Source organism: Streptomyces sp. NPDC030021 (assembly GCF_055574035.1).
Genome location: NZ_JBVIAH010000009.1, coordinates 27609 through 82537 on the forward strand (window position 1 = coordinate 27609; position 54929 = coordinate 82537).

Sequence of the window (54929 nt, forward strand, 5' to 3'; positions counted from 1 at the left end):
GAAACACCCCCCCTGCTGGGGCCCCCCCCACCCCCCCCACCCCCCCTCCCCCCCCCCCCCCCCCCCCCCCCCCCCCCCCCCCCCCGCTGGGGGTCGTCGGAGGTGGTCCCTCGTTGCCTGTCGGTCCGCAGCACCCGTTGCTGTTCTCCCACTCGGGCAGTGGTTGAAGGCCGGCGGCGTCGTCGGGGTGCACCAGCACTGTCTGTCGGCTGCCCGCCGAGATGACGAAGCCTTCTTCGCGGCAGACCAGAGTTCCGCGCGACTGAGCCCGCTTCGGGTTCTCCTGATCGTCCTGCGCGACGTAGGGAGGTCCCCAGGGCTCGGGATCGATCGCGTAGTGGCCCTGCGGAACGGTGGAAGGTGCCCTGCGTGTCTCCCTGTCCCGGTCGCGCTCTTCGTCGGAGACGTCAGGGATGGTGGCAAGCTCGGCCAGCTCCGCCGTGATCGCGGTGCCGCACTTGGAACAGAGGAAGACAGTCATCCCCTCGTTGTAGTCCTCAGGGCTGCTGCTTCGCATCCTCGTTTCGCTGCTCGGAGTCGCTGCGCGCGACGACGCCACGGAAATCTGGCATGCCGAGGTGGACGGCTGGGCCACACGGTCACGCATGGCCTCCAGCTTCTGGACGGCGGCGGTCATGGTGGTCTCGATCGCGGCGACCTCGCCGAGCCAGCCCTGATCCTTGGCCTCTTGGAGGCGGTCGATGAGGTTGGTGTGGATCTCCTGGAGACGTGGCATCTGGGCTGGGTCCACGAGCGACCGAGGTACCGCTGCCGCGCACGAAGCGAGAACCCTCCTACGGGTCCCCCAGCGGGGTCCTCTCCCGAACCGACCGCTACCCCCCTGTCTGGAGAGCAGGGCTGAGACCTGCCGACGCGGGGATGCGCACACCTTCGGCAACGCCGGCGGTGTGCGCATCCCCGCGGGCTTCCCGGACTGGTGACATCGACCCCGCTCCTGTCGGTTTGCCGCCCGCAGGTGCGAACGCCTGTTGTCGATAGTCCGTGAACTGAGCCGACCCTGATCGTCGCGGAATGGAGGCCACAGCCGCTTTCAACGAGCCTCATCACCGAGGGCAGGTCGTACGCCAGTTTCGAGAACGCGTTCGGCGGGCTCCGGGGTCAGCGGGCGGCCACGGTGATCGCGGGAGAGTCCACCCACACCACGGTGCCACCGGATGTCGCGGTCAGGCCGTACCTGCTGCCGACGCTCGGTCGGCCGAACTCCTCCCACCGACTGTATGCGGCGGTGATCTCGTCCCACAGCTGTCGCGACCCTGCCTGCGTGACGGCGAAGTCGGCCACGGTGCGGCCGTCGTAGTCGACGGCCGCCCACGAGCCGGTGGTCGCGTCATCGACCCGAAGGCGGGTGGGGGGCGTGTTCGCCGCTGGTGTCCCAGCCGAACGAAGCACCGGGCACTGTGGGGCCGTTGTGGTACTCAGCGGCGAGGTCACGCCCGCGACCGCCCACAGAGACGGCCGCAGCGGCTGCCTCCAGGCGCCGTTGCTGACGGTGTCGCGCGAGGTGCGGAGGCCGGTCGGCATCGTGTCGCTCCCCGCAATGGACGGCCGTCACTCACTTCAGGAGTGGCGGCAACGTGCCTTTCTTACGCGCGCGGCCGCGCGGTCTTGTACTCCACCGGCAGCTCGAGCAGGCCACGGGCACGCAGGGACGGTCGCCACCGGGGTTCGGGCTCGGCCAGAGTCAGGCTGCTGAACCGCTCAAGGAGTGCGGCCAGCGCGATCTCGACCTCGGCCCGGGCCAGCGGTGCGCCCAGGCAGTAGTGGATGCCGTGGCCCAGTGCCAGGTGCCCGGAGGCGTCGCGGTCGACGTCGAGCTGCTCGGGGTGGGAGAAGCGGGCGGGATCGCGGTTGGCCGCAGACAGCGACAGCAGGACGGTTTCCCCGGCAGGGACGGATACTCCTCCGATAGTCACGTCCTCGGTGGGGAAGCGGCGGATCGCCAGAAGCGCCGGCCCTTCGTAGCGCGCCAGTTCCTCGACTGCCTCGGGGAGCTTCGACGGGTCCATGCGGAGGCGTGCCAGATGCTCGGGATGGCTCAGGAGTGCGTGTACGGCATTTCCGATGAGCTGAACGGTGTTCTCGTATCCCGCGCCGAGGATGAGGAAGGCGAGCGACGTCAGTTCGTCCTCGCTGAGCCGGTCGCCGTCGCCGTCGCGAACCGCGATCAGGTCGGAGAGCAGGTCGTCGGCAGGGTGCCGGCGCTTGTGCGCGATGAGCTCGGTGAAGAAGGCGAGCATGGCGCCGATCGCCTGCTTGGCGGCCTGCGGGCGGCTGGGGTCCGGTGCGATCAGCTCGTTGGTCCAAGCGCGGAAGTCCTTGCGATGGTCGTCCGGGATCCCGAGGAGGTCACAGATGACGGTGATCGGCAGCGGGGCAGCGTATGCGGAGATGAGGTCAGTTCGGCCCTCCGTGCCGAGCACGTCCAGCAGTCCGTCCGCGGTCCGCCGAATCGGGGCGCGCAGCGCGTCCACGCGGCGGGGCGTGAAGGCGCGGCTGACGAGCTTGCGAATACGGGTGTGGTCGGGGGGATCCGTGTTCAAGAGGTTGGCGTCAAGGGCCGGCGGCAAGGACAAGCCGCGGTACGAGCCTTCCGCGGCGTTGGTCTTGTCGAGGGAGAGCCGTGGATCCGCAAGGGCTGAGCGTACGTCGTCGTACCGGGTGACAAGCCATGCCGGTTCGCCGGTGGGCCCTGCGATGCGCTGTACCGGCGCAGTGTCACGCAGGTGCTGGTACGCATCGTGTGGGTGCTTCATGAGGTCGCCCTGTAGATCCATGGGCTCACCCTAGTTTGTCGCTTCGGCCGGGCAACGGCCCCGACGAAGCGAGAACATGAGCCCAGAAGGGGTGGCCTCGCCGACGCATCGCGTTGATCGACGCATGGGTCCCGCAGCCGGCCCTCTTCCTCGCCCGGCAACTGGCTGAGCTTGCGCTGAAGGCGCTCCTCGGGCCCGAGCAGAGTCATGGTCACGACCTCGGCAAGATGCTGAAGCAGTTGCAGGAGAGCGGCGATGACGGGTGGGGTGGCAGGTCGGGAAAGCGGTGAGGGATACAAGCGGACCCACCTGCTCGGCGCGCAAATCGGCGGTTCCAACAAGGATCCCCGGAACTTCGTCACTATGCATGCGTACGCCAACACTCCCGTGATGGTCCACATCGAGAACCAAATCCGGGACGCCGTCGATCGAGGTGAGACGATCGAGTACACCGCCACCCCGATCTACCGCACCAACAATGCAACGGACCTGATTCCCGTGGGACTCGCCCTTGAGGTCAACGGAATCCGGGGATTCCATTTCAGGCCCTACGAAGGCCGGGACTTCAAATCAGACATCATCACTATCCTCAACGTACCCAAGAGACAACGGAACTCAAGCTGAAGGAGCGGCCGTGAACCCTGCCATCGCCCACCTCGTCGAAGCCATCCCACCATCGGACGCTCCCCGGGCCCACGGCTGGGCGCGTGTTGAAGAGGAGCTCGGAACAATCCTCCCGAGCGACTACAAGCAGCTCGTTGACCTGCACGGCGGTGGTCTCTTCGACGACGCCATCTGGGTACTCGAGCCGGACTGTCCCAACAAGCACTACGACCTGGTGACTGAGAACCACGACCGCGTCGAGGCACAGCACGGGCTCTGGAAGGGCGGAGAGCCCAAGCCCGCCGAACTCGCAGAGGCAGGATCCCGCACCGTCGCCTGGGCCCTGACCGAGAACGGCGACTGCCTGTACTGGCTGGCCCGCCCTGGCCTGGAACCCGATCAGTGGGCCGTCCTCATCAAAGAGGGACGTGGCCGGGACTGGGAGTTCCATACCCAGTCGTGTTCTGAGTTCCTGCAGTCCATTCTTCTCACCGGCGACACGGAGTCCGAAATGTTCTACGACTTCCCGTCGGAGGAACCGCACGAATTCCGTTCCAGTTCCATTTCCAGTTTCTTGTGAGTTACAGGCCCCCGAAATGCCAACTCTCCGGCCCGGACACGACCTGATGCATCCCTCACCCCAGGGCCTCGACGGCGCAGAACGGAGCCGGTTGGACGTTGCCCCAGTACCGAGGCGGGAGCAGCCCGCGCAGAAGGCCCTGGGCGGGCTGCCGGCTGCCGATCCCACGGCTGTCGATCCGGCCGCGCAGCCACTCGATCTGGACGCCCCGGCCCGTAGGGCGCGGGCGGGACGGGCCACCGTGGAGGCCGCGACCTCGCGCTGCCGCCGAACGGATCGCTGTTCCTCCGCAATGACGCGGGCCTTCTCGGTGCCGATGCCGTCGACCCCGGCCAGCGTGTCCGTGTCCGCGTCGGCGGCCTGGATCGCGGCCATCGAGCCGAAGTGCGCGGCGATCCGGCGGGACATCGTGCGCCCGGTGCCGCGGACACCGAGGGCGCAGAACACGCGGCTCAACGCAGCCCCGCGGGCGGTCTCGATCGCGGCCAGGAGGTTGGCGGCGCTGGTCTCACCCATCCGCTCCACACCGAGGAGCTGCTCGCGGGTCAGCGTGAACAGGTCGGCGGCGTCCTTGACCAGACCGGCCTCCACCGGCTGGATCGCGCGCGTGCCGCCGAGACCTTCGATGTCGAGCTGATCCCGGCCGGCCGCGTAGATCACCGAGGCCACGGCCTGACAGCTCCGGCCGCGCACGCACGGCCACCGCTGCTCGGAGCTCTCGATCGCGTCGGCACAGCGGGGGCACGCCTCGGGGAAGACGATCGGGCTCTCGGCGGCGGTACGCTGGTCGACCAGCGGTGCCTCGACCCGGGGGATCACGTCGCCAGCCCGGTACACGAACACCTGGTCGCCGATCACGAGCCCGCGCCGGGTGATGTCGGACGGATTGTGAAGCGTGGCGTAAGTGACCGTCACCCGTCGATGACCACCGGCTCCAGGACAGCGCGCGGGGCGATGATCCCGGTCCGGCCGACGTTCCACTCCACCGCCAGCAGGCGCGTCACCTTGTGTTCGGCCGCCAGTTTCCGGGCCACCGCCCACCTCGGGGCGCGCGAGCCGTTGCCGGCCTGCCGCTGGTCCTCGGCCGTGTCGGCGTTGACGACGACACCATCGATCCCGAACGGCAGGTCTCCGCGGAGGCCGTCGATCACGTCGATGCGTTCCTGCACCTGCTCCACGGTCTCGCATCGCATCGGGGCGGCGGACGTGCTGGCGGACGTGTTCGCGCCGAGCGCGGCCAGGTTCTCCAGAAGAGCGACGTGGCCGAGGCCGTCCAGGCCGATCGCGCCGTAGGCGAAGAAGGTCAACTCGATCCGGTACGGGCGGTCCTTGGCCCGCAGGGTCCCGGCCGCTCCGCTGCGCGGGTGCGCGAAGGGCGTGGCCGCGTGGGCGAGCCGGATCCGGTTGGCTTCCTCGAACTGCGCGGTCGTCAGCGGCACCTCGCCGCGCAACTCGACGCCGACCGGCTTGGTGAGTACCGGCGGCAGACCGAGGACGGCGTCGGCGGCGTGGGTGATGTCCTCGTCGGCCAGGCCGTCGCCGCGGGTGAGGACCTGAACGAGCCGGCCACCCCGGTACCGGGCGGCCACCGCGAGACCGTCGAGCTTCGGCTCCACACACCACCCGGCCACGGGGCGCCCGAGTCGCCGCTCCAGCCCTGCCGCCCACTCGGCGAGCTCGTCAGCGTCGAAGACGTTGTCGAGGGAGAGCATCGGCACCGAGTGCGGCACATCGCCCTGCACAGCCCCGCCCGCCACCTTCCCGGTCGGCGACTGGGCAAGCACCTCGTCCGGGTGGGCCTCCTCGTAGGCCACGATGGCGCGCAGCAGCCCGTCGTACTCGTCGTCGCCGAGCGGGGTGGTTCCGTCGTCGTAGTACGCGGCTGACGCCGCCACGGCGGTGGTCACGGCCTCCACGTAGGCGGCAGGAGAGAGCAGGGCACTGTTTTCGCTCGTGAAGGTCATCATCCTGCCCCGCACTGACAACGCCACCGTCCGACCCCGCCCTGCCACGGCACACATCGAGCCGCCCTGCGGCACAGGACGGGAACGGCAACAGCCTGCTGATCAGAACCACCCCCGCGGCCGATCGCCCGGACCGAAAGCGGCTCCCGACGGTCACACAGACGCGCATCGTGACCTGCGGAGACGCCGCTCGTTCCGACATGTGGCCCGATTCCTACCGGCTGGCCTGAAGGGGCTATTGTCCCCCGGTCACGGACGGCAATCGGCTCGTCTGTTCAACCCAAGGGAACCGACATGACTGATCTGAACTCGCTGCGGGCAAGCCTTGCGTCAGGTGAGCACGAGTTCGCCGACACCTTGGCCTTCATCACCGCGCACTACGAATACCAGCCGCAGGCGTTCCGCAACGGGGAAGCGGAAAGTGCCGCAGGTGAGAACGAGGGATCCTGCAAGACGCTGGGACTGGCTCTGCTGGAAGGGCTGAGCGACCAGGAGGCGCTGCTGGCATTCGGTGAGCACTACCGCAGCGTGCTGGCGACGCCGAACGGCACTGATCACGGCAACATCCGCAACCTCATGACCCATGGCCTGGCAGGGGTGCGCTTCGCCGGGCAACCGCTGGCCCGCAAGAGCTGAACAGCGGTTCCGGACGAGCACCAAAGGCGAGGAGCGGAACACCCCGTACAACCACTCCCCCAGCCCTTCAAGAGCGGGACGAGGCGTCACCGGCGTCAGCAGCCGCCGTTGAAGTTGAGCCGGAACAGGTCGCAGGCCGCTGGCGGTGAGCCCCAGGCGGCGCAGGGGTTTGCCGATGACGTCGGCTTTGATCATGGGGTGAGTGTCGTCTGCGGCAGTACGGCCGGTCACCAGGAGGCCGTTCCCTGAAGCAGGTCAGCGAGGAGCCCACCGAGAGGGCGACGCTGCCGTCATTTCCCATGAACATCCAGAGTGCCGGTGATCACTGAACGCCCGCCGGAACCCAGGCACAAACGCTGTCGGTTGAAGCGAACGAAGCCAACTTTTGACAACTCCTCCGCGAGGAGGGTCCGGGGCCACCCCAGGAGGGTTCGGGACGGCCACATCTCGGCGGGCGGGAGGCGGCCACAACGGCGGCCTCCCGCTCCGGCGTGTCACCCTTCTGCATCCTCCACGACCGAGGCCCTCCTGATGTCGCAGTCATCCGTTGGTCGGGTAGGCCGTCAAGGCATCGTCAGTTTCGGAGAGGGCCAGTCCGGTGTAATCGTTGACCAGGTAGGGGGCGATGCCGGGCCGTGTCGGTAGGTCGGCGCCAGTACGCGCATCCAAGGTGAGGGGTCCGTCGCCGGTTTTGCCGTAGATCCGCCCGTGCCACACCGCGGTCACCTGGGGTGCGATGCGGCCGGCGTTCTTGTCCGGCAGCTGCCAACGGACGGCACCGCTGGTGTCATCGACGGCCCAGACGTAGGACTCGAGGCTACGCCCGGCACACACGAGGGTGCTCGCGCCGTCGTGAGCGCAGTCACTGCCGGGAAGGTCCTCCGGCAGGTCTCGCTTCACCCTGCCGGTGACGGGGTCGAGGAACTGGCGGTACTGGATCCGGAAGTCGGACTTGTTCTTCGCCGTGGCCAGGATGAGGTGGGGTCCGGCCGGCGTCACCTGGAGGTTGGTACGGTCGTCAGCCCGCCACTTCTCGGCAGCGGTGGCCAGGTCGTATCCGGCTACGGCCGAGTAGGCGCTGTCGATCTCGTCCCACTTTTCGCCCGTCACGATGCCGTCCGTGACCGACGCCGCCTGAAACAGGTCTTTGGTCCACAGCACACGATGGCTGTCGAGATCGACGGCATAGGTGGTGGCTCCGGATGAGACCGTCGACTGGGTCGGGGAGAGCGTAAAGACAGCGACCCTGCCAGACACCCCGACGACCGAAGAAGCGATCGGAGACTGGCTACGCTTCGTCCACTCCGGAAGTTCCAGCGGCATCCGCCACGGGGCGGCCCCCGCGGCCGTGGGGATCGCCGTGAACTCCAGAAAGACACGCGGGGCCTGCGTTCCGACGCCCGGCTGGTGAACGAAGAAGGTGGTGAGGACCAGCGGTGACTCAGCGCCGGTGACAAAGGGAGCCGGGAGGCCGTTCTCAAGATTCGGGGTCAACTTCACAAGTGGCTCGGCTTCCGAAGTGACCGCGGTGGTGACCGCACCGCTAGGCCGTTTCTTACCGATCATCTGATCGTTGGTTGATGTGTGTCGTTGACTGACGCGCAGTGGTCGCGGATCGAGCCGTTGTTGCCGGACCGGAAGCCTCGGCGGGGTGGTCGGTGGCGAGACCATCGCCAAGTGATCGACGCGATCGCGTTCAAGTACCGCACAGGCACTCCGTGGATGGACTTGCCCGAGCGGTTCGGTTCATGGAAGGGCGCCCACAGCCGGCTGCGGATGTGGGCGATCGACGGCACGTGGGAGCGCGTCTTCGCCGCCCTGCTCGCCCAGGCCGACACGGAAGAGGACCTGGACTGGGTCGTCTCGGTGGACTCCACCATCGTCCGTGCCCATCAGCACGCCGCCGGGGCCCGTCAAAGGGGGCCCCGGCGGGCGAGCCGCTCGACCATGCCCTCGGCCGGTCCCGCGGCGGACTGACCACGAAGATCCACCTCGCCGCCGACGGCCGGTGCCGGCCACTCGCGTTCGTTCTCACTCCCGGCCAGGCCGGTGACGCCCCCGCCTTCCCGCAGGTCATGGCCGCGATCCGGGTGGGCCGGCCGAAGGGCAGGCCCCGGACCCGGCCCACGACCGTGCTGGCCGACAAGGCGTACTCGTCCCGCGTGATCCGCGAACACCTCCGCAAGCGCAAGATCCGTGCCGTGAACCCACAGCCTGACGACCAGATCGCCAACCGCAAACGCCTCGGACGAAAAGGCGGCAGGCCGCCGGCCTTCGACAAGGCGGCCTACAAACTGCGGAATACCGTCGAGCGCTGCATCAACAAGCTCAAACAGTGGCGCGGCCTGGCCACCCGCTACGACAAGACAGCCACCGTCTACCGGGCGGCCCTCCACCTCGCGGCCATCCACATCTGGTCCGCGAGGTGATCCCTAAGAAGCCCAGCCGTATCTCAATCGATCATGGAACGTGTGGATCGAACAGGGTTCCTGGTCGGGTGATCTTCCGGCGGTACACGCATGAAGGCAGGGCCTCTCGGTAGCTCGGGGATGCGAATCTGACCGGGCGGTGCCGGGAGGCCTGTTGTCGTATGGGTACGCGTCCGAACCGGTTGAGTTCAACTCGTCCGCCGTGTCATGCGATTGTCTCGCGCACGTGTACGGCAACGCGGCCGATCATCCCGATCGGGAGCCGCGGTATCCGTCGGACATGTCGGACACGGAGTGGGCAGTGGTGCGGCCGTTGCTGCCCACGCCGGTCTGGCTGGAGGGCCGGGGCGGGCAACCCGAGGGCTACTGCCACCGCCAGATGCTGGACGCGATCCGCTACCTGGTCGCGGGCGGGATCTCCTGGCGGTCGATGCCCGCAGACTTTCCCTGCTGGCCGCGGGTCTATGCGTTCTTCCGCCGCTGGCGGCAGCACGGGCTGATCGCCGAGTTCCATGACCGGCTGCGCGAGAAGGTGCGGGAGCGTGAGGGACGCGACGCGGAGCCGACAGCGGGGGTCATCGACGCGCAGTCGGTGAAAGCCGCCGCCTCGGTGCCCTCCACCTCACACGGCTACGACGGCGGCAAGTTGATCAACGGGAGGAAGCGGCACATCGTGACGGACTGCCTGGGCCTGCTGCTGGTCGTGGCCGTGACCGCCGCGAACGTCGGCGACCGCGAAGCGGCTACCGGCCTGCTGACCCGGCTGCGCGAGCTGCACAGGGACATCCTTCTGGTCTGGGCCGACGGCGGCTACACCGGATCCCTCATCCACTGGGCCCGCGAGAAACTCGCCCTGACCGTGGAAGTCGTCAAACGGACCGACGACACGAAGGGGTTCGTGGTGCTGCCGAGGCGGTGGGTGGTCGAGCGCACCCTGAGCTGGCTGATGCACTCGAGGCGTCTGTGCCGGGACTACGAGACGCTGCCCACGACCAGCGAGGCGATGATCCTGTTCTCGATGATCACACGGATGGGCCGCCGCCTGGCGAGGCCACACGCCTGCGACCGGCACTGACCGCCCCCGACGCCTCCTGGAGCAACCCGACCAGCTCGGCCAGGCGTTTCGCCTTCGAGCGCGCCCCCTCGGCCTTCGCCGCCACCGCCGTGTCGATGCCCATCCAGCCGGCCCTTGGCCAGTACGTATTTGCCGTGGATGGTGTTCCCCCCGGTGTCAGCGGGAGAACGGGCGTCGCCCTGGGGGTCTGTTGTTGACGTCGCGAATCTGCCAGAAGATGGATCGTGTCCCTGCTGCAATGGTGCTCATACTTCATGTGATGCCCAATACAGGACGGGATTCATGTCCACAGCAACTACCACCTCCATCGACCCCCCTGTACTGCCGACTCGATCACCACTGGCCTCGTGGCTGGCAGTAATTTCGGTGATGTTGGGGATCTTCTCGATCGTCACTACCGAAATTCTACCGATCGGATTGTTGACTTCGATCGGTTCGAGTTTCACCATCTCCGATGGAATGGCTGGTCTGATGATGACTATGCCTGGCTTCCTGGCCGCGATCTCGGCGCCGGTGGTAACCGTTGCTACGGGGCGTTTCGACCGTCGGCTCATGCTGGGTGCGTTTATTCTGTTGCTGGCATTGGCGAACTTCTTGGCCGCAGTTGCGTCGAGCTACTGGCTGGTCCTGGTCTCACGCGTGTTGGTCGGCGTCACCATCGGTGGTTTCTGGTCCATCGGAGCGGGGCTGGCCAGCCGGCTGGTTCCTGCCGAATCGGTAGGCCGGGCAATCGCCGTGATCTTCTCCGCGGTGCCTCTCGGTTCCGTGCTCGGAGTCCCGCTCGGTACGTTCATCGGAGATGTCGCGGGGTGGCGTACGGCGTTTCTTGCCATGGGGATCCTGACTCTCCTCGTCTTCGTCATGTTGCTCCTGGTCGTCCCGCCGCTGCCGGCCGGTGAGCCGACTCGTCTCAGTGTGCTCACGGGCATGCTCGGGAGTGTCAATACTCGGTTTGCTTTGGTGATGACGTTCCTCGTTGTGCTCGCCCACTTCGGTGCCTACACCTACGTCACTCCGTTCCTGGAGCAGGTGACCCATGTGAGCTCCGGGCTCATCACGGTATATCTGCTCATTTACGGAGCTGCAGGAATTGCCGGGAACTTCCTGGGCGGGGCGGCTGTGGCTCGGTATCCGAGGGGCACCTTCGCGGCCGCCGCACTGGTAATGGCCGGCGCGACTGTGCTGCTCCCGGCGCTCGGCAGGGGTGATCTCGGCGCCGTAGCCCTGCTGGTTCTGTGGGGCGTTGCCTATGGAGCCGTGCCTGTCTGCTCACAGACCTGGTTCGCCAAGGCCTCGCCCGATTCACCCGAAGCCTCCTCCGTGCTCTTCACCGCCTCGTTCCAGGCCACCATCTCCATCGGGGCGCTGGTCGGAGGTGTCGTGGTTGACCGCTCTTCCCCATCTATGGTCATGACGCTTGGTGGCACGTCAGCTGCCCTGATGGTGCTGGTCGCGTGCATCCACTACGTCCGGAAGATCTCGTGGCCTGGCCCGGCCAAACCGTAGGCCATATACCTGCTTGACGGGCGGTCTACCGCACTGCTCCTGCTTCCACAGCTGCGGCGGACCTGCGGTGTGACGGACACGCGCACACCCCTGCCTTCGGGACATCTTCAGCTGATCACAGCACTCACCACGGCGGGAAATTATCTGGCCGCCGTTGGGGAGATCTCGCAGGCCGCCAGCGGGGAGCACTCCTGGCCGCCAACGGGGAGAACTTCAAGGCCATTGACAGAGGGGTTCGTGGTGCTGCTGGGGCGTTGGGTGGTAGAGCGCACGTTCGCGTGCCTGATGCATTCGCGCCGACTGGCCCGGGACTACGAGACGTTGCCGACCAGTAGTGAGGCGGTGATCCGGTGGTCGATGGTCACGCGGATGGGGCGGCGTCTGGCACGGGCCGCCGGCCGGCGCTGAACATCCCCGACGCCTCCTGCACGAGCCACCCGCGCTCCGCCAGCCGCCTGGCCTTCGAGCGCACCCCCTCGACCTTCGCCGACGTCGTCTGAAGGCCCAGCTCCACCGTGATCTCCTTGGCCTTCAGCGGTCCTTGGCCCTCCAGCTGCCGCTTGTCGAGCACACCCAGGATCCGCTGGTAGTCCAGCACCGTCACCAGCAATCCTTCGCGCCAAGGCGGCACGATCGAGCCCGGCACCGACGCGGGCGAAGACACGGCTTCCTGCTCCACCTCGGACCCGGTCACGGCGGTGGTCCCGGCAGCCGGGGCTGCCAGGGCTTCGACCAGCTCTTCCCGCGCGATCACCCGCCGGTCCAGCTCGATCTCGCCTTCCTCCAACACCCCAGCCAACCGGGCGACTTCCTCCCGCAGCCCTTCCACCCGCACACGGGCCGCTGTCTCCCGCTCCTCCAACATTCCCAGCACCGACGCCATCGCGCACCCCTCGCTCACGGATCGGAAACAAGACGTCGGATGCCTCCCTCATTCCGAGCCAGACCATGCCTGACCAGCAGAAATTAAGCGATCATGTTCGGTTGAGATACGGCTTCTAAGAAACGGCCTAGCCGTGTCGACCGCCAGGACACGATCGGGCAGAGCTACATATGCCGTCTGCTTGTAGAGGGCCACTGGCGTCCCTCCCCCCGGCCATGTCAGCCGGCCGGACCCCGCCTCCTGCGGCATGAGAACTCCGGCGCCGCCATCGAAACGCGCCGGCGGATCGTGCACGGCGCGCGGTGGCTTGCCAGGCGTGCCGGCGGAAGCCGGCGGAGCAGCGTCCACGGCGTTTGTCGCTGGTGCCTTCGTACAGCCAGCGGTTGCCATCGCCAAAACCGCGACGAACACATAACACCGTTGTGCAGTCCTGGACTTCACAAGCCGCCTCACCTTCTTCGGAGTCAAACGATCACTCTAAAACAGGGTCGGACATGGGGCGGTCACCTGAACATGACTGGCGCCGGACAACTGCACGGTTCCCCATGCCGCCCTGGGCAGGCTCCTGGATGCTCCTTGCCCGCCCCGCGGAGACTCCACTGGCCAAAGGGGGCCCCACGGCGCTGCTGCTGCGGCGTCCAGGACGTCCCGCACGGTCGCGTCGACCGCCGGGGCGTGGGCGAGGCGGCCCTGCCAGTCCTGGACGACCTCGTACAGCCCGGCGAGGGAGAACGTGCGGCGGAACTCCTCCAGCGCGGCCGCCCACTCCCGCTCGAAAGCCGGCACCCACTGTGCGGCACGCCGGTCGACGCGCAGGCCGGCCGGCGCGCCTGGTGCGGGGGCGTGCGGGGTGAGGGGTGTGTGGTCGGGCTGGGCACTCACCCCAACCCGGCATCAACCGCGATGAAACGACCAGGATCGCTTGGAACCGCTCCCTCAACGGCACGGGAGCCTCGTGCATTGCAGCCCCGGTCCTTGCCTCGTCCACGTCCCCCGATCAATCGTCGACCCGAAGAGGCTCGATCATCCAGGAGCGGTGACGGGACACAGCCGTACGGCGGCGCGACCTGCCGGCTGCGCGGTACGTCAGGCGCCGCCCTGGAACATCATGTATCCGAGTCCCCCTCCAGGACCGTTCGGAACGGGCTGCAGGTTCAGCAGCAGCGGATTCGTGAACGTCTGGCCGAGGACGGTGATGGTGAGCTGGCGGCCCGGGAAGTAGCTGTTCACCCATGCCGAGAGGGGGCCCCACCGGTTCTCCAGTTCCACCAGGCCTCCGATGGGGGTCCCGCGGACGTTCCGGATGTTGGCCGCGTGGTGGCGGGCCATGATGTCGAAGCGCACGGACTCAGCGGTCACCTGGATCAACTGGGTGAGCGCTGCCTGCATGTTGGTCTGGTTGTAGTTTTCGCCCCCGAGCCGGCGCAGGACGTTAATGGAGCGGAGGATGTCGCCCGCACTGACATTCCGTTCGCCCCGGTCCCCGGCGTTGAGGTTCCCGCGTCCCGCGTAGTTGCTCCCGATGCCGAGGCTATCGACATTGACCGTCGGGAAGCCGGCAGACCGGATGTTCTGCTGCATGAGGCCCTGGAAATCAGTGAAAGCGAAATGCGTGTTCAGGTGCCCCTGTATGCCGTTCTCGGACCAGAATCCCATGAGGTACAGGTTGTCGGACCGGAAGTACAGGGAGACCTGATGCCCTCTGCGCTGTCCCGGAGGGGTGTTGCGGTCAATGATCCTCAGCTCGATGGTGCGGTTCGGTACGGCAGACGTCACCGCCGAGTTTCCGTTGCCGGTCATCGCGCTGAACGCTATTTCGCGCATGTCCCGGATCATGTTCTCGTACCGGCTGGCGATTTCGGCGCGGTTCGCGTCCACGTTGACCATCGACGTGATGTCCCAGTCGACGATGTTGATGCCGGGGCGCGGCAGGGCGGAGGCCGTAGGGGCTGCGAGCAAGGTGGACAGCACAGCCCCGAGCAGTGCCAGGGCGAGGGTGGTCCGGTGAACGATGCCGTGCGTTTTGGTCGCTTGCATGTGCGGGTCGTCTTCTTTCCTTTGTCTGTCATGGCGAAGGAAACTCGATGGTGCCATGGGGCTGATTAGGCAGTCCGGTACCAATGCTGATAGGGGTTGTCGCTCCCGTATTCGTGCACGTATGCGTCGCCCTTGTAGTTGGAGTCGAGTGCAGTCCTGGAAGACTCGTTGATCATCGCGTAGAGCCCGTCGCGCACCCACGTATTGGCCCACTGCTGCGTGCGGTCCTGCGCATTACAGGCGGCGCCGACGACGGACGATCCCTTCGCTGCCAGGCAGCGACCGGTCTTGGTGCTCTGGATCATGACGTCTCCGTGCCACTCACCGGTGTGGAGGATCCAGTGCTGGTAGGGATTGGTCGAGCCGCATTCCTTGGTGTAAATATTTCCCTGAAAGTCTCCGTCGAGGCAGAGCCCGGTCTTCTCGTTCTGCAGCATCACGCCGTCGGCGGCCGCTGCCGGCACGGCCAGGGCCGCGACAAAAACGGCGGTGAGTGCACTGCCGATGACGCCGTTTCGGATCTTCACCAAATTATCCCGTTCTCCGGATGAGAATGCCCCATTTGCTACTGCATGGTCCACTGCATGTAAGGGTTGCCGGTGCCGTAAATCGAGACATAAGCTTCCCCCTTCGCATTGGAGTCCAGTGCGTACTTGTTCTGGTAATTGACGAGCGCACTCACATTGTTGTCGATGTACCACCGCTGCCATCGCTGGGCGTACTCGGCGGAGTTGCAGCGAAGCCCGTACACCTCATTCCGACCCGGCCCGAAGCCGGAGAGGCACAGGCCGGTCTTGACGCTTCGCATCTGAAACGTGTCGGTGAAGGGGATCGACACCAGAACCCAGTGCTGATATGGATTGTCTCCGCCGCACTCGTGGGTATATATATCCCCACGAGTATTTCCGTCCAGGCACAGTCCGGTCTGCCTGTCCCTGAAGGCCACACCGGACTCGGCATGTGCCGGGGTAGCCAGAACCGCGATGCAGGCCGCGGCAAGGACACCGCTGAACAAGGCGAACCTCTTCTTGACCACGTAGGTCTCCGTTCCGTTCGTGAGGGAGCTGGAAAAAGGCGCGCCCGGCTGCCACCGGCCAACGGCAACGGGGCGCGTTTCACTGGCTTGTGCTGAACCGGGACAGGGCCCACGACCGCCCAACCGGCGGCGGATGGAATCCGCCGCCCCCTCTCCCGGTTGCCCAGGAGGTCTAGTACTGCCGGGGCGGGCAGAGGGCATCGCCCCACGCCGTGGTGACGGGGCAGTCCTTGTCGGGGTCGAGCCCCCCGGGAAGTTCCATGCCTGCGCTGACGCGCTGCCCGGCGACGGCCCCGTCCGAGGCGGCGGATGCGGCGGATGCGGCGGATGCGGCGGATGCGGCGGATGCGGCGGATGCGGCCAGGCTGCCGCCTCCGATCCCCGCGGCCAGTACAAGGGCCACCAGTGCCCGGGTCATGTTTCCCCGCATGTGCGTCAACTCCTGCTGTGGTTCGGCGACGGTCAGTTCGCCGGTCTAGTGCACCCGCCGCATGTCTCGGCTGTGATCACCACTGTGCCGACCCGCCGCCGTCCACGGCAGCCCCGCGAGGGATCATCTGTGTGCCATGCACTTTTAGGAGGGGTCCCATGGGCAATTCGCCACATGCCACCGGAGCGGCGGACATACCCGGAGTAGGCAGTGCTGCCGTCCTGCTCTACCGGTGGACCGTCGTCCACGGAGGCATCACCCCCGCCACCCTGTCCCGGGCCGTCGCCGAGACCGGGATCAGCGACGATGACGGTCACCAGGCGCTGAACTCCCTCCTTGACGCCTGTCTCCTCCAGGAACTCCCCGCCGATCCCGGGCGTCCCGGCGTGCGTTGGCAGCCGGTGAGTCCGCAGGCCGCCGCGAGTCAACTGCTGTCCGACCGCGACGCAGCTCTGCGCGCCAAGGAAGAAGCCCTGCGTAGCCAGCGTCGGCAGATGCAGGACCAACACGACGGGCTCGCAGCCCTCATGCCCGTGTACCTCCAGGCGCGCCAGCATGCCTTCCCTCAGGGCACCATCGACCACCTGCCGGACAAGTTCGCTGTCCGCACACTGCTCACCGACGTCATCGACGCGTGTCACAGCGAAGTCCTGGTTTCCAAACACGGTGGCGCCTTCCCGCCCGCAGCCCTCCGCGAAGCCCTGCCCCGCGATCTGGCCCTCCTCCGGCGCGGTATCCGCATGCGCAGCCTCTACCAGCACGCCACGCGCTTCGACCAACCCACCCGTACGCACGCCGAACACCTCGTCGCCGCCGGCGCCGAGATCCGCACTTTGCCCGAAGTCCTGCCCCAGATGATCGTCGTGGACCAGGCCTTAGCCCTTCTCCCGTCCCGCTCTGGCGGCGCGCTGATCATCCGCGAACCCGACCTCCTCGCCTACCTCCTGGACGTCTTCGAACGCGACTGGGCCAACGCCACCCCCTATGCCACCGGTCCCCACGCCACACAAGCCGTGTCCCAGACCATGAGGCAGGCCATCCTCGTCATGCTTGCCAAAGGCCTCAAAGACGACACCATCGCCCGCCGCCTCGGCATCTCGCTCCGCACGTGCCGTCGCCACGTCTCTGAACTCCTCGACACTCTCGGCGCGCACAGCCGGTTCGAAGCAGGAGTCATCGCCGAACGCCAAGGCATGACCCACCACCCAGCACCCACACCACCCGTGGAAGCCGTCCAGCCGTTCCCGGACACCCCCCGGACCGGGTCCGCACAGGCGTGCCCTGCCTGTGGTGAAGCCCTGCCCACTCGGCCCCACGGCCAGACCAGCGGGCGACCGGCCCGCTACTGCTCCCCCAAATGCCGCTCCCGTGCCTACCGGGAACGCACAAGCCGATCCCCGGAACCACCAACCGGCATGGCCAGCACCTCGCATCTGCCACGAAACCCGCCACCCGCGTGACGAAACGGCGACGCCGACTGTAAATCGTTCGATGCAACCCTGATCAGGAAGATGCATCGATCACCAGCGAGCCCATTCACGCCGACGACGGATCGGGGCAGCACCTCCTGACGGGTGTTGCAGCGGGCTGACGGAAGGTCGCCGGCATTCCAGTCATTGAACCTCGCCAGCGCGCAGTACGGTCTCGGACGGTTCCAGGGAGCCTCGGGCCTCCGCCAAGAGATCCTCATCGATCGCGAACGCACCCTCCCAACGGCCATTCCGACACGCGATGGAGCTGTCAGGCGCGTGCGAGAGGGGCCTGGACCGCCGTGCAGAAGCACCGGCGTGTGCGGCCTGCGGTGTCGGCCACGACGAGGGAGGCGGCCGGCACCTTCGCGGGTACGGCGATCTTGCCGTGGGCCAGCAGCCAGGCGACGACTGCGGACTCGGTCGGGGCTCGACGGCGTGCCGCCGGTAGGGGCCGGGAAGTCGTCGTGTCGGCGGCGGCAGTTCGCGGCCGCCGGTCGGCCCACCCGAGCGATCCGGCCCACCTAAACACCCGGTCCTGCCCCGGGGCAGGACCGGGTCTCGCAGTCAGGGCGAGCCGGCGGTGGCAGACCTTCTCATTTCCCCGGCGCGTATAAGTGCGTCGCACCTTGACAGAACACTTGTCTCAATTTGACTCAGGTGTTGCAACGTGGCCAAAAGGGACGGACCACTCGGCCGAATAGTGCAGTCCTGCTCACGTTGACACCTGCCAGGATTACAACTGTCCCAGGATTCCCCGGGACGTTGCCCAGTAGAGCGTGGAGAGACCAAATGCAAATTCGCCGCCGAATCGGGGCTGTATGCGCATCCATTGCCATTGCGGCCAGCGGACTACTCACCTTCGCTCCCACCGCATCAGCCGCCGGATTCGACTGCACCACCACTTGGCTGGTCGGCAGCGCGGGGCACCCGGGCATAAAGAAGACTTGCACCAGTAACAACGGAGCAGATCGCTTTCGGGCTTACGCCGAATGTCATGAGATCAACGGAAATAAGTACACTCACTATGGGCCGGTTGTCTGGTCAGGGTCGACTTCGGTGGTGTGGTGCGCAAGCGCAAATCACCGGATAGGCAACCAGGGCATCTACACGTACTACGCCTAAATCATCCGCAGCCCAGGGCGTATCACCTCGCATACACGCGCCGACGCAACAGCCCGCGAGGCATGTGGAACGGCCCCAGGACGAGGTCCCGGGGCCGTTCCGGTGCCGTGGTCAGGGCGGCTGCTCCGGCGCCGGGTCCGTGAGCGGCTCATCGAATTGCTGCTCGACACCGAGCGCGCGCAGAAGGCGACCGATCAGGCGGAGGGTAATCGGGCCTGTGTGGCGGTCAGTTCGGCCCAGGTGATGGTGGCGTTCTCGGTGTAGGTGTCCTCGTCGTAGCGGGCGCTGGGGCCGAAGCCGAACCCGCTGTTCACCACGCAGGCGCGGCGTCCCCTACTGCAGCCCCGAGAACACACTCGGCATGACCGGCTGACGACGGCCTCCAGGTGGCGAGTACGTTCGGAGGCAAGGGGTGCGGCCCTGGCCAGCAGAGGCCGCGACGGGGGCCGCGCGACCGGCCCTCTCGCTCGCCGCGCCGGACCTCGCACCTGGACCCTCTTCCCCTCGGCTACCGCGCGGGAAAGACACCTCATGCAGTCAAGCCGTCAAGCCGTGGGTCCTTCGCTGGCCCATCGAGCCCGCAGACTCTGGGCCCAGTCGCCCGCCTCGGAACCCTGATCCTCCAGCTGCGCCATCGGGCCGGGAGCCGTTTCGATCAGGTGCACGAGCGTCCAGGCGACGCCGTAGCAGTCGTCGGGGCCGAAGCAGGTGGCCAGGGCAGCGGCCTCTTCAGATGTGACAGGGCGGGAGATCGCCGTCAGCTGGCGTTCACGCCGGTCGATCTCTTCCTCGCTCGCGTCCCAGTCGGGAAGCGGTCCGTCGGCGACGAACGTCTGCACTTCGGGTCTCATGACCGAATGATCGTCTCCCCTGCCGCCCCTGAACAAGCCGCCACGTCCTGTTCACGCGGTAGCTGTTCCTGCTGGCTGAAGCTCCGGCGGGAAGGCGATCACTTCTTCGAATGGGATGCGTGCGAGGAGGCAGTGATGGAGCTGGCCGAGCATCCGGATGAACCACTGAGGGAGGCGAAGGCCACAGGTGGCCGACGTGGTTGAGCCGGTTGTTCTTGACGAACCGGCGTCCGACGTAGCGGCGTTTCCCGGAGGCCCGCGTGATCGGGGCCCCGCCCGCGTACGCCTTCAGCCCTCCAGCCGTGGCGAACCGGGTCCTGTCGTCGCCGATCTCGCCCAGAATGCGGGCACCGCCCCGGGGACCGATCTCGGGGAAGCTCAGCATGATCGCCACGTCCGGGTGCGACCGAAAGGCCTCCTCGGTGGCACGGGCCGGGCCATCGACCGCCTGACAGGCCGCGTCCAGCTGCAGCAGCAGGGCCAGCGCCTGCTTGCCCATGGCCTCCTCAACGAGAGGCAGCTGCCGCGGGGCTTCCTCGCGGAAGAGCTGCTGGATTCGTTCCGCGTCCGTTTCGATGCCCCGGCGGCGGCCGGCTCGCCGGAGCATGGCGGTCAGCTTCCACATCTGCAGCTTGGCGGCCAGAGCAGGTGTGGGCGCGACGGCAAGGATGCGGCGCGCGTCAGGGCGGGTCAGGGTTCCCGCCTTGTCCCTGAACGCCTCGATCATCGCCGGGAAGTACTCCCTCAGCAGGGACCGCAGCTGATTGGCGACCTGCTGCCGGTTCCAGACGGCGTCCTGCTGTGCGCGGGCCAGGACAGCGACCGCCTGGGCCAGATCGGTGTCGGCGGGCAGCGGGCGGTGCACCGGCGCATCGGTGCGGATGATGTTCGCCAGGACCAGGGCGTCGCCCGGGTCCGACTTCTTGCGGCTGGCTCCGTGGCGGTCGCGGTAGCCGGAGGCAGCCATCGGGTTGACCGCGTAGATCTTCCGGGGGCCCTGCCTCAGCGTGGCGACCAGAAGGCCGCGACTGGCATCAATGCCACCGGGATCGGCGACCCCGCCGTATCGCCGTGCTCAGCCACCAGGTCCAGCAGGTCCAGCAGCAGCCGGTAGCCGTACAGGTCTTCGTTGATCAGGCACTTGGCCAGCAGCTTGCCGGTGTCGTAGACGAGCGCAACGTCGTGGCGTCCCTCCGCTGTTAGACGACTCTCAGCGTGGTGATGAGGCGGGGTGACGGCGACACTCCCGTTGCACACGGGCTGTGGTCGCGTCTGGGTCCCGGTCGTCTCTTCGTGTGCGACGACACGGTGAACACGAACGGCGTCGTCGACGTGTCCCTGTACACGGTCATCTGCAAACCGTGTAGGGGCTGGCGTCGCTTGGTCAGATCCAGTCAGCCGCCGATGGTGCCGGCGAGAGCAATGCAGACGAGCATCCCCACGGTGCAGCCGTCGGCTACCCACGCCCAGGTGTAGCGCCGGACTGTACGGGAGTCGCCCCGCAAGTCTCCCTGTTCCGTGAGCGCGGCTTTGATCTGGGCAACGGTCCGGTCGATGGAGCCGACGAAGTGATCGGTGATCGACCCCGTGAACCCGAAGGCCCCGATCTCGACAGCTTGCGATGTGGTGATGATCAAGTTCCCGCCGCTGTCAGCTGCCACGTTGGCCACGTATCGGTAGGGAATGTCATGGGTGAACACGGGATTCACCACAGACAGCACCTTTTCGCCGAGCACTACGCGGGATCCGGTTATCCGCCGGATGAACGCGATCCCGCCCAGCATCGCAGCCATGACCGTGAGTGCGTCCGTGTCAGGCCCGCCGTCGGCCATGCTCACCCAGGCCCGCAGCGCGAACATCCCAAGCAGCGTGGTGAACAGAAGCGACAGGGCGACGAAGGACTTCCGGCGCAGCACCTTCCGGCCTTTTGTACGCATGGGCCCCTTCTTTGACGGTTCCCGGCCGCCGCCTGATCTCTGGGCCGGACCTTGCGATCTGTGTTGCCCTTTCTAACAGCCGTCCGGCCGCTGGTCATTGGGAATGACCAGCGGCCGCTACGCAATCTGACTTCCCTTGGGCGAGGCCGTGGCGCGTGCACGCGGGCGGGCCTCGGGCTACATGATCCTTTCGTGTTTGGGCAGGCTGGCGGTACTTCGTCCGCGCTCGGAGCCGAGCACATCTTGGCCGCGGAGGCTGTCGGTGCTGATCGTGGACTCGGACGTGCTGTTGGTCGAGCGACAGCTTCGGGCCGGCCAACTTTAATGTCCGCTGTGTTCCTCGGTCCTGACGCCGTGGGGACACGCCCGGCCTCGGGAGATCCGGGGTGATCTGGGAGCCCGGCTGTTTTTGCGGCCACGTCGTACGCGCTGCTCGGGCTGCAAGGTGACGCACGTGCTTCTGGCGGAGGCACTCTGGCCGCGGCGGGCGGATGCGGCCGTGGTGATCGGGGCCGGGCTGGAGATAGCTGCCCTGGGCATGGGGCACCGCCGAGTCGCCGCCCACCTTGGCTTGGCCGAGGGCACGGTCCGTGGGTGGCTGCGGGCGTTCGCCGGGCGGGCGGAGGTCGTGCGCCGCCACTTCACCGTCGCACTCGTCGCGCTCGCGGACGACCCGGTGATGCCGGATGCGGCGCCGTCGACGTTCGCTGATGCCGTTTCGGCGGTCGCGGCCGCCGATCGGGCGGCCGCGACGAAGTGGCCTCAGATGCTCACGGTGTCGCGGTGGGAGTTCGCCGGGAGGGCGATAGGCGGCAGGCTGCTGACCTCGCCTTCTTCCGCTATTTGATCAACACGGGCCGCCCCTGGGCGGGATCGGAGGGTGCCGGAAGTCTTGATCGTGTCCGCCGGCGAAGCGGCGGGGTTTGTTCGAGACGCGAGGTGGGTTGCCTATGTCACCGAGTGAGGACGAGGACCGTCGGCGGGCGGAGCGGGCCCGGCAGGTGGGCCTGTTCCGCTACGGCCTGATCCAGGACGTGATCGACACGAAGCTCACGACACGCCGGCGCGGGAAGCTCGCCCGCGAGCTGGCCGCGAAGGAGCACACCGACCCGTTCGGCCGACAGGTGCGGGTCGCCCGCGGCACCTTGGACCGCTGGGCCCGCCACTACCGCGCGGGCGGGTTTCCCGCGCTGGTGCCGGCCCAGCGGCAGGTCACCTCACGCACGCCGGTCGAGGTGCTGGACCCGGCGGCCGCGCTGAAGAAGGAGAACCCCGCCCGCACCGCGGCTCAGATCCAGCGGATCCTGCGGACCGCGCAGGGCTGGTCGCCGACCGACCGGACGCTGCAGCGGCACTTCGCTGACGCCGGCCTGACCGGCGCCAGCGGCGAGAAGAGCGTGTTCGGCCGGTTCGAGGCCACCCGCGGCAACGAGCTATGGACCGGGGACGCCCTCCACCGACCGAAGATCGGCGGCCGCAAGACGTACTTGTTCGCATTCATCGACGATCACAGCCGGGCGATCGTGGGCCACCGGTTCGGGTTCGGCGAGGACACCGTCCGCCTGGCCGCCGCCCTTCGGCCAGCGCTGTCTGCCCGCGGAGTCCCGGAGTCGATCTACGTCGACAACGGGTCGGCGTTCGTGGACACGTGGCTGCGCGTCCCTGGACATCCGCCTCACGCACTCCAAGCCCGGACGGCCTCAGGGCAGGGGGAAGATCGAACGGTTCTTCCGCACCGTCCGTGACCAGTTCCTGGTCGAGCTCGACGAGGAACGTGTCGGTCAGATTGAGCATCTCGCCGAGCTGAACAGGCTTTTCACCGCGTGGGTGGAGACGGTATCACCGCACGGTGCACTCGGAGACGGGGCAGCCTCCGATCGAACGGTGGCTGGGTTCGATTCCCCGGCCGCTGCCGCAGCCCAGCCCCGCTGATCTTCGGGAGGCGTTTCTGTGGTCGGAGTTCCGGACCGTGACGAAGACCGCGACGGTCAGCCTGCACGGCAACACCTACGAGGTCGACCCGATGCTGGTCGGGACTCCTGACAAGGGGCGCCCACTGGCCGGGCGCTTCACCAGTAACAACTCGGAGTGCGCATTGAGGATTCCCGGTCGCGCTGTGACATTCCCCCAACGCCTCGCGCCTTCCCGCCACGCCTGTCACCTGCGCATACTCCAGGACCGCCGCGCCTTGAACTGAGGCTGGGCGATGGCCGATCGGATGGAGCTGAAGACGTCGCGCACGGTCTCGGCAGCGGCCGTCAGCACGTGGATGGTCGGTGACCTCAAGGTCAACCGCATCGGTTTCGGAGCCATGCCCCTGACCGGCAGCAGCGCCCTTCACCAGGGCACGACCCGCGACCAAGGCCGATTCCGTCATGACCAACGAATATGGGAGTACCGGGTGAGTCAAGCCCCCACCACGTCCACCGAACCTACTGAGGACGCCGCCACTACGGCACGCCAGTCCTGGCTGGTACGACGAGGGCTGCTGCTCGAATCCACTCCGCAGCGGAAACTCGCGCTCGGCGGTTTCGTCAACCAGCTCGGTACCGCGGCCTTCCTCGCAGTCGTGCCGCTGTACGCCTTGAAGGTGATCGGCCTGACGGTCGGCCAAGTCGGCCTGGGCCTCAGTGTCGCGGGGGTGGTCGGCCTGTTGGCCGGCGTACCAGTCGGACACCTCGCCGACCGTTACGGCCCACGTGGCATCTTCCTGATCTCGCTCCTGGTCCAGACCGTGTCCGTGCTGTCCCTGCTGTTCGCGCACTCATTCGTCGCGTTCACGCTGGCGGTGGCTGTGACGGACCTCGCCGGTTCTTCCGGCGGCGCGGCCCGCGGCCCGATGATCCGCCGTTTCGGCGGCGACGAGGTGCCCAAGTTCCGTGCGTATCTACGCTCGGTGGCCTGCCTGGCCAGTACATTCGGTGCGCTGAGCGCCGGCGTGGCGCTGCAGATCGACACGGCCTTCGCCTACCGCACCCTCATCGTCTTCGACGCGCTGACGTTCCTCGCCACCGTGGCCGTCATATACAACGTGCCGAAGCTGGAACCGCTCCCGCAGCCCGATGACGCGAAGCCCGACCGGTGGGCCGCACTCAAGGACAAGCCGTACTTGGCGTTCGTGGTGCTCGATGGCCTCATGTGGATCCAGGGCGAGGTGCTGACCTTTGCCCTTCCGCTGTGGGTGGTCCTGCACACGGACGCGCCGCGCTGGTTCATCGGTGTCTCGATCGCCATCAACACCGTGATGGTGGTGTTCCTGCAGGTCCGCACCAGCCGCGGCATCAGCGGCGGTGAGAACGCCGGCCGTGCCACACGCAGGGCGGGTGTCGCCTTCCTGATCGGCATGGGCATCATCGCCTTGACGTCCGGAATGCCGGGCTGGGCAACGGTGGTGGTCATGACGGCAGGTGTCGCCGTGCACACGATGGGCGAGCTGTGGCATGCGGCCGGCTCCCTCGAGCTTCGGTTCCGGCTGGCTCCCGCGCATGCCCAGGGCCAGTACTCCGGCGTATTCGGTATGGGTATGGGCCTGTGCTACGCCGTGGCGCCGAGCCTCCTGGGCCTGCTCTGTGTGACGTGGGGCGCGCCGGGCTGGTACGTGATGGGCGCGGTGTTCGTCGCAGCCGGCCTCGCCATGCCGCTCGTGGTCCGGTGGGCCGCGGGTTCCCGGGACGTCACCGCCGCCGCCTGAGCGGCCCCGGCCCGGGCCTCCGTACGCAATTCGTATGCCCCCGTGCCCCCGTTTATTGCAGATCAGAGAGACAACTCGTATGCGCAGCTTCCGGGGACGGGACATCCATTCGCTCACGGATTTGGAACGCCAGGAGTGAGTAAAACCCAGTACCGGCCGGTGATCGCGGAGACAGACCCTAATGCTCATCTTCAGCGTCGCTCAACAGCGCGTCCCCGAAGTCGACCGTCCACCAGTCCCAGTCCACCAGCGCGCCGCCCTCTCCCTGCGTCCCTGCCGACAGGCCGGCCGGATCCCGTCTGCGACCCTGCCCCGCCCGCGCACGCGCCCACACCCTGGCGGCGCCAGCAGCCAGTGCGGTTGTGGCTTTGTTCACGACTTCCGAACAGCGATTGTTCAGCTCGTCGGGCGGCGGTCTTTCGTGAGGGAAGCCGTTGTTCATGAGAACGGCAGCACCCTGTTGAGGCGGCCGCGGCCGGTCCTCGGGATCGATCAGCGCTGGCTCGCCGTGACGCGGCGCAACCGGGTGGTGGCGTAGGCCTCGATGGCGTCGCGCTGGTACGCGGCCAGGCCGGGGACGATGGCCTCGTATGCGGCGCGCCACGTCTCGTTGTCGACGATGGAGCGTCCGATGGCCCGGTAGTCCTCGGCGGAGACAGTGCGCAGTTCGGTCAGTGCCCGGTACTGGGCGTCGATTTCGGCCTGGACTGGGTCGGCGTCGGCCCCGTGGCCTGCGGCCATGAGTTCTGCCAGCCGGATCATCTGCGCGGTGCGCTCACGGTGTGCGGCGTCGGCATCGGCCTGGCTCATCGCGGCGGCGCGTCGTCCGACCTCTTCGGCGAGTTCGGGGAAGTCGCGCATGTTCTCCTCGTACTGGGAGGGCGTCACGCCCTCGAAGAGGTTCTCCGGTCGGTTGATGGTCATGGGGTTGCCGTCCTTCCTGGACTGTTCCAGTTCGGCGATCGTGCGGGAGACGGTGCCGGCCAGGGCGTCGAGCCGGTCCCGTTCCGCGAGGAGGCGCTGGTGGTGGCCCCGCAGGGCATCCACCTCGTCGACCTGTTCGGACAGGATCCGGCCGATCTCCGGCAGCCCGACTCCCAGCGCCCGCAACACGAGGATCTGTTGCAGCCGCAGGAGTTGGCGCTCCTCGTAGTAGCGGTGACCGTTGGCGCCGATCCGGGCCGGCGTCAGCAGGCCTGTCTCGTCGTAGTGGCGCAGTGTCCGGGCGGTAACGCCCGACATCCGGGCCACCTCAGCAATCGGCCAGTCCATCACGACTCCTGCACGTGTGTGTCGCCGGGCCGGTGTTTCCGGCCCTGGTCACGACGGTAGGAGCTGCCGCAACGGCAACTTCAACCCCGAGACCCACGATCCTCGCAATCGCACAGGCACGGACTCGACGCCGCACGGGCCGCGCCGCCGACCGCGAGCCGCCAACCGCGACCTGACCCGGGCTCTCCACCAGCGGGGCCGACGGTTCCGCCAGATGCAGAGGTCTGCCAGAACAGGCGGGCGACGGCCTTCCCGGCAAGGGCCATGACCATCAGGAGGGCCGCGCCTGCCCGGGTCAAGGTGTGAGGGGTGCGAGCGCCTGATTGTGGGTGTGCTGGTAGATCACAGAGGTACGGAACCCGACGACTTCGCGGCGCTCCGTGAACTTGTCCATGAGGAAGCCATGGAGGTAGTCCACGCTGGGCACGGAGACGTGCACGATCATGTCGTCGCCGCCGGTGACCACGTAGACCGTGCTGACCTCGGGCAGGCCGGCGGCATAGGTCTTGAACGCCTCGATGACCGCCCGGCTGAGGGGGCGGATCTGGAAGTGGATGAGCGCCTGGACGTGACGGTTCAGGGCGGCCGGGTCGACCGCGGCGTGGTAGCCGGTGATTACCCCGCGGGCGCGCAGTGTGCGGATGCGTTCGAGGCAAGTCGACGGGGCGATGCCGAGGGTGCGGGCGAGGTCGCGGTTCGTCTGCCGCGCATCGCGCTGCAGATGCCGGATGATCGCCGAATCAAGTTCGTCCATACGGCGATTATGGCCGCCGTACCGAATTTCATTCGGTTGATGGTCGTGATCCTTGCCCTGGCGGCTAGCTTCACGGCATGACAGCCGTACTTGAGGAAGCCCTGTCCCCCAACATCCCGAATCTTTCACACGAGTTGGTGCAGGTCGTGCGCGGCCGTCGCAGCGGGCTCGCGATCTGTGTCGCGATCCACTCGACGGCGCTCGGCCCGGCCGCCGGCGGGTGCCGGATCGCTCACTACGCCGACCCCGGCGCTGCTGTCGCGGACGCGTTGCGGCTGGCGGCGGCAATGACCGAGAAGAACGCGCTGGCCGGTCTTGACCACGGAGGCGCGAAAGCGGTCGTCGCCCTCCCGACCGCAACGCGGCCGGCCGGCGCGGAGCGTACGGCCTTGCTCCACGACCTCGGTGACGCGATCGAATCGCTCGGCGGCCGCTACATCGCAGGCCCGGACGTGGGAAGCAGCCCGGCCGACATGTCCGTGATCGGTGAGCGCACCACACATGTCGTCTGCCGGCCCGCCCAGGACGGCGGGAGCGGTGACTCCTCCCTCCACACCGCGCGCGGCACCCTCGCCGCGCTGGGCGCCGTGGCCGACGAGGTCTTCGGCTCACCGGAGCTCGCCGGGCGGACCTTCGGGGTGATCGGCCTCGGCGCGGTCGGCGCCCACGTGGCCCGACTCCTGGACCGTGCCGGCGCGCGACTCGTCGTGACCGACATCAACCCGGCCACACGCAGCCTGGCCGAGGAGCTGGGCGCGACCTGGGTGGATCCGGACGACGCTCTTGCGGCGGAGGTCGACATCCTCGTGCCGGCCGCGCTCAGCGGTCTGCTGACCGCCCGCACGGTGCCGCTGCTGCGATGCGCCGCCGTCGCCGGCCCGGCCAACAATCAACTCGACGAACCGGCCACCGCCCGCCTCCTCGCCGAACGCGGCGTCCTCTGGGCACCGGACGTCGTCGTCGGCGCGGGAGGAGTCATTCACGCCACCGGTGTCGAACGGCGCGGGGAATCCGAGGAACAGCTGACCGAGCGTCTCTCCCGCATCAGCGGCACGCTCCAGCACGTCTTCCACACAGCCCGGACCCACCGGACCACACCCGCGGACGCGGCCGCTGTACTCGCCAGGCAGCGAGTTCGCCAGGGAGCCTCGCACGCGGCTCACGGTGCGGTGCTGCCCCTGGCCTCGCAGGCCGCCGGGCTGAATAGGCCCGAACCCGCCGACGTTCCGCCCGACAACGCAGGAGAGCTGACGACATGACGAACCGCTGGATCGGAATGACCATCGACTGCGTCGACGTGGAGCGGGTCGCGGGCTTTTGGGGCGCGCTGCTGGACCGTCCGCGACTGCCGTCCCGGCCCGGGTGGGTCTACCTCGGCCATCCCGGCGACCCGCAGCCCCGCCTCAACTTCCAGCCCATGACCGAGCCGAAGCACGGCAAGGTACGCCTGCACCTCGACGTCGGAGTCGACGAGATCGACCAGGGCATCGCCCAGGTCATCGCCCTCGGTGGTCGGTTCACCGGCGAACGGCACGACTACGACGAGGGCGTGGTCGTTGTGATGGCCGACCCCGAAGGGCACGAATTCTGCCTGGTCCAGCACTACTGACCCACGCCAGGAGGCCTGGTGATGGCCGGCACCACACGTCGGACCTGCCCCGGCCGTGGACTCTGACGCCAGGAGCCGTCTTCGGCCAGGCGGGCTAGGGCGTTTCCTTCGGATCACTTCGCTGACCGAGGGCATGGTGGGCCGGCTCAGCCGCCGGTGCCCCCCCTTTTTTGCGGGCCCCGGCGGCGGTCTGGTGAGCGCGGACGATGGTGGAGTCGACAGCGACGACCCAGTCGACGTCGACTTCGGCGTCAGCCTGGGCAAGGAGAGCGATGAAGGCCTCTGCCCGTGCGGTACTTGAACGCAATCGCGTCGATCACCTGCCGGTGATCACGCCGGCGTCCTCCCCGCCGAGGCGTCCGCTCCGGCAACCACGGCTCGATCCGCGCCCACCGCGCGTCAGTCACCGACACGCATCAACCAACGCTCAGATGATCTGATGCTCAGAAAGAAGCGCTTAGCTGCAGTCCCACGTGAACCGGCCTTCAAGGTGATCGGAGCTGAGGAAGAGGAAGCCGCTTCCGTAGCCGAAGTTGAGGAAGAACGGGTCCGCCTTCGCCTCACCCCGATCCTCGAACTGGCAGAGGAACAGCCAGGAGGGGTCGATGCCGAAGGCCTGGTGGTTGGGGTATATGGCCTCGCCTCCCAGGAAGTCCTTGGGCCACTGTTCCTCAGGGAATTCGGCGTCTGGACCCTCACCCCTCAGGTACCGGGAGCAGGCGGCGGCCTGGTTCGCTGCCTCATCGAGTTCCGGCGGTATCGGAGTCAGGTCCGTCAGCCATTCGACGGGAACCTCCTCGTCGTCCGGACCCCACCGCCACAGGGTTCGCCCCCGTGTGCTGGGGGCACCGACCGACGCGAAGGACGGTATCCGCCCACCCGGCTGGACCAGAACGACGGCCTCGCCGTCCTCCGGTGCGGTGCCGCCCATGTCCATGTCCTCCTCGTGCAGGAACAGGTACGCGAGGCGCACCTCGTCCCCCGGCACCCGGAACTGGCCGATGAACACGAGGGGCTCGCCCGAACGCGGATGCACCGGCCAGGCCGGTCCGTCCAGCCAGACCGGCTGCCCGCCGAACTTCGACACCGGTTCCACGACCGGCTCGCGCGCAGCCCGGAAGGACATCCGAAGCCGCGGCAGGAAGGCGGCATCGTAGGGGCCCGCGGCCTGGCCCGTCGGCTCGGAGATCACGCCTCCGACGCTACGGCACCCCTCCGACAGCATCCAGCCTGGGTCGTGGGCATGGACCGGGCCACGCATTGGCGGTCATTCCCGGAGCCGACCGCCGGGGGGCCTCCCACCTGCGGTGGGAGGAAAACCGGTGACGATACCGGTGAATGAACCGGTACGCACGCGGCGGTGCCCCGTCCCCTCGATTCGCGGGGACGGGGCACCGCCGCGTGCCGGGTGTCCTACAGCAGGGCGACCGAACTCGCCCGGTCGTTCATCGCGTCCCCGACGTACGAGGTCGACTGCTGGTACTCCTGGTGGACACCGGAGGTGTTGGGTGCATCCCACAACTCCAGCCAGCAAGACAGCGTGGTCAGCGAGCTGACGGAGTTGTTCCAGGTGCCTTCGAGGTTGATCTGGGCGTCCCGGCCGTTGCCGCTCTGGCAGCCGCTGCCGCCGGTTAAGACCAGGGCGGAGCCGCCGTAATTCGAGTCCGTGTAAATGACGCCGAGCTGCACGGCCTCCGCCCCGGTGGTGCCCGAGGAGCCCTTGAGACGGTCAGCCAGCTCCTGGTCGATGTGCCTCGCCGACAGCGGCGCATCGGCGATCCGTCCGTTGGTCGAAGCGGTGACGGCCTCACGGAACGTGCCGTAGCACTGCATGCTGCCTGAATCGACGTTGAGCACGCAGTTCCTCGGGGCGGGCGCTGCGTTCGCGGTGGCGGCGGCCGTGCCCAGGGCCAGGACGGTGGTAGCTGCTGCAATGGCGATACGTGACGTACGAGCGAACATGGGTCACTCCTGTCTCGTGGACGTTCTATCGACAGCGTGGATGCTTCCGTCTCCATCCCGCATGAACCAGGGGCACATTCAGCCAGAGTCGATGCATACGGCATGCGTTGCTGTGAGTCAGTGGTCGATGCGTCGCGCCTTGTGCTTGATGACCTGCCGTGACACGTCGAGCAGGTCTTCGGCAGCAGCCTGAAGGAGGGGCCGGAGAACCGGCCCGAACTGTTCGAAACCGCGGCTGCCAGACAGACCGGCAGCGGAGGAGGAGGCTCGGTACGCGGTGGGCGACGGATGCCCCGTCCGCGCCCAACGTGGGCGCGGACCGTTCCCCTGCCGTCGGTCCGGGCCCTGAGCCAGGGGAACACACCGCCCGGACCGGGCTTTCTGGGGAGCGGGTTGCTGCCGCGGTGTGGCTTGGGACGGATCCGCTCTGCCGAAAGCCGGCGAGACCCACGGGGGCTACAGCCGGACGAAGTTGACGAAAGGACCTCACGCAGGAGTGTCCCGTGGATCACCGGCTACGGCGGTATTGGGGCGCGGTGGTACAGGCGGTTATCGGTGAGATCGCGCATGGTCGCCCGGCGGCCGACCCCGGGCCGGTCTGGAGTCCGTTCACCCACTCCCGGGCCGCCGTGAGGGGGGCGGTGCCGATCACTTGGTACGCGAAGCCGTCCCACTCCTTTCTGAGCATGCTTCGGACGGACCCGTTCGTGAAGCGCGAGGCTGAGTCGTCACGGGTTCGAGCCGCAGCCGCCGGGTCGGCCAGGGTGGTGAATCCGGCCCGCCGAACCAGACCCGGACGTCCTCCCCGGTGCGGACGGGCAGGAGAGGGTAGTCGTTCTCGGCGTGCTCGGTGCGGTGCAGCGCATGCCCCGGTCCCAGGTGCCGGGCGGCGTACGAGTCGAAGGCGGCAGCGCCGGACGGATGGCAGACGGTCGCGACCACCTCACGGGTGCCCGGCCCCGGTGTGAAGCCCGGGCCGCGCAGCAGCAGGACGTCGTCGCTGTCGATCATGGTGGCGTTGGCCGCGTCGCGGTGCTCCCGCCAGACCGGGCCGGTGTAGAAGGCCTCCAGCGAGCGCCGGCGGCGCGTCATGTCGGGGAACGCGCGCAGCCAGACGAAGCGGTCCGGGTCGTCCAGGTCGCGGAACCGGCCGCCGACGCTGATGCCGACCGACTGCTGGCCGGTCACGAACTCGCGCTCGAACAGCTCGATCAGCGTCTCGCGGGCTCCGGGGAGGAGCGTGTACTGCCGGAGTTCGACGATGCTCATGCGCCGGCGCACCCGGTGCGGGTGAGGTCCATGGTCCAGTTGAGCTCCCACGTGCGGCCGTCGTCGCAGGAGAACTCCTGCTCCCAGCGGGCGGCGCCCGGGCCGAGGCGGTACCAGGTGAAGTGCACCCCGATCGGGCGGCCGTCGTAGGTGTCCTCGCCGTGGAAGTCCCCGCGGTCGCCGGTGAAGCCGCCGGCCACCGGCGGATCCAGGCGGCCCGTCCGGCTGTCGGACCAGTGGATCGACCAGCGCCCCGTCTCGCGGTCGAACAGCCGCAGGGTCACGCCCTGGCGGCCGAGCGTGGGGAAGGTGATCTCGTCGATGTTGCCGGCGCCCCCGAACAGCGGCCGGACCACCGAGTTACCGGGGAACTCCACCCAGGTGGCGGGGCCTGAGCCGAGCGGTGCGGTGAGACGGCGGTTGGCCACGTCCCAGGAGCCGTGCAGGAAGTCGAAGTCGTTCATGCGCCGCACGCTAGGGGCACTCCCCTGACATCCACTGTCAGTGGATACTGAGCGGCATGCGCGCGAGCCGGCTGGTCACCCTGCTTCTCCTGCTCCAGAACCGGTGCCGGATGACGGCTCAGCAGCTGGCCGAGGAACTGGAGGTCTCCGTCCGTACGGTCTACCGGGACGTCGAGGCGCTCGGCGCCGCCGGTATCCCGCTGTACGGTGCGGCCGGACACTCGGGCGGCTACCGGCTGGTCGACGGCTACCGGACCCGGCTCACCGGACTGACCCCGGACGAGGCGCAGGCCGCGTTCCTCGCCGCACTGCCCGGCGCTGCCGCCGAGCTCGGCCTCGGCGAAGCGCTCGCCACCGCCCAGCTCAAGCTGCGGGCCGCCCTTCCGGCCGGGCTGCGCGAGCACGCCGGACGGATCCAGGAATGCTTCCTGCTCGACGCCCCCGGCTGGTACGGCGATGCCGACCGTACGCCTCACCTGGCCTCGGTCGCCGCCGCGGTGTGGGCACGGCGTGCGGTGGTACTGAGGTACCGGCGCTGGCGGGCGCCGGAGGAGATCGAGCGGCGGGTGGAACCGTACGGGCTCGTACTCAAAGCCGGCCGCTGGTACTCGGTCGCGGGCGGACCGTCCGGAATCCGCACCTACCGGGTCGACCAGATCCTCGGATTCCGGCCGCTGGAGGAGCAGTTCGACGTTCCGGAAGAGTTCGACCTGGCCGAACACTGGAACAGCCATCTCGCCGACTTCCGAGCCCGGCTGCACACCGGGGAGGCCCTGGTGCGGCTTACCCCGGAGGGCGCCCGCCACCTCGGCGTGACACCCACGGGGGACGGATGGACGGAGGCCCGGGTGCCCATCGAGTCGATCGACCGCGCCCACGGAGAGTTCCTGAGCCTGGGTTCCGACATCGAGGTCGTGGAACCGGCCGAACTGCGCGACCGCATCACCACGACCGTACGGACCCTGGTTACCCGCTACCAGGGTTGAACCTGGGCAGAGGGGGCTCCCGACCACGAGGCCAAGCGTGCAACCGCGTATGCAGACCTCGCTCGGCTACCAGACTGGCCCACAGGTCGGCCTCGGCATGGTGCCAGGCATTACACCGTGGTTCACGACCTCGTTGACATGGGTTGGATCGCAGTGGTCGGGATCGCTGGGGTTCACGCTGTGCATCTTCCGCCGATCGGCCGAAGCTGACGACGAGCCTAGGCCAGGCCCTGCGGCCCGGTTCGTCCGGCTACGGCGCCCACGGCCGAGACCAACCGTGTCGCGCTCAGCGCTGATAGGCCCCGACCAGGGTGCCGGAGGCCAGCTCCCTGCCCTTCAGGGCACGGAGCACGTCCGCGACGCCCGGGCGGTCGTGCAGCGGAAGCGGCTCGGACAGGGCGTACAGGCGGAAGAAGTACCGGTGCGGCCCGTGCCCCTCAGGGGGCAGCGGCCCTCCCCAGCCGACGCGCCCGAAGTCGTTCGGCCACGGCAGGCCGCCATGGGGCTTCTGATCCTCCGCCACCCCGGTCGTCCCCGGATCGATGCCGGTGACCAGCCAGTGCAGGAAGGTCTTCCCCGGCGCGTCCGGGTCCTCGCACAGGAGCACCAGCTCCGTGGTCCCCTGGGGTACCCCCGACCAGGTCAGGGGCGGTGAGATGTTCTCCCCCTCCCCGCTGTACCGGAGGGGGATCACCTGGTGGTCGTCGAACGCGGTGCTGCTGAGTTCAATGCCGCTCATGAGCGCGGCCATACCCGCAGGCGGCGGCGCCGGTACCACTTCGCCTCCCGAAACCCCCGTTCGGCCGAGCCCACCCGGCCCGTATGCGGGAGCGGGGGTGAGGAGGGCGGCGTGCCGACGAGGGTCCTGCTGGAAGGCCGCCCCGGCGTGGGCAGGACAACCGCCCTCCGCCGGCCGGCAGCGGGGTCACCGCGCGGCTTCGGGCCGGGGACCCTGCACGGGGGCCGCTGTGCCGCCGAGGGGGAGGTGGGCCCGTGGCCGCTTCCGGCCGCCCGCATGGATCAGGGCCGCGAACACCCGTCCTTCTCCGCGCGCCTGGCCCGTCCGTGACGGAGTCGCTGACCGCGCCGGCCGCGCGGTGTGTCCCTCGAGCACGGCAGGCTCCGGCGCTGTTGAATCGAGGCATGACCAAGCGCGACGACTCGGCTCTGTTCGGCAACCGATTCCTGACGGTGCCCGCTCCCTCGGAGACCTTCCCCGAGGAAGGCATGACCGCGACGGACGCGATGAGGCTCGTGGATGTGGATCTCGCCATGGAAGGCGACCCGCAGCGCAACCTCGCCACGTTTGTCACCACGTGGATGGAGCCGGAGGCCCAACGGCTGATCGCCGAGAACCTTCACCGCAATTTCATCGACCATGCGGAGTACCCCATTTCCGCCGAGATCGAGCAGCGCTGCGTGCGCATGCTCGCCGACCTCTTCCACGCACCGGGCAGGACGACCGGATGCCGGACCCAGGGCTCATCCGAAGCGATCATGCTCGGCGCGCTGTCGTTGAAGTGGAAGTGGCGCGAGCGCCGCCAGGCAGCAGGCCTCTCGACCGACCGGCCCAACCTGATTTTCGGGGGCGACGTCCACGTGGTGTGGGAGAAGTTCTGCCGCTACTTCGACGTCGAGCCGCGGATCGTGCCGCTCGCCGAGGACAAGTACACGATCGGCCCGGAGGACGTGGAGCCCCACCTCGACGAGAACACGATCGGCGTCGTCGCCGTCCTCGGCACCACGTTCACCGGCCACAAGGACGATGTCGTCGGGATCGACAAGCTCCTGCGGGACGTTCGCAAAAAGCGGGACCTCGACATTCCGATCCATGTCGACGGCGCCAGCGGTGCATTCGTGTGGCCCTTCCTCTACCCGGACTCGAAATGGGACTTCCGGCTTGAGCAGGTCCGTTCGATCAACGTCTCGGGACACAAATACGGACTGGTCTACCCCGGCATCGGATGGCTGGTCTTCCGCGAAGAAGCCGACCTCGCCAAGGACCTCGTCTTCTACGAGAACTACCTGGGCAAGACCGACGCGACGTTCACGCTGAACTTCTCCACCGGTGCGTCGATGGTCCTCGCGCAGTACTACAACTTCGTGCGGCTCGGTCGCCAGGGCTACACCTACATCATGAAGACGATGCAGCAGAACGCCCGCGCACTGGCGGACAACCTGCGCAGCAGCGGCCGCTTCGAAGTGATCGGGAGCGACCTCGAGCAGCTGCCGCTGGTCGCTTTCCGTCTCGCCGGCAAGCACGCCTACGACGAGTCCGACATCGCCTGGCAGCTCTCCGCCGAGCGCGGCTGGATGGTGCCGGCATACACCCTCCCGCCCAACGCGGAACGGGTGAAGATCCTGCGCGCCCTGGTCAAGGAGACCCTGAGCCGCGAACAGATCGACCGCCTGACCCAGGACATCGCCGACGCATGTCGCACGCTGGACGACAAGGGGCCGGCCCACAGCGTCGAGCGGACCCAGGTCAAGCGCGGCACCGGCTACTGACGCACTGTGACGGAGCAGTCTTCCGAGCGACCGGCGGTCGGCGACCCGTGCCGTTACCTGTCCTGCGCGGTCAGGAGCATGACCAGGCCTTGGAGTAGGCGGTGCCGGGCACCGTGGCCACCGCTTCGGCCGGGATAGCGTCATCGCGCAGCGCGTCGGCGGCTTCCCGGCCCGCCCGGGCGGCGATCCCGGTGAGGGTGGTGTCGGTGCTCATCACTGGGTCCGGCGGGTGAGGCGGGCGCGGCGGGCGGCGGAGAGGTCGAGTACGCCGTCGGTGGTGGTCCGGGGCGGGCTGTCGAGATCGGCGGCGTGGCTGCGCAGCATCGAGACCAGGTACCGGCCTGCCGACGGGGTTTCGGCGGGGATGCCCCGGTCGAGGGCGGCGGCGAGCATGGTGGCGAGCTCGCGGGTGTGGCGGGCGAGCGCGTCGGCTGCGTACCGGGCGGCCTCGGCGGGGCGGTGGCGGCGGGTGAGCTGCTGGGTGAGGGTGGCGAACGCTTCCCCGGGCAGGGCGGCGGGGGGCTGCTCGGCGTCGAGCCCGTCGGCGAGGCGGCGCAGCATGGCGGCGGCGGTGGCGCGCGGGAGGTTGGAGCGGACGTCGGCGGGGCCCTGGTTCGGAAGGGTGACGATCAGGCGGTGCGTGTCGAGGGAAGCGAAGGTGACGACGTCGGGGGCGACGACGTCGGGGGTGCGGGTCACGGGGCGGGGCTCCTGTCAGGGTCGAGGTATTGCTCACGCGCGGGCGAGGGGCCGCGACCGGTCGCGCGGACCGGCTGCGGCGAGGGGGCTGGAACGGCACCTGTGAGCTGTTCGGTGGGGCCCATGCCCTGCGCGGGCTTTGTCGGCCCGGGGATCCGGCAGCCTGGCGCTGCCGGCGGGCCTGCGGGGTGCTGTCGATGCCGGTGGCCTTGGTGGCGGTGGCGTTCTTGAGGCTGGGGCCGGCTTCCTCGGCGTCGAACTCGACGACGGTGCGCTTCACGCCTTCGCGGTCCTCGTACGTGCCACTGCTTCATGCCGTAAACGATGACGCGGGTTCGGCGGGCGAGGGCGGATGCGATGCGGCACGCGGCGACTGCGGCGCCTCCCGGGGTGAACCCGATTTCGGGGTCGTCGACCAGGTTGCCGACGACGGCCACAAAGGTCTCGCCCGACACGGATGTCGCCGGAGTCGAATAGGGGGTCGGCTAGCAGGACTGCTGTGTGGGGCACGCGGCATCGTCGGACAGCCGGAAGCGAACGCCCGTGAGCGTTTCGGACAGCTCCCACAGCCGGCGGGCGGTGGCGGTGTCACGTATGGCGCGCTCCCGGCTTCGCAGGACCGGCTCGCCGCGTAGCTGCAGAGGCCCGCCGGGCACGACATACGCTCCGCCCGGCAGGTCCGGGACGGTCGCGGCGTACAGGGAGGTCTTGGCGCCTTCGGGGGTGGGGCGGAAGGCAACGCGGAGCAGCAGCCGGGTCAACGCTCCATAGAGTCGGCCGCGGTTGCCGTTGGCGCCGCCGGTGAGAACGTTGGTGCGGGTGAGTCCGGGGGCGACGGCCGTGCTGCGCAGTCTCAGGCCGGCGGCGTCGGCGCGGCGTTGCAGTTCGGTGGCGAAGTAGAGGTTGGCACGCTTGGACTGCAGGTAGCCGAACATGGCGCGATAGCGGCGTTCGGCGTTGAGGTTGTCCAGGTCGAAGCGGGCGAACCGCTGGCCTTCGCTGCTGACGGTGACCACCCGCGGATCGGGCGACGCCAGCAGATGGGGCATCATCAGCCCGGTCAGGGCGAAGGTGCCCAGGTGGTTGATCCCGAACTGCGACTCGAAGCCGTCGGCGGTCCGGGCGAACGGCACCATCGCCACGCCGGCATTGTTGACCAGCAGATCGAGCCGGTCATGGTCCCAGCCCTCGGCGAAGGCCCGCACGGAGGCAAGATCGCCCAGGTCGAGGAGGCGCATCTCGGCATGGACACCGGGTGCCCGGGCGAGCAGCCGGTCCAGGGCGGCCTGCCCCCGCTGGGGACTGCGGCAGGCCAGCACGACGTGGGCGCCTCGGCGAGCGAGCGCCTCTGCTGTGACCTGGCCGATGCCGCTGTTGGCCCCGGTCACCACCGCCAGGCGGCCGGATTGGTCGGGGATCGAGTCGGGGGTCCACGTACGGAATGTGCGGGGCATGGCTTTCCTTCTCCTGGGGCGAGGGCGTAATGGGTTGAGATCGTCCGGCGCACAGCCGGACAGGAGCCACTCAACGCAACTTCCAGTTGCGATACGCTGGAGCCTGACACGTGAGTACCTGCTAACGCAACTGGGAGTTGCAATGGAGTTGGGTTCCTCCGGCCCCGCCCGTCCGGTCGGGCGCGGCCGCAAGGCTCAGGAGGCGGTGCGCGCCGCCACCCTCGCCGAGTTGGCGGACAGGGGATATGCCGAGCTGACCGTCGAGGGCGTGGCTCAGCGCGCCGGGGTGCACAAGACGACGGTCTACCGGCGCTGGAAGGACCGAGCGAGCCTGGTCGTCGACGCGCTGGCCGAGCGCTTCGCCACCGACATCCCCATTCCGGACACCGGCGCCGTCGAGACCGACCTGCAAGCGCTCGCCCAGGCACTCGTGCAGAGCATGACGGGGCCGGTGGGCAGGGCGGTGCAAACCGCGATGTACTCCGACGCCGGCCGGCTGCCGGAGATCGCCGAGGCGCGGCGGCGGATCTTCGCCGACCGGTTCCGGCGGGCCGAGCCCGTGGTCGCCCGCGCCATCGAGCGGGGCGAACTCCCGGCAGACACCGATCCGGTCGAGCTGATCAAAACGCTGGTCGCTCCGATCCACTTCCGGTTGCTGGTCAGTCCTGATCCGGTCGAGGAGGGCACCGCCGACCTGGCTGTGCGGATCACGCTCGCCGCCGCCCGCGCCGGCGCGCTGACACAGGGCCCGGCCGCATCTGGCGAGGCAACCGAAGCGGACGCCGGTCAGGCATGAAGGACGGCGTGCTCGCCCCGTGCGTACAGTGCCGCCAGAGGGGCATCCCGGCCGGTAGTCACACAGGCCGACAGGCGCCCTCCGCCATGGTCGCGGCCGGCACAAACACCGGAGCATTCCACTCCACCACCGCAAGCCGGTCGAACTGCGGGCTCTCCTGCGTACCGCCCACCAGGTCGTGCCGGAAGGCGACGGGAACGCGCTGACCGAGCGCGACAGCCGCGCGCCGGCACCCCGCGCGGACGGCGGCCGGCTCTGCCCGCACGTCCGTCCCGGGCCGCTCGCCGACGGCTGCGAAGGCCCTGGCGGCGGCTGCGTGCAGCTCTGCCCGCACGGTCGCAACGTCGCCGGGGAGCACCGTGAGTTCGGCGGCGTCCGCGACCGCGCCGACCAGCCGCGCCACCTCGGCCGGCCCGGACACCGACCGGTGGACGTGGACGCCGAGCATCCCGGGCACCCAGCCTTCGAGAGCACCCCGGACGTACTCGCACAACCCCTCGATACCCGCATGCGGGCCCTCGGGCGCGATACCGGCGCTCATCTCCCCCTGGTCACCGCCACCACCGGCAACACTCCTCGGCAAGGGCCCGGCGGGCCCGGGGCCGGAACATGCGAAAGGCCGTCCCCCTTGGGTGACGGCCTCAGCCCGTCTGACCCCGGCGGAGCTTCGTCGCGGTCCACTCGGCGCCGTACCGGCACAGCGCGTCCGCGGACGGCGGCAGCCACTCCGCCGGATGCTGATCCGCCTTCGACCGGTTCGAACGCGCTGTCACCGCCACCAGGGAAGCCGGCCGGCCCTGGTCGTTCGCGTACGCCTCCCGACGCGCAGCAGTCCACGAACTGGCGCCGGCCGGCGGGGAGCCTCATTCCAGTTGTGCCATGTTCCCGCTGAGGGCCCTGTTGGACCGGGGCGTCGGCTGCGGTGGCTCATATGTCGGGGCCGTCCGGGTCAGGCGACCAGCTCGTAGACGCTCCGGGCCGTCAGCCACAGGCCTGCAAGCAGGGAGAGCGTCACGATCAGCTGCTCCTGGTGCCGCTCCAGCCAGCTCCGCAGGGCGTTCAACCGGGCGTCCGCGGCCGCGGGCGCCCAGACCGCGTACATCTCCATGACGATGAGGCTGAGCGTGGCCAGCAGACAGTAGCCGGTCAGTGCGAGCCAGTCGGTGAGGGTGGAGAGGTTCGCGTCGACGGCGGTCGCGGCGCCGGCGCCTACCAGTGCCCAGGGCTGCAGCAGCCATGCCAGGCCGGCTGCCGTGGCCGGGGAGGCTCCGTCGATTCGGGCGGTCCAGCGGGGCGGACCGTGCGGGCGGGGCGGTCGGCGGTGCCTGTGTGCGCCGTACAACACCAGGGCCACGCCGAAAGCAAGTTTCGCGGCGACCGCGGCGGTCGAGGGCACGCTGTGACGAGCCGGGGGCTGACCTCCGGTCAGCAGCATCACGCATGCGATCACCGCGATCAGGTTGGCCAGCCACGACAACAGGAACGCCAGGCCGTTGCGGACGCCGCGGTGTGAGGAAAGCAGCAGGATGAAGCCACTGTTGTGCAGGGGCCCCAGGGTGACGGCCGTACCGATCACCACCAGGTCGAGGACCATCGGATCAGCCGCTCCTGGGCGTCAGGACCGTCCGCCACGTGTGGACGGGCGGGACCGGTCGGCATGGTCGGGCGGCTCTGTTGCGGTGCTGTTTCGGTGCTGCACCACGACTCTGCAGGCGGCGGTCCGGCCGGTCAAGCAGGCCACGCCCGCGCCCACGCCCGCGTCCATCCGGTCCTCAGACCTGCTTTCGACGGCCAGCCGGCAAGTCCGCGCACGAACACGGCCGACGACCGCCTGACCGACTGCGGCCGCCGTCGCCGAAGTGAAGCCGCCACCCGCACCGGCATGTCGCCGGAGGGCTCCAGGATCCTTCACCGCCGATCCCGGCCCGGCATGACACCGCGTCCCACGAGTCGATCGAGTGGTCCTACGCGTCCCTCAGCGCGCGCTTGAGGATCTTGCCGGTGGCGTTGGTGGGCAGGACGTTGCGAAACTCCACGATGCGGGGGTACTTGTAGCCCGCCATCTCGTCCCTGCACCAGTCGATCAGCTCCTCCTCGGTGAGCGTCGAGCCTGGGGCGCGGACCACGCAGGCCTTGATCTCCTCGCCGTGGCGGTTGTGCGGCACGCCGATGACAGCCGCCATGCTCACGTCGGGATGAGTGACCAGTACCTCCTCGATCTCCCGCGGGTACACGTTGAAGCCACCGCGGATGATCATGTCCTTGGCTCGGTCGACGATGTAGAACCAACCGTCGGCGTCCCGGCGGGCCAGGTCGCCGGTGCGGAACCAGCCGTTGCGCATCACCTCGGCGGTCGCCTCGGGCCGGTTGTAGTAGCCCTTCATGATGTTGTGGCCGCGGATGACGATCTCGCCGATCGCGTCGGCGCCCTGGACCGGTGTCCAGTCCTTGTCGACCAGGTCCACCTCGACGCCCCAGACGGGGCGCCCGATGGAGCCCGGACGCACCTCCTCGCCGGGCGGCACGAAGGTCGCCGCCGGGCTGGTCTCCGAGAGGCCGTATCCCTCCATGATGGTGACCCCGAACCGCTCACTGAACCGCCGGTGGATGTCGACCGGCAGTGCCGAGGCTCCCGACCCGGCCATCCGCAGGTTCTCGGCGATCAGCGACAGGTCGACATCGGGTGCCTCCTCTTCGAGCAGGGCCCAGTACATCGTGGGAACACCCGCGAAGAAGGTGACCGCATGACGCTGCATCAGGGCCAGGGCGGACCGGGCGTCGAAACGTGGTAGCAGCACCAGCGTCGCCCGGGAGGCGAGGCCGGCGTTCATCTGGACGACCTGGCCGAAGGAGTGGAAGAGCGGCAGCGTGATCAGGTGGACGTCGTGCTCGACCTCGCCGAACAGCTTGTGGCAGGTCAGCACATTGAGCATCACGTTGGAGTGGGTGAGCTCGGCGCCCTTGGGCCGGCCGGTGGTGCCGGAGGTGTACAGGATGAGCGCGGTGTCACCGGGCTCGGTGGCCACCGTCTCGAAGTCCGCGCTCTGGCCGGCCAGCGCCGCGGTCAGGGTCTCGGCGCCCCCGATCGGGGAGACCTCGGTGGGGGCGGCGGTCATCAGGAAGAAGTCCTCGCAGCCGGCGGTCTCACCAAAGCCGGACCAGCCTTCCTGCCCCATCGGGAGGTCTGCGGTGCCCTCGAAGCAGAAGTAGGCCTTCGCCTCGGAGTCGGCGAGGTGGTACGCGATCTCCCGGCCCTTGAGCAGCACGTTGAGCGGGACGACCACCGCGCCGGCCTTGAGGATGCCGTAGTAGGCGATCGGGAACCAGGGGAGGTTCGGGCAGGACAGTGCGACCTTGTCTCCGGGCTGGATGCCGCGCGAGCGCAGCAGGTCGGCCACCCGGCGGGCGGCCGTGTCCAGCTCGGCGTAGGTCAGCCGCTGGGTGCCCAGCACGACTGCCGTGCGGTCGGGCACGGTGCGGGCGCTGTTCTCCAGCAGGGCGGCGAGATTGAGCATGAGGTCTCCGTGGGGGATGCTTCTGCGGGGGCCGTGGGCGTGGCGGCTACGGGGTCGGCAGGACCGGGGGCGGTCGGGGTCAGCCCCGCAGCGCGGCGGCGAAGAGTGCGGGCAGTTTCGTCAGGCTCGGCGCCGCTGTGAAGCGGGTGAGGCGCTGCACCGTGGTCAGCGCCGTGCGGTGGGTGACGAAGTACGGGGGGCGCGGGGACAGCGACGGGTCGCCCGTGAACAGGCCTCGGGGGGCCGGTGCGAACGGGGCGCGCAGCACGGTCTTCTCGATGTCTTCGAGCATGAAGGCGTTGTGCACGAAGCCGATGCCGCTGCCGATGTCCTGGCGGGTGTGGCCGGGGAAGGCGCCCCACGGGGTGAAGCCGAGGAGGAAGCCGACGCCCGACCAGCAGTTGACGCCCAGTGTGCCGTAGCGCAGATCGGCGATGGCGGTGCGCACCGTCTCCCGGTGGGCGTTCTCGGTCTTCGGGTGGACGATCAGGGTTGCGCCCAGGGTGCCGGGCAGGGTGTCGTTGGCGAAGTCGACGGCGTGGCACAGGAATTCGGCCGGGGTTGCACCGGGCAGGCGTACGACGCCCAGGGCGCTGCCGAAGACCTCGTCGGTGATGAGGATGTCGTCGTGGTGGTCGGTGATGTCGGGGACGAGCAGCCGGCAGTCGTCGCCGTGCGTCTCCGCCTGCGGGTGGGCGTCGCGTACTGCGGCGAGACGGTCTGCGGCGCCGGGGTAGTAGTCGGTGCGCGGGGGCAGATCGCGCAGTACCCGCCGGATCTCGTCGAGCAGCCGTTCCGTGCCGTCCCAGTCGCGCGGCAGTACCAGGATCTGGCTGGCGATGCAGTTGTGGCCGGAGTTGTTCATCTTGCTGGTGACTATGTGCTCGGCCTGGAAGCGGAAGTCGGCTTCGCTCCATGGGCCCGGCGCCACGATGCACGGGCTGATGCCACCGAGTTCGCTGCTGAAGGGCTTGGCGATCAGCGGGAGGTCGTCACAGCGCCGCTGTACGGCGCCCGCGTCGGTGCCCCAGACGATGGTGTCGTGGGTGCGGTCGCTGCCGGTGACGTGGATGGTGTCGATGCCGTCGTGGCGGGAGAGATAGGCGCCTTCGGCCGCGCCGCCGTCGACGAAGCGGACCCAGCCGCGTTCGACGAACTCGGCGAAGACGTACGCGAGGTGGGGGCGGAGATAGTCGTTGACCGGGTTCATCTTGGCGATGACGACCTGGCCCTCGGCGTAGAGCTTGTGCAGGATGTCGAGCGCGGTGATGGCAGCTACGTTGCCGGCGCCGAGTACGAGGGCCAGGGCCGGGTCTCCCTGCCTGCCCCGGTACTCGCCCGCGGCGCGCGCCCGCGCCTGCTCCGGTGTGATGCCGGGGCGCATCCACACCTGCGCGCGGAATCCGTTGAGCAGCAGGGGGTCCCAGCCGGTGGCGGGGAAGACGTCCACCCGGGTGCGGCTGTGCTCTTCGCGGACAGCCCGGGCGTCCAGCGGATCCCGGCCCGCGGCGATCCGGCGCAGGACGTGCAGGAGAGCCGCGGTGTTCTGGGCCAGGGCCCAGGGGCCGCCCATCCAGTCTTCCGCCGCCCAGGGCGAGTCCGGTTCGTACCCCTTCGCGCGGGAGCCCGCAGCGGCCATCTCGGCCGCACGTGCGATGACGCGCGGCTGCAACCGCTCCAGGAGGGCGATGCGTTCGGCGAGCGGGGTGGCGGACCAGGACTCGGCGTTGCCGCGTACGTCGGCCACGGTGCGGTCGAGGAGGGAGGTGTCGAGGGCGCTGGTGTTCAACGTCGTCCCTTGCGGAAGGTCGGGAGTGGGAAGGGCGGGGCTGCCCCGTGCGTTGTGCCCAGGAGCAGGCCCGTACGTGTCGTCACACGGAGAGCAGGCGGGCGTCGCGGTCGGGGTTGATCAGTGTGACGGCGGCGGTTCCGCCCACCAGGAGCAAGGCACCGGTGATCAGGACGGCGTCCTGGTAGCCGCCCGCTCCATGGGTGTCCACGAGGCTGCCGATCAGCGTCGGGGCGATCAGACCGGCGGTGGTCACCGCGGCGTTCATGATGCCCAGGGCGCCGCCGCGACGATGGGCAGGAGCCAGCTCCATGATGGTGGTGGCCGCGATGCTGCCCATCGCTCCGGCGAGGCCGAATGCGCCGATCAGCAGCACGACGGTCACGGCACCGGCCGGGGCGACGGGCAGGGCCAGACAGGAAACGCCGGAGCTGAGCAGAAGGGCGCCGCCGACCCAGCCGCGGGCCTGCCGGCTCGCGATTCCGCGGCGCAGCATCCAGCCGGTCAGGGCCGCTTGTCCGAGCACCAGGATTCCGCTCAGACCCCAGAACAGCATCAGCAGCTGTGTGGATGTGGCCGAGGAGTAGCCCAGCCCGTCACGGAGGTAGGAGGGGAGCCACACCAGGGCGAAGGCGATCACCCAGTAGGTGCTGAAGTAGCCGATCGTGACACCGATCCAGGTGCGGGTCGCGAGGATCCGGCGGTACGGCATCCTGGGCTGTGCCTCGCCCCCGGTACCGGCCCCGGTCCCCTTGCCCGTCCCCGGCCCGTCGTCGGAGGCCGCCTCGGCCGGGGAGTCGTTGTCCGACATGGTCGCGTACGGCCCCTCGTCGCCGAAGGAGATCCACAGCAGCGTCCACAGCACGCCGGCCAGCGCCACCGCGGCAACGGCCGAGCGCCAGCCGTGATGGTTGATCAACCACGTCAGTACGGGAGCGGCGACCAGGACCCCCAGCGTGATGCCCAGGACGATCAGCGCCCCAGGCAGGTTGCGACGGTGGTTGGGGAACCACGACAGGGTCGTCTGCTGGGCGACCGGGTAGGCGGGCCCCTCGGCGGCGCCGAGGAGAACACGTGAGGCGATGAGCACCGCGAGCCCTCCCCCGACGGCCAGTGGCGCCTGGGACACGGACCAGAGGACAGCCATGATCAGCAGCAGCCACTTCGGCCGTACGCGGTCGGCCAGCAGGCCCACCGCGGCGCCGGAGACCGAGAACAGCAGGAAGAACGCGCTGCTGGCGAGTCCGAAGGCCGATGCGGACAGGCCGAGGTCCTGTCGGATCTCCTCTGCGGCCAGACCGAGCACGGACTTGTCGGCGAAATTGATCATCATGAAGACGACGAGCAGCGCCGTGACGATCCACGCGCGGCGTCTCGTTCTGCTCGGCGCCCTCGGGGGGCCGGCGGGCACAGCGGGTGCGACGTCGATATCGGTCACGAGGGCTCCGCGGAGACTGGATGGGGAGGGGGGGAGGGGCCGGGAGCTCGTTCAGGAGAGCGGGACGCCGGCGATGGCGATGCGCTCCATGACACGTCGCTGCGGAAAGTAGTCGTTGATCGCGTAGTGCTGGGTGGCGATGTTGTCCCAGATCGCGACGGAGCCCGGCTGCCAGCGGAAGCGCACCTGGTACTCGGGAATGCGGGCCTGGAGGACGAGCTCGCCCAGCAGTTCGCGGCTCTCCACGTCCGACAGGCCGACGATCCGGGTGGTGAAGGGCTCGTTGACATAGAGCAGCTTGCGGCCGGTGCGCGGGTGGCGGACGACCACGGGGTGCTCGACGGCCGGCAGGTTCTCACGGTGCGCGGCGAGCTGGGCCTCGGTCATCAGCGACCCCCAGCTGGGCACCCAGTCGTGCACTGCGGTGAGGTCTTCGATGCGGTCCTTCATCAACTCGGTGAGGTTGTCGTAGGCGGCTGCCATGTCGGCCCACATGGTGTCGCCGCCCGCGGACGGGACCTCGACGGCACGCAGGACGGAGCCGAGGGCCGGCGCGGCCATGAACGAGTGGTCGCTGTGCCAGATGTTCTCCGTGCCCATCGCCATGGCGTCCTTGGCCAGGCGCGAGCAGCCGACGGTGCCGCCCTTGGGGAAGAAGGGGTTCGGCTCCGGTTCGCCCCACAGCCCGGAGAAGGCGAGCTGGGCCTGCGGGCCGAAGGCGTGCTGGTCCCGGAAGAACAGCACCTTCCACTCCAGCAGGGCCTGCCTGATCTCCGCCGCGAGGGCCTCGCCGATCGGGAGCGAGAGATCGACGCCCTCGACCTCGGCGCCGATGTGCGGCGTGAGCGGGCAGACGTCCAGAAGGAGGTAGTCGGGCTGCTCCGCGCCCGGCGCGATGCGGTCGAGCGTGCGCTTCCCGTAGTGCATCAGTGGCTTGTCGAGCGCAGGGGCGGGGGTGGTGACGGCGCTGTCCATGAGGCCTCCGTAACGAGGGAAGGAAAATCGTTACCGGAAGTATCGTTATTGGGCCATGGAGAGGCAAGAGACCTGGTGGCACGAAAATATGAGGCCGGAAGCCGGAAGCCGGAAGCCGTCAGCCGCCCGCGCCGACCACGCCGACCACGCCGACCGCCCGGGCGACGAGATCGACCAGCGCGTCCACGAAGCGGGTGTCGGGCAGCTCCCGCTCACCGATCAGCCGGAAGAGCAGTGGTGCGGCCACCAGGGTGGCCGCGGCCCGGACGTCGGTGGCCGGATCCACGTCACCGCGGGCGATCCCCCGTTCGAGGATGCGCCTCGTCTCGCTCGTGATCCGCTCGGTGTACTCCGCGTACTGGGCTCGGCCCGCCCCGATCTCGGCCGCCGCCCCGATGAGGCCCGCGATCAGCCGGTCGGAACCCGGCAGCCGGTAGGCCTCCAGACGAGCGGTGAGCACGAAGCGGATCTCGGCGCGGAAGTCGCCCAGGTCGGGTACCGACAGGACGCCGATGCGGGTTTCCGCGGCAGCGATGATCAGCTCCTGCTTGGTGGGCCAACGCCGGTAAATGGCGGGCTTGCTCACCCCGGCCCGTGCCGCGACGGCGTCCATCGTGACCGCCTCGAACCCCTGCTCGGTGACCAGGTCCACGACCGCGTTGAGGACGGCTCCGGTGACCCGCTCCTCCCGCGGTCGTCCCGGTCCCCGCTCCGTACCGCGCGACTGCGTATCCACCATGCACCGAGCCTACGATCTCCACCGGACCACGCGGACCAGGAGGCACGGGGCGACCGACGTTCAGTCGGGGACGGGACGAGTCACCCAGAGCCCTGGGCTGACCCGCGATTGATCGGGGCGTGTCGGCCTGAGGTTGCGCCGGCGTATGACTCCTCGCCGTGTGGACGGGCACGACTCCGTCCGCCACGCGCAATCCAGGGGGGGAAGGATCTCGCGTCGTCCGTTGAAGCCGCAGCGGCGTCCGGCGCCTGGACGGGAGCATCAGGGCGCGACTTCGGGGACGATTCAGTCGGCCCGCCCGAAGGCGAGGTACGCCTTCGGGCAGCCGGCCACGTACCCCAGCAGCACCTCACGCTTGGCCTGGCCCACCGCCCGGCCCCACGACGCTCGGTCGCCGCCCACTCGCGACGCACTGGCACCACCGGAGACGGCAACCGTCGCCCTGGAGGTCACTCGATGTCTCGCCAGGCGGGCTCGAGGCGGTCGAGGAGGGCCTGGAAGGCGACTGTGGCCCGGTCCCAGTCACCGTCGGCGAGCGGCGCGTGGAGCAGTCCCAGCGTGGCATCGACCAGGAGCGTGGCCTCGGCGTCGGCTCTTGCCCCGGACATGCCGAGGCCGGCGAACGCAGCGGTCAGCAGGCGCCTCCATTCGTCGAGCAGGTTGCGCATGACGGGGCCGTAGCGGCTGGGGTTGAGCACACTGGCCGTCATCACCTCGAAGGTGACGGGGAGAACGGCGCGACGCTCGGCAAGCGTGAACCGGCGCCACAGTTCCTCCACGACGCGCCGCATCCCCACGGCATCCACGGGGGCGCCCGCGGTATCGAGCGCCTGGCGCAGGACGAGAACCGGTCGCCCCTCGTCCTGGGCGAGCGCTTCGGCGACCAGCCGGTCCTTGGTGCCGAAGTAGTAGAGGAGCATGCGGTCGCTGGTGCCGAGCGCCTTGGCCAGGGGGCGGAGGGACAGGTCCGCCAGCCCGTTGTGGATCACGTATTCGCGGACCCTGCGCAGTAGGTCGGCGCGTTTCCCCAGGTCAGCCGCTCGCCCCATGCAATCACTCGCCCTCTGACCTCTACATCATAAATGTCTGATATGTGAGGTATTTACTGTAGCACCTGCTACAGGTATAGTTGAAAGCTGTAGCGAGCGCTACATGAACCCGGCCGGGAACACCGGCGCCAGGAGGCGAAAGGCTCTCAGGGAGCCGATGAAGGGAATGATCAGCATGGCCGTCCAGGTCGGCCACCGCACAGCTCACAACGCCGCACAAGCCGGCGCGCTCCCCGCCTGGCGTCAGGCACACCGGGGCGGATCCCGCCTGCCTGATTCCCCGCGCGGCATGCAGCACGACCACGCTCACGCCCGCACGTCCTGGGCAGCACGCCAGATGGCACTGTGGTCGCGAATCCTGGCCACCCCGGACACCTCCGCCATCCGCCCCGGCGCCTGCGACACGTCCTGGCCCGTGGCTCGCGAAGCGGCTTCGGTCGGCCGTACTCGGCGAGTCCTCACCGCCCAGCTGTCCTCGTGGGGGCTTCACGAACTGACGGACACCACCGGGCTCCTGGCCAGCGAACTGATCACAAACGCCCTCCGCCACGCCTACGGCCCCATCCGCGTCCACCTGCGCGTACACGGCACCCTCCTGCGGTGCGAGGTGGAGGACGCCGACCCCACCGGCCCGGCCCCCCGCACCGCCGGCGCCGGCGCCGAGAGCGGACGCGGTATCGAACTCGTCACCGCACTGGCCCAGACCTGGGGAAGCGAACCCACGCCCACCGGCAAGACGACGTGGTTCGAACTGCCCCTCCCCAGCCCCGGGCACGACCGGACGCAGGCGGCCCCGACACGGTGACCCGTGTGCGCTTCGCTGCTCCGCTCTCCCCCGGCTACGCCGCATCTAGGCTCGGCCGGCCGGCCGGCCGCGGCAGGGTGCACGAATGTGTCGTTGGAGACGCTCGCTACGCGGAGGGGAACCGCAGCGATTCGGTGGCTAGCGTTTGAGGTAGGCCAGGACGGCCAGTACCCGGCGGTTGTCGTCTGCGGACGGTTCGATCCGGAGTTTGGTGAAGATGGCGGCTGTGTGTTTGGCGACGGCGCTTTCGCTGATGAACAGGGTTTGCGCTACGGCCGCGTTGGAGCGGCCCTCGGCCATCAGGGCCAGTACGTCCAGTTCGCGCGGTGTCAGCTGGGCGGTGGTGCCCCGGGCGTCGCTGCGGGCCAGTAGCCGTGCGATGACCTGCGGGTCCATGACCGTACCGCCCGCGGCGACGGTGCGTACCGCGTCGATGAACTGGGTGGTGTGCGTAATCCGGTCCTTGAGCAGGTAGCCGATGGCGCCTTGGCCTCCGGCGAGGAGTTCGTGGGCGTAGAGCTGGTCGACGTACTGGGAGAGTACGAGGACCGGGAGCGCCGGCCGTGATCGGCGTGCTTCCAGGGCGGCTTGGAGGCCCTCGTCGGTGAAGGTGGGTGGCAGGCGGATGTCGACGACGGCGACGTCCGGCTGTTCTTCGAGGAGTGTTTTGAGCAGGGCGGGGCCGTTGTCGACTGCGGCGATCACCTCGAATCCGTGTTCCCGGAGGGTGCGGCTCAGTCCGTCCCGGAGGAGGAAGAGGTCTTCGGCGAGGACGACGCGCACGGTATCTCCAAGGTCGCGGTGGTCGGGCCGCCCGGCGGGCTGTGCAGGACGAGGGTTCCGTCGAAGGGATCCAGGCGGCGGCGTACGCCTTGCAGTCCGCTTCCGTCGGGGTCGGCGCCGCCGCGGCCTTCGTCGGTGACCGTGGCGCGCAGGGCGCCGTCGGTGTGGCTGAGGCGGATGTGGACCTCGGGGGCGCCGGAGTGTTTGGCGGCGTTGGCGAGGAGTTCCGCGACGGCGAAGTAGCCGGCGGATTCCACGGGAGCCGGGAGCCGGCCGGGCAGGGCTGTCTCGATGCGCACGTCGAGGTGGCTGTCGAGGGCCAGTGAGCGGACCGCGTCGCCGAGCCCGCGGTCGGCGAGTATCGGGGGCAGGACGCCGTGGACGAGTTCGCGGAGGTCCTGGAGAGCCCTTTGGGAGGTGGCGCGTACCTCCTGCAGGAGTGCGCGGGCGGCCGCGGGGTCACGGTCGAGGCGCCGGGTGGCCTCGTCGAGGGTCATGCCCAGGGCGACGAGGCGGGCCTGTGCCCCGTCGTGCAGGTCCCGCTCGATGCGGCGCAGTTCGGCGGCCTGCACATCGAGGATGTCGGCGCGGGACCCTGCGAGGTGTTCGATGCGGCGGACGAGTTCGGTGGTGTGCGGGGCGGCCAGCAGGCGTCTGCTCCAGCGTGCGTGGAGCCGCAGGGTGGCGGGGGCCAGTTTGAGTCCCGCGGCGACGAATCCGAGGCCGAGCAGGAACGCGGCGAGCATCGCCGGGGTGGAGTCGACCAGGATGAAGGCGTACCAGTTGCCGCCGCCCAGGAGCCGCCAGACGAAGGGCTGCACGGCCGCGCCGAAGAGGCCGTACTCGACGAGGGCCAGCGGCACGGCGGCGAGCAGTGCGCCCGTCCACGGCTCCGCCCAGGCCCAGCGCAGGTCGTGCCAGAACCCGTCGTCGCCGAGGACGGCGCGGGCCTGCCGGTGGCGGCCGGTGGAGTTCTCGGGTGGGGTCGCGCGGGATGGGAGCGGTTGTGGCGGGCTGATCACGGTTCCCGTCCAGCGGGCGGCCCAGTCGCGGTAGCGGTCGGAGATGCGGCGCAGGGCCGCTGCGGCGGGCGGGAGCAGGAGGAAGCCGATGCCGATGGGCAGGAGGAGCAGCGCCCCGATCACGAGGGCGCCGGCCCCGGACACGGCGAGCGCGGCCAGCGAGAGCAACTGGCAGCGGCCGATGTCGGCGAGCGCGCCCCTGAGGCCGATGCCGGGGCGTCTGTCTCCGTGTGCCATGCCCACCTGTGGTTCCGTCATGTCAGCGCGGTCCGTCCGCTGTTGCGGCGGTGATCCTATCCGGCGCGGTCGCCGCCCGGCGGGCGGAGGCGATCCACGGGAGTGCTGCGGCCAGGCAGGCGGCGCCGAAGACCGCCATCGGCGCTGCTGCCGGGGACGTCTCGTCCGTCACGAACAGCATGCCGAGATTGACCAGGGTGTGGAAGCCGCCCGCGAGCAGCAGCCGGTTGCTCCGTACGCGTTCCAGGGCCAGGCCGAGGATCACGGACATCGCGATGGTGGCTGTCAGGAAGCCGGCCGCGTAGGCCGGCCCCTGGGCGAGGGCCGGTACGTGCCACAGGCCCCAGGCGGTCCCGACCAGGGCGGAGGCGGTGACCGGGCCGAAGCGGGTGCGCAGCAGTGGCTGGAGGTAACAGCGCCATCCGATCTCCTCGGCGCAGGCACCGATGAGCTGGGCGGTCACGAGCAGGGTGAGGGGGTGTGCGAAGGCTTGGGGCCTGGTGACGGGGAGGGAGCCGGAGGTGAGCAGGGCGCCGCCGGCGGACAGCGCGGTGATCAGGGCGGGGGTGAGGAGGAGGGCGGCCCGGTTGCCGGAAGGCAGCCGGGCCTCGTGGTCTGCCGGTCCTTTACTGCGCGCGGGCAGCGTTCCCGTGAGCCGGTCCCTGATCCGGCCGGGCCACAGCAGTGCCACGGCCGCCACGGCGAGGGCGGGGCCGAACTGGGTCAGTTGCAGCACCGCGGGTGGTATGCCGGTCGCGGGCTGGAGCGCCCCGCACAGTCCCGCCGCCAGGAAGGCGACGGCGAGGAACACCCCTGTCTCCGCCGCCCATCCGCCGCGCGGTACTCGCCGCTGCTTCTGCCCCTGCTCCTGGTCCTGCTTGTGGTCCTGGTCCTGGTCCGGCCTGTGGTCCTGGTCCTGCTTGTGGTCCGGCATGGTGCCCGGCCTCCCCGTGGATCGCTGGGGGCGCGGCTGTCACGCCCCGCGTCCGACTCTGCCGGTTGGGGTCGGGGCCGTCCCTGCACGTGAGTGCCGGAAGGGGTGTATCCAGGTACACCCCCTCTCAAGGGCGGGTCAGGCCGTGGTGGTGGACCGGTTCTGGCGAGTTCGGGAGTCACCGGCCGTCGCGGCAGTTGCTGCCACTGCCCGCCGGATTGGAGGCGCGCGTGAGGCGCCTCGTCACTCAGGTCAGTTCGACCACGTCGTGGATGTCATCGAACCGGGCACGGGCCCGCTGATGCAGCAGACCCTGCTCGCGGGCCGCTACTCGCCAGGAGCCCGATACCCGATTTGTTCGGCCCTGCGCAGGGCATCCAGCGTTTCATCGACGCTCAGGAGAACGGTCGTCTCGAACGAGCTGAGCGCGCCACCTCCGCTGATCGCCAGCGCGACCGCGGCCATGGACACGTTGTCCGGAGCCTCCCAGAGGTTGTAGCCGTCGTGCGTGCCGAAGGCGTACCAGAAGCCGTGGAGCTTTCCACCGACGGATTCGATGTAGGCCCGAGCGGCGTTTGCGCGGTCCTCGGGGTGGCCGATCAGCCTCGCCCAAGTCTCCGGCGTATAGCTGAACCTCGATAGGTAGAGCGGCATCGTGTCTCCCTTTCGTTTCGCCCATGGATGCCCGCGCCGCGTGGGAGAAAGGCCGGGGCAGATCGCGGTTCGCCCGAACAGCCGGGACGCCCGACTTGGTGTTCGAGCGCTTAAGGGCTGTCCCGTAATCCCCGGTGGATCAGCGCACGGCGTCAGATGCGGTGCATCGCAAGGCGGAGGGGCGTCCTCATACTGGGCGTATTCGGGCGTTCCGACAACGCGGCGAGGTGCCGTAGCTGACGTCGTGCGCCCGCCGGGGATTGCGGGACAGCCCTTAGGCACCGAGCGGGTCGCGGTGACCGGCATGCCGGACACCTACCGGGTGCCACTCCCGCGCTGCCATTGCGCACCGCTGCCGCAGCAGCGTCCTCCTGACGCGCGGGGACAAGGGCTTGGTCCCACCCGGGTGAAGTGGCGGCCACACCAGGAGCTGGCACTACCGGAGCTTTCACAGAAGACGAGAAGGCGCTGCAGTTCGCCTCCGCCGCCCAGCCGAAGCACACAGCTCCCCCACGCCGCAGGGCGGGAGCGCTGCCGACGGTCGCGCTTCTCGCCGCTCTCCTCGGCGCCTGCCTCGCGTGAGCTGCTACACGACTGGAAGAGCAAACTCGCCAAGGCGGCACGGAAACCGTGGCGCCCCGGGCAACGGAACGCCCTCGGAGGCCAGGTTCCGGCGGCCCACTCACAGGCGTGCGGTTCAGGCAACGTCCGTTGCCCAACTTCTCGTCCCCCTGATCGCCACCACGCCGGCCGTCGCGGGCGCCTCGGTACCGGCCCGTGCGGGCCACGGCAGCACAACGGACGCGGGCCTGCCCGCCGGCTGCTGCCGGTGGACGGGCCCGCGCCATCGCTCATCGCGGACTGGCCGCCGGGCGGCCGCGGGACTCAGATCATGTTCTTGTAGATGTTCCAGCCGGAGCCGAACTTCACCCCGGCCGTGAAGGTCGCGGTGCCGGTATTGCCCGTCGAGGTGTACAGGTACATGTCGCCGTTCGGGAGGCGGCCGAGCACATCGCCCTTGCTGTCACCGTCGATGTCTCCCGGCACGACCAGCATGTCGTACACGTTCCAGCCGCTGGCGACCTGTTCCCGGGCGGCGAACGGCGCGGTGGACGTCCCCGTGCCCTTGTAGAGGAACAGCCGGCCGGAGGTGTCCCGGGCGAGCAGGTCGGGCCGCCCGTCGCCGGAGTGGTCGCCGGCGCCGACGAGCGCGTTGTAGGCGTTCCAGCCGGTGCCGACCTTGATGCGCGCGCCGAGCTTGGTGTCCACCGCGCCGTCGCCGGGGTGCAGCCACAGGACGCCGGCGGAGTCGCGGCTGAGGAGGTCGCCCTTGCCGTCGCCGGTGAGGTCACCGGGGCCGGCCATGAGCGTGTAGTTCCACGTCGTGCTGACCTTGTGGCCGCGGATGTACAGGTCGCTGCCGATGTTCTGGACGTAGCTGGCGTGGTTGTGGCTGTTGAGCCCGGTGGCGTAGGTGTTGCGGGAGCCGGGCGTCTCGGTGCCGACGTTGGTCGGCGGCGTCAGATAGGTGCCGTTGGCCAGGGCGTAGTACTTGGCGAGGGTGTCGTTGGCCTCGGTCATGAGGTTCTGTGACTTGCCGTAGAGCTGCGTGGTGCCGGCGCCGACCATGAACTTGTTCCGTTCCCACCCACTGCCGTAGTAGGTGGGGGCGGCGAACTTGCCGCCACCGATCGACTTGTAGAAGTACTGCACACCGTCGCGGTTGCGGGCGATCAAGTCGCTCATGCCGTCCCCGTCGACGTCGTCCGGGCCGCTGATCACGTTGTACGTGTTCCAGCCGGTGCCGACCTTGACGCGGGGCTTGAGCGGGGCGGTGGCGCTTCCGGATCCCTTGTGGAACCACAGCTCGCCGGTCAGGGTGCGGGTGAGGACGTCGCCGAGGCCGTCGCCGTCGACGTCGCTCGCGCCGACGATCTGGTCGTACATGCCCCAGCCGGAGCCGACCTTGACCCGCGTGTTGAAGGGTTTGCTGACGGTTCCGGTGCCGGTGTACAGCCACAGGTCGCCGACGTGGTCGCGGGCCAGCAGGTCGGGGTGGTGGTCCCCGGTCACGTCGCCGGTGGCCACGAGGTGGTTGTACTTCTACCAGCCGCTGCCGGACCACAGAGGTGCGGAAGTGCCTTGCAGGCCGGTCTCGTAGAGCGTGAGCACGCCGTCGAAGGAGAGGGA

General features: G+C 69.0%; 53 protein-coding genes and 7 pseudogenes. 18 read left to right on the forward strand and 42 right to left on the reverse strand.

Annotation, left to right across the window (positions count from 1 at the left end; genetic code table 11):
- Nucleotides 1-1119 precede the first annotated feature (1119 nt).
- Both ACZ4YL_RS19275 and ACZ4YL_RS19280 read right to left on the reverse strand, forming a co-directional pair.
- Nucleotides 1120-1542 carry a hypothetical protein gene (locus tag ACZ4YL_RS19275; RefSeq protein WP_468117786.1) on the reverse strand — a complete coding sequence of 141 codons (423 nt, stop codon included), beginning with the start codon at nucleotides 1540-1542 and terminating at the stop codon, nucleotides 1120-1122.
- Nucleotides 1543-1604: 62 nt separating this feature from the next.
- The gene (locus ACZ4YL_RS19280; RefSeq protein ID WP_468117788.1) at nucleotides 1605-2795 is read right to left on the reverse strand and encodes a cytochrome P450 family protein; all 1191 of its coding nucleotides are present in this window, start codon (nucleotides 2793-2795) and stop codon (nucleotides 1605-1607) included.
- A 234-nt stretch (nucleotides 2796-3029) separates the two neighbouring features.
- Between ACZ4YL_RS19280 and ACZ4YL_RS19285 the strand changes: the two are divergent.
- Both ACZ4YL_RS19285 and ACZ4YL_RS19290 read left to right on the forward strand, forming a co-directional pair.
- Nucleotides 3030-3398: pseudogene (locus tag ACZ4YL_RS19285) on the forward strand (DNA/RNA non-specific endonuclease); the annotation flags it as partial.
- 10 nt (nucleotides 3399-3408) lie between these two features.
- Nucleotides 3409-3957, forward strand: coding sequence for an SMI1/KNR4 family protein (locus ACZ4YL_RS19290; RefSeq protein WP_468118187.1), 549 nt, complete (start codon nucleotides 3409-3411; stop codon nucleotides 3955-3957).
- Here the strand turns inward: ACZ4YL_RS19290 and ligA are convergent.
- Nucleotides 3871-5924 (reverse strand): annotated as a pseudogene (gene ligA, locus ACZ4YL_RS19295) (NAD-dependent DNA ligase LigA); the annotation flags it as partial. The gene ACZ4YL_RS19290 and the pseudogene ligA overlap by 87 nt on opposite strands.
- 291 nt (nucleotides 5925-6215) lie before the next feature.
- On the opposite strand from ligA, the gene ACZ4YL_RS19300 reads away from it, so the two are divergent.
- Entirely contained in the window at nucleotides 6216-6557 is a 342-nt protein-coding gene (locus ACZ4YL_RS19300) for a HopJ type III effector protein (protein WP_468117790.1), read from the forward strand.
- 540 nt (nucleotides 6558-7097) lie between these two features.
- Here the strand turns inward: ACZ4YL_RS19300 and ACZ4YL_RS19305 are convergent.
- Nucleotides 7098-8123 (reverse strand): PQQ-binding-like beta-propeller repeat protein, encoded by a 1026-nt coding sequence (locus ACZ4YL_RS19305; protein WP_468117792.1) that lies wholly within the window; start codon nucleotides 8121-8123, stop codon nucleotides 7098-7100.
- Nucleotides 8124-8141: 18 nt separating this feature from the next.
- On the opposite strand from ACZ4YL_RS19305, the gene ACZ4YL_RS19310 reads away from it, so the two are divergent.
- The 3 genes from ACZ4YL_RS19310 (at nucleotide 8142) to ACZ4YL_RS19320 (ending at nucleotide 11567) form a co-directional block, all read left to right on the forward strand.
- Nucleotides 8142-8986, forward strand: a protein-coding gene (locus ACZ4YL_RS19310; protein WP_468117793.1) for an IS5 family transposase whose coding sequence is annotated in 2 segments (ribosomal slippage) — nucleotides 8142-8472 and nucleotides 8472-8986 — 846 coding nt in all. Because the reading frame shifts where the segments join, the coding sequence is not laid out codon by codon here.
- Between the two features lie 280 nt (nucleotides 8987-9266).
- The gene (locus ACZ4YL_RS19315; protein ID WP_468117794.1) at nucleotides 9267-10061 is read left to right on the forward strand and encodes an IS5 family transposase; all 795 of its coding nucleotides are present in this window, start codon (nucleotides 9267-9269) and stop codon (nucleotides 10059-10061) included.
- Nucleotides 10062-10343: 282 nt separating this feature from the next.
- Nucleotides 10344-11567, forward strand: a complete 1224-nt coding sequence (locus tag ACZ4YL_RS19320) for an MFS transporter (protein WP_468117796.1) — start codon at nucleotides 10344-10346, stop codon at nucleotides 11565-11567.
- Nucleotides 11568-11928: 361 nt separating this feature from the next.
- On the opposite strand, the gene ACZ4YL_RS19325 is transcribed toward ACZ4YL_RS19320, so the two are convergent.
- The 6 genes and pseudogenes from ACZ4YL_RS19325 to ACZ4YL_RS19350 form a co-directional block, all read right to left on the reverse strand.
- The gene (locus tag ACZ4YL_RS19325; protein WP_468117797.1) at nucleotides 11929-12450 is read right to left on the reverse strand and encodes a hypothetical protein; all 522 of its coding nucleotides are present in this window, start codon (nucleotides 12448-12450) and stop codon (nucleotides 11929-11931) included.
- Between the two features lie 636 nt (nucleotides 12451-13086).
- A pseudogene (locus ACZ4YL_RS19330) lies at nucleotides 13087-13332 on the reverse strand (DUF6247 family protein); the annotation flags it as partial.
- 204 nt (nucleotides 13333-13536) lie between these two features.
- Nucleotides 13537-14544, reverse strand: coding sequence for a ribosome-inactivating family protein (locus tag ACZ4YL_RS19335; RefSeq protein WP_468117799.1), 1008 nt, complete (start codon nucleotides 14542-14544; stop codon nucleotides 13537-13539).
- An 8-nt stretch (nucleotides 14545-14552) separates the two neighbouring features.
- On the reverse strand, nucleotides 14553-15014 hold the full coding sequence (locus ACZ4YL_RS19340; protein WP_468117801.1) for an RICIN domain-containing protein: 462 nt from the start codon (nucleotides 15012-15014) through the stop codon (nucleotides 14553-14555).
- 38 nt (nucleotides 15015-15052) lie between these two features.
- Nucleotides 15053-15523, reverse strand: a complete 471-nt coding sequence (locus ACZ4YL_RS19345; RefSeq protein WP_468117803.1) for an RICIN domain-containing protein — start codon at nucleotides 15521-15523, stop codon at nucleotides 15053-15055.
- 172 nt (nucleotides 15524-15695) lie between these two features.
- Nucleotides 15696-15953, reverse strand: a complete 258-nt coding sequence (locus ACZ4YL_RS19350; RefSeq protein ID WP_468117805.1) for a hypothetical protein — start codon at nucleotides 15951-15953, stop codon at nucleotides 15696-15698.
- 158 nt (nucleotides 15954-16111) lie between these two features.
- Between ACZ4YL_RS19350 and ACZ4YL_RS19355 the strand changes: the two genes are divergently transcribed.
- Nucleotides 16112-17413, forward strand: coding sequence for a helix-turn-helix transcriptional regulator (locus ACZ4YL_RS19355; protein ID WP_468117806.1), 1302 nt, complete (start codon nucleotides 16112-16114; stop codon nucleotides 17411-17413).
- 1328 nt (nucleotides 17414-18741) lie between these two features.
- Here the strand turns inward: ACZ4YL_RS19355 and ACZ4YL_RS19360 are convergent.
- The 4 genes and pseudogenes from ACZ4YL_RS19360 to ACZ4YL_RS19375 all read right to left on the reverse strand — a co-directional run bounded on the left by ACZ4YL_RS19360 (nucleotide 18742) and on the right by ACZ4YL_RS19375 (nucleotide 21335).
- Complete coding sequence (locus tag ACZ4YL_RS19360; RefSeq protein WP_468117808.1) at nucleotides 18742-18864, reverse strand: hypothetical protein; 123 nt, start codon at nucleotides 18862-18864, stop codon at nucleotides 18742-18744.
- Nucleotides 18865-19092: 228 nt separating this feature from the next.
- The gene (locus ACZ4YL_RS19365; protein ID WP_468117810.1) at nucleotides 19093-19398 is read right to left on the reverse strand and encodes a hypothetical protein; all 306 of its coding nucleotides are present in this window, start codon (nucleotides 19396-19398) and stop codon (nucleotides 19093-19095) included.
- A gap of 51 nt (nucleotides 19399-19449) precedes the next feature.
- Nucleotides 19450-20655: pseudogene (locus ACZ4YL_RS19370) on the reverse strand (IS110 family transposase).
- A 137-nt stretch (nucleotides 20656-20792) separates the two neighbouring features.
- A complete protein-coding gene (locus tag ACZ4YL_RS19375) occupies nucleotides 20793-21335 on the reverse strand; it encodes a hypothetical protein (protein WP_468117811.1) in 543 nt (180 codons plus the stop codon).
- A gap of 331 nt (nucleotides 21336-21666) precedes the next feature.
- Between ACZ4YL_RS19375 and ACZ4YL_RS19380 the strand changes: the two genes are divergently transcribed.
- The 5 genes from ACZ4YL_RS19380 to ACZ4YL_RS19400 all read left to right on the forward strand — a co-directional run bounded on the left by ACZ4YL_RS19380 (nucleotide 21667) and on the right by ACZ4YL_RS19400 (nucleotide 25026).
- The gene (locus ACZ4YL_RS19380) at nucleotides 21667-22182 is read left to right on the forward strand and encodes a hypothetical protein (RefSeq protein ID WP_468118189.1); all 516 of its coding nucleotides are present in this window, start codon (nucleotides 21667-21669) and stop codon (nucleotides 22180-22182) included.
- Nucleotides 22183-22285: 103 nt separating this feature from the next.
- Nucleotides 22286-23080, forward strand: a complete 795-nt coding sequence (locus tag ACZ4YL_RS19385; protein ID WP_468117812.1) for a DDE-type integrase/transposase/recombinase — start codon at nucleotides 22286-22288, stop codon at nucleotides 23078-23080.
- Nucleotides 23052-23267, forward strand: a complete 216-nt coding sequence (locus ACZ4YL_RS19390; RefSeq protein WP_468118191.1) for a hypothetical protein — start codon at nucleotides 23052-23054, stop codon at nucleotides 23265-23267. Before ACZ4YL_RS19385 ends, ACZ4YL_RS19390 begins: the two co-directional genes overlap by 29 nt.
- Before the next feature lie 37 nt (nucleotides 23268-23304).
- Nucleotides 23305-23532, forward strand: a complete 228-nt coding sequence (locus tag ACZ4YL_RS19395) for a hypothetical protein (RefSeq protein WP_468117813.1) — start codon at nucleotides 23305-23307, stop codon at nucleotides 23530-23532.
- A 114-nt stretch (nucleotides 23533-23646) separates the two neighbouring features.
- On the forward strand, nucleotides 23647-25026 hold the full coding sequence (locus ACZ4YL_RS19400) for an MFS transporter (RefSeq protein ID WP_468117815.1): 1380 nt from the start codon (nucleotides 23647-23649) through the stop codon (nucleotides 25024-25026).
- A gap of 178 nt (nucleotides 25027-25204) precedes the next feature.
- Here the strand turns inward: ACZ4YL_RS19400 and ACZ4YL_RS19405 are convergent, their stop codons facing one another.
- The 3 genes from ACZ4YL_RS19405 to ACZ4YL_RS19415 form a co-directional block, all read right to left on the reverse strand.
- Nucleotides 25205-25468 (reverse strand): hypothetical protein, encoded by a 264-nt coding sequence (locus ACZ4YL_RS19405; protein ID WP_468117816.1) that lies wholly within the window; start codon nucleotides 25466-25468, stop codon nucleotides 25205-25207.
- Between the two features lie 50 nt (nucleotides 25469-25518).
- A complete protein-coding gene (locus ACZ4YL_RS19410) occupies nucleotides 25519-26298 on the reverse strand; it encodes a MerR family transcriptional regulator (RefSeq protein WP_468117818.1) in 780 nt (259 codons plus the stop codon).
- Nucleotides 26299-26593: 295 nt separating this feature from the next.
- Nucleotides 26594-27052, reverse strand: a complete 459-nt coding sequence (locus ACZ4YL_RS19415; RefSeq protein WP_468117819.1) for an Lrp/AsnC family transcriptional regulator — start codon at nucleotides 27050-27052, stop codon at nucleotides 26594-26596.
- A gap of 77 nt (nucleotides 27053-27129) precedes the next feature.
- Between ACZ4YL_RS19415 and ACZ4YL_RS19420 the strand changes: the two genes are divergently transcribed.
- On the forward strand, nucleotides 27130-28311 hold the full coding sequence (locus ACZ4YL_RS19420; protein WP_468117820.1) for a Glu/Leu/Phe/Val dehydrogenase dimerization domain-containing protein: 1182 nt from the start codon (nucleotides 27130-27132) through the stop codon (nucleotides 28309-28311).
- Entirely contained in the window at nucleotides 28308-28661 is a 354-nt protein-coding gene (locus tag ACZ4YL_RS19425) for a VOC family protein (RefSeq protein ID WP_468117822.1), read from the forward strand. The genes ACZ4YL_RS19420 and ACZ4YL_RS19425 overlap by 4 nt, the downstream gene beginning before the upstream one ends.
- A gap of 121 nt (nucleotides 28662-28782) precedes the next feature.
- Here the strand turns inward: ACZ4YL_RS19425 and ACZ4YL_RS19430 are convergent.
- The 6 genes and pseudogenes from ACZ4YL_RS19430 to ACZ4YL_RS19455 form a co-directional block, all read right to left on the reverse strand.
- Nucleotides 28783-28929 (reverse strand): annotated as a pseudogene (locus ACZ4YL_RS19430) (IS5/IS1182 family transposase); the annotation flags it as partial.
- Entirely contained in the window at nucleotides 28913-29074 is a 162-nt protein-coding gene (locus ACZ4YL_RS19435; RefSeq protein ID WP_468117824.1) for a transposase, read from the reverse strand. The pseudogene ACZ4YL_RS19430 and the gene ACZ4YL_RS19435, both read right to left, overlap by 17 nt.
- A gap of 44 nt (nucleotides 29075-29118) precedes the next feature.
- Complete coding sequence (locus ACZ4YL_RS19440) at nucleotides 29119-29853, reverse strand: hypothetical protein (protein WP_468117826.1); 735 nt, start codon at nucleotides 29851-29853, stop codon at nucleotides 29119-29121.
- Between the two features lie 221 nt (nucleotides 29854-30074).
- Nucleotides 30075-30623 (reverse strand): hypothetical protein, encoded by a 549-nt coding sequence (locus tag ACZ4YL_RS19445; protein ID WP_468117828.1) that lies wholly within the window; start codon nucleotides 30621-30623, stop codon nucleotides 30075-30077.
- A 648-nt stretch (nucleotides 30624-31271) separates the two neighbouring features.
- A complete protein-coding gene (locus ACZ4YL_RS19450) occupies nucleotides 31272-31892 on the reverse strand; it encodes an NIPSNAP family protein (RefSeq protein ID WP_468117829.1) in 621 nt (206 codons plus the stop codon).
- Nucleotides 31889-32356 carry a hypothetical protein gene (locus ACZ4YL_RS19455; RefSeq protein ID WP_468117830.1) on the reverse strand — a complete coding sequence of 156 codons (468 nt, stop codon included), beginning with the start codon at nucleotides 32354-32356 and terminating at the stop codon, nucleotides 31889-31891. The genes ACZ4YL_RS19450 and ACZ4YL_RS19455 overlap by 4 nt, the downstream gene beginning before the upstream one ends.
- 56 nt (nucleotides 32357-32412) lie before the next feature.
- Between ACZ4YL_RS19455 and ACZ4YL_RS19460 the strand changes: the two genes are divergently transcribed.
- Nucleotides 32413-33342, forward strand: a complete 930-nt coding sequence (locus ACZ4YL_RS19460; protein WP_468117832.1) for a helix-turn-helix transcriptional regulator — start codon at nucleotides 32413-32415, stop codon at nucleotides 33340-33342.
- A gap of 286 nt (nucleotides 33343-33628) precedes the next feature.
- Here the strand turns inward: ACZ4YL_RS19460 and ACZ4YL_RS19465 are convergent, their stop codons facing one another.
- The gene (locus ACZ4YL_RS19465) at nucleotides 33629-34081 is read right to left on the reverse strand and encodes a YbhB/YbcL family Raf kinase inhibitor-like protein (RefSeq protein ID WP_468117834.1); all 453 of its coding nucleotides are present in this window, start codon (nucleotides 34079-34081) and stop codon (nucleotides 33629-33631) included.
- A 404-nt stretch (nucleotides 34082-34485) separates the two neighbouring features.
- Here ACZ4YL_RS19465 and ACZ4YL_RS19470 point away from each other — a divergent pair, with 404 nt between their 5' ends.
- The gene (locus ACZ4YL_RS19470; RefSeq protein ID WP_468117836.1) at nucleotides 34486-35850 is read left to right on the forward strand and encodes a glutamate decarboxylase; all 1365 of its coding nucleotides are present in this window, start codon (nucleotides 34486-34488) and stop codon (nucleotides 35848-35850) included.
- A gap of 70 nt (nucleotides 35851-35920) precedes the next feature.
- Here ACZ4YL_RS19470 and ACZ4YL_RS19475 read toward each other — a convergent pair whose 3' ends face one another.
- From ACZ4YL_RS19475 to ACZ4YL_RS19490, 4 genes and pseudogenes are all read right to left on the reverse strand, one after another.
- Nucleotides 35921-36064 carry a hypothetical protein gene (locus tag ACZ4YL_RS19475; protein ID WP_468118210.1) on the reverse strand — a complete coding sequence of 48 codons (144 nt, stop codon included), beginning with the start codon at nucleotides 36062-36064 and terminating at the stop codon, nucleotides 35921-35923.
- Nucleotides 36064-36549 (reverse strand): hypothetical protein, encoded by a 486-nt coding sequence (locus ACZ4YL_RS19480; RefSeq protein WP_468117838.1) that lies wholly within the window; start codon nucleotides 36547-36549, stop codon nucleotides 36064-36066. Before ACZ4YL_RS19480 ends, ACZ4YL_RS19475 begins: the two co-directional genes overlap by 1 nt.
- A 199-nt stretch (nucleotides 36550-36748) precedes the next feature.
- Nucleotides 36749-37004, reverse strand: a pseudogene (locus ACZ4YL_RS19485) (single stranded DNA-binding domain-containing protein); the annotation flags it as partial.
- 30 nt (nucleotides 37005-37034) lie between these two features.
- Complete coding sequence (locus ACZ4YL_RS19490) at nucleotides 37035-38003, reverse strand: oxidoreductase (RefSeq protein ID WP_468117840.1); 969 nt, start codon at nucleotides 38001-38003, stop codon at nucleotides 37035-37037.
- A 205-nt stretch (nucleotides 38004-38208) separates the two neighbouring features.
- Between ACZ4YL_RS19490 and ACZ4YL_RS19495 the strand changes: the two genes are divergently transcribed.
- Nucleotides 38209-38799 (forward strand): TetR/AcrR family transcriptional regulator, encoded by a 591-nt coding sequence (locus tag ACZ4YL_RS19495; protein WP_468117842.1) that lies wholly within the window; start codon nucleotides 38209-38211, stop codon nucleotides 38797-38799.
- A gap of 58 nt (nucleotides 38800-38857) precedes the next feature.
- Here the strand turns inward: ACZ4YL_RS19495 and ACZ4YL_RS19500 are convergent, their stop codons facing one another.
- From ACZ4YL_RS19500 to ACZ4YL_RS19540, 9 genes and pseudogenes are all read right to left on the reverse strand, one after another.
- Complete coding sequence (locus ACZ4YL_RS19500; RefSeq protein WP_468117844.1) at nucleotides 38858-39340, reverse strand: hypothetical protein; 483 nt, start codon at nucleotides 39338-39340, stop codon at nucleotides 38858-38860.
- 118 nt (nucleotides 39341-39458) lie between these two features.
- Nucleotides 39459-39650, reverse strand: a pseudogene (locus ACZ4YL_RS19505) (HNH endonuclease); the annotation flags it as partial.
- Nucleotides 39651-39748: 98 nt separating this feature from the next.
- Nucleotides 39749-40393 carry a GAP family protein gene (locus ACZ4YL_RS19510; RefSeq protein WP_468117845.1) on the reverse strand — a complete coding sequence of 215 codons (645 nt, stop codon included), beginning with the start codon at nucleotides 40391-40393 and terminating at the stop codon, nucleotides 39749-39751.
- 370 nt (nucleotides 40394-40763) lie between these two features.
- Nucleotides 40764-42314: a long-chain-fatty-acid--CoA ligase gene (locus tag ACZ4YL_RS19515; protein WP_468117847.1), complete on the reverse strand. Its 1551-nt coding sequence runs from the start codon at nucleotides 42312-42314 to the stop codon at nucleotides 40764-40766.
- A 79-nt stretch (nucleotides 42315-42393) separates the two neighbouring features.
- Nucleotides 42394-44103, reverse strand: coding sequence for an aldehyde dehydrogenase family protein (locus tag ACZ4YL_RS19520; protein ID WP_468117849.1), 1710 nt, complete (start codon nucleotides 44101-44103; stop codon nucleotides 42394-42396).
- A gap of 82 nt (nucleotides 44104-44185) precedes the next feature.
- The gene (locus tag ACZ4YL_RS19525; RefSeq protein ID WP_468117850.1) at nucleotides 44186-45541 is read right to left on the reverse strand and encodes an MFS transporter; all 1356 of its coding nucleotides are present in this window, start codon (nucleotides 45539-45541) and stop codon (nucleotides 44186-44188) included.
- A 51-nt stretch (nucleotides 45542-45592) separates the two neighbouring features.
- Nucleotides 45593-46516 carry a TauD/TfdA dioxygenase family protein gene (locus tag ACZ4YL_RS19530; RefSeq protein ID WP_468117852.1) on the reverse strand — a complete coding sequence of 308 codons (924 nt, stop codon included), beginning with the start codon at nucleotides 46514-46516 and terminating at the stop codon, nucleotides 45593-45595.
- A gap of 118 nt (nucleotides 46517-46634) precedes the next feature.
- A complete protein-coding gene (locus ACZ4YL_RS19535) occupies nucleotides 46635-47255 on the reverse strand; it encodes a TetR/AcrR family transcriptional regulator (RefSeq protein WP_468117853.1) in 621 nt (206 codons plus the stop codon).
- A 449-nt stretch (nucleotides 47256-47704) separates the two neighbouring features.
- The gene (locus tag ACZ4YL_RS19540; protein ID WP_468117854.1) at nucleotides 47705-48304 is read right to left on the reverse strand and encodes a TetR/AcrR family transcriptional regulator; all 600 of its coding nucleotides are present in this window, start codon (nucleotides 48302-48304) and stop codon (nucleotides 47705-47707) included.
- A 157-nt stretch (nucleotides 48305-48461) separates the two neighbouring features.
- Between ACZ4YL_RS19540 and ACZ4YL_RS19545 the strand changes: the two genes are divergently transcribed.
- Nucleotides 48462-49109 (forward strand): ATP-binding protein, encoded by a 648-nt coding sequence (locus ACZ4YL_RS19545; RefSeq protein WP_468117855.1) that lies wholly within the window; start codon nucleotides 48462-48464, stop codon nucleotides 49107-49109.
- 138 nt (nucleotides 49110-49247) lie between these two features.
- Here ACZ4YL_RS19545 and ACZ4YL_RS19550 read toward each other — a convergent pair whose 3' ends face one another.
- From ACZ4YL_RS19550 to ACZ4YL_RS19570, 5 genes are all read right to left on the reverse strand, one after another.
- Entirely contained in the window at nucleotides 49248-49892 is a 645-nt protein-coding gene (locus ACZ4YL_RS19550) for a response regulator transcription factor (protein ID WP_468117857.1), read from the reverse strand.
- Nucleotides 49844-51151 (reverse strand): sensor histidine kinase, encoded by a 1308-nt coding sequence (locus ACZ4YL_RS19555; protein WP_468117858.1) that lies wholly within the window; start codon nucleotides 51149-51151, stop codon nucleotides 49844-49846. Before ACZ4YL_RS19555 ends, ACZ4YL_RS19550 begins: the two co-directional genes overlap by 49 nt.
- Nucleotides 51152-51173: 22 nt before the next feature.
- Nucleotides 51174-52085, reverse strand: a complete 912-nt coding sequence (locus ACZ4YL_RS19560) for a lysostaphin resistance A-like protein (RefSeq protein ID WP_468117859.1) — start codon at nucleotides 52083-52085, stop codon at nucleotides 51174-51176.
- A gap of 327 nt (nucleotides 52086-52412) precedes the next feature.
- The gene (locus ACZ4YL_RS19565; protein ID WP_468117860.1) at nucleotides 52413-52739 is read right to left on the reverse strand and encodes a GYD domain-containing protein; all 327 of its coding nucleotides are present in this window, start codon (nucleotides 52737-52739) and stop codon (nucleotides 52413-52415) included.
- Between the two features lie 885 nt (nucleotides 52740-53624).
- Nucleotides 53625-54827, reverse strand: a complete 1203-nt coding sequence (locus ACZ4YL_RS19570) for an FG-GAP repeat domain-containing protein (RefSeq protein ID WP_468117861.1) — start codon at nucleotides 54825-54827, stop codon at nucleotides 53625-53627.
- Nucleotides 54828-54929: the final 102 nt, after the last annotated feature.

Coding starts and splice junctions, on each gene's coding strand:
- ACZ4YL_RS19275 (WP_468117786.1), bottom strand. CDS start 1,542: ATGCCGACCGGCCTCCGCACCTCGCGCGACACCGTCAGCAACGGCGCC.
- ACZ4YL_RS19280 (WP_468117788.1), bottom strand. CDS start 2,795: ATGGATCTACAGGGCGACCTCATGAAGCACCCACACGATGCGTACCAG.
- ACZ4YL_RS19300 (WP_468117790.1), top strand. CDS start 6,216: ATGACTGATCTGAACTCGCTGCGGGCAAGCCTTGCGTCAGGTGAGCAC.
- ACZ4YL_RS19305 (WP_468117792.1), bottom strand. CDS start 8,123: ATGATCGGTAAGAAACGGCCTAGCGGTGCGGTCACCACCGCGGTCACT.
- ACZ4YL_RS19315 (WP_468117794.1), top strand. CDS start 9,267: ATGTCGGACACGGAGTGGGCAGTGGTGCGGCCGTTGCTGCCCACGCCG.
- ACZ4YL_RS19320 (WP_468117796.1), top strand. CDS start 10,344: ATGTCCACAGCAACTACCACCTCCATCGACCCCCCTGTACTGCCGACT.
- ACZ4YL_RS19325 (WP_468117797.1), bottom strand. CDS start 12,450: ATGGCGTCGGTGCTGGGAATGTTGGAGGAGCGGGAGACAGCGGCCCGT.
- ACZ4YL_RS19335 (WP_468117799.1), bottom strand. CDS start 14,544: ATGGCACCATCGAGTTTCCTTCGCCATGACAGACAAAGGAAAGAAGAC.
- ACZ4YL_RS19350 (WP_468117805.1), bottom strand. CDS start 15,953: ATGCGGGGAAACATGACCCGGGCACTGGTGGCCCTTGTACTGGCCGCG.
- ACZ4YL_RS19355 (WP_468117806.1), top strand. CDS start 16,112: ATGGGCAATTCGCCACATGCCACCGGAGCGGCGGACATACCCGGAGTA.
- ACZ4YL_RS19365 (WP_468117810.1), bottom strand. CDS start 19,398: ATGAGACCCGAAGTGCAGACGTTCGTCGCCGACGGACCGCTTCCCGAC.
- ACZ4YL_RS19375 (WP_468117811.1), bottom strand. CDS start 21,335: ATGCGTACAAAAGGCCGGAAGGTGCTGCGCCGGAAGTCCTTCGTCGCC.
- ACZ4YL_RS19385 (WP_468117812.1), top strand. CDS start 22,286: ATGTCACCGAGTGAGGACGAGGACCGTCGGCGGGCGGAGCGGGCCCGG.
- ACZ4YL_RS19400 (WP_468117815.1), top strand. CDS start 23,647: ATGCCCCTGACCGGCAGCAGCGCCCTTCACCAGGGCACGACCCGCGAC.
- ACZ4YL_RS19405 (WP_468117816.1), bottom strand. CDS start 25,468: ATGAACAACGGCTTCCCTCACGAAAGACCGCCGCCCGACGAGCTGAAC.
- ACZ4YL_RS19410 (WP_468117818.1), bottom strand. CDS start 26,298: ATGGACTGGCCGATTGCTGAGGTGGCCCGGATGTCGGGCGTTACCGCC.
- ACZ4YL_RS19415 (WP_468117819.1), bottom strand. CDS start 27,052: ATGGACGAACTTGATTCGGCGATCATCCGGCATCTGCAGCGCGATGCG.
- ACZ4YL_RS19420 (WP_468117820.1), top strand. CDS start 27,130: ATGACAGCCGTACTTGAGGAAGCCCTGTCCCCCAACATCCCGAATCTT.
- ACZ4YL_RS19425 (WP_468117822.1), top strand. CDS start 28,308: ATGACGAACCGCTGGATCGGAATGACCATCGACTGCGTCGACGTGGAG.
- ACZ4YL_RS19445 (WP_468117828.1), bottom strand. CDS start 30,623: ATGTTCGCTCGTACGTCACGTATCGCCATTGCAGCAGCTACCACCGTC.
- ACZ4YL_RS19450 (WP_468117829.1), bottom strand. CDS start 31,892: ATGAGCATCGTCGAACTCCGGCAGTACACGCTCCTCCCCGGAGCCCGC.
- ACZ4YL_RS19455 (WP_468117830.1), bottom strand. CDS start 32,356: ATGAACGACTTCGACTTCCTGCACGGCTCCTGGGACGTGGCCAACCGC.
- ACZ4YL_RS19460 (WP_468117832.1), top strand. CDS start 32,413: ATGCGCGCGAGCCGGCTGGTCACCCTGCTTCTCCTGCTCCAGAACCGG.
- ACZ4YL_RS19465 (WP_468117834.1), bottom strand. CDS start 34,081: ATGAGCGGCATTGAACTCAGCAGCACCGCGTTCGACGACCACCAGGTG.
- ACZ4YL_RS19470 (WP_468117836.1), top strand. CDS start 34,486: ATGACCAAGCGCGACGACTCGGCTCTGTTCGGCAACCGATTCCTGACG.
- ACZ4YL_RS19475 (WP_468118210.1), bottom strand. CDS start 36,064: ATGAGCACCGACACCACCCTCACCGGGATCGCCGCCCGGGCGGGCCGG.
- ACZ4YL_RS19490 (WP_468117840.1), bottom strand. CDS start 38,003: ATGCCCCGCACATTCCGTACGTGGACCCCCGACTCGATCCCCGACCAA.
- ACZ4YL_RS19500 (WP_468117844.1), bottom strand. CDS start 39,340: ATGAGCGCCGGTATCGCGCCCGAGGGCCCGCATGCGGGTATCGAGGGG.
- ACZ4YL_RS19510 (WP_468117845.1), bottom strand. CDS start 40,393: ATGGTCCTCGACCTGGTGGTGATCGGTACGGCCGTCACCCTGGGGCCC.
- ACZ4YL_RS19515 (WP_468117847.1), bottom strand. CDS start 42,314: ATGCTCAATCTCGCCGCCCTGCTGGAGAACAGCGCCCGCACCGTGCCC.
- ACZ4YL_RS19530 (WP_468117852.1), bottom strand. CDS start 46,516: ATGGACAGCGCCGTCACCACCCCCGCCCCTGCGCTCGACAAGCCACTG.
- ACZ4YL_RS19535 (WP_468117853.1), bottom strand. CDS start 47,255: ATGGTGGATACGCAGTCGCGCGGTACGGAGCGGGGACCGGGACGACCG.
- ACZ4YL_RS19540 (WP_468117854.1), bottom strand. CDS start 48,304: ATGGGGCGAGCGGCTGACCTGGGGAAACGCGCCGACCTACTGCGCAGG.
- ACZ4YL_RS19545 (WP_468117855.1), top strand. CDS start 48,462: ATGAAGGGAATGATCAGCATGGCCGTCCAGGTCGGCCACCGCACAGCT.
- ACZ4YL_RS19555 (WP_468117858.1), bottom strand. CDS start 51,151: ATGGCACACGGAGACAGACGCCCCGGCATCGGCCTCAGGGGCGCGCTC.
- ACZ4YL_RS19560 (WP_468117859.1), bottom strand. CDS start 52,085: ATGCCGGACCACAAGCAGGACCAGGACCACAGGCCGGACCAGGACCAG.
- ACZ4YL_RS19565 (WP_468117860.1), bottom strand. CDS start 52,739: ATGCCGCTCTACCTATCGAGGTTCAGCTATACGCCGGAGACTTGGGCG.